A 57671-nucleotide genomic window follows, 5' to 3' on the forward strand; every position below is an offset into this window, starting at 1 on the left:
TCTGCCATATATGAATTTGTTAGATTATCTACCCGGTGTGCCCGACTTTCCGAAACCCGGAATTCTATTTAGAGACATCTCCCCTTTACTGGCGAATCCTGCTGCTTTTAAAGAGGCCATTACAAAACTTCATGATTTAGCCCAATCATTTGACTATACCCACATTCTAGGAGTTGAATCTCGTGGCTTTATCTTTGGCTCCGCCCTTGCTCTACATGCTAACAAAGGCTTAATCATTGCCAGAAAACCCAATAAGCTTCCCCTAGCATCCCATCGAGAATTCTACGGATTGGAGTATGGCAAAGACTCCTTGGAGATTCAGCAGTCAACAATCCCAAAAGAGGCTCGGGTGTTATTAATGGACGATGTATTGGCAACGGGTGGAACGCTGATTGCTGCTGATAAGCTACTCCGAAATGCTGGATTTACTGTATGCGGCGCCATTACGCTTCTTGAGATTGGTGCACTCAATGGCAGCACCATTCTCAAAGAAAATGGGATATCCAATAAAACAGTACTAGTGAGTTAGTAAGCTGTCATTATCTAGACTAACTTCTTGGCGCCTTTTAGTAACTTCATAGCGCCCCAACCTACTGCCAATACTTTGCTTGCTAATTTCGGCTTGTAATGCGCTAAAGCTGCAAAGGCACTAGTCCATAGCAGCGGATTGTCCCTTAAAAAATGGAAGGCATCAATACCTTTGTCAGCCCAGGAGAGCGGTTTTTCCCAGGGCTCAAAGTGCTCAGAAAAGACTCTGCGCTCACGTGCGGATTTCTCTTGAAGCTCTTGACGGCGAGCCTGTAAGGCCTTTAATGATTCACTCATAAGGCTTAACGCGATAACTCTTTCGCATCTTTTGCTAGCTCAGCGATAGAAGCTTCAAATAATTTTGGCATCGTTCGCAAAGATTGCTTAATCATAATCGTCAATACCAAACCAATCGAGATGAAGCCTGCAGTGAGCAAGCTCAAGGCCAACAAGCGATCAGATTCCCAACTGTAAATTACGATTAATAAAGCAAGCATCACAAGACCAAAAAATAAGAAGAACAATGCACTCACAATCATGACTAATAGGCTGATAAATTTGCTTCGAGCAATTTGAACATCAACTGATAAAAGTTCTAAGCGCGTTTGAGCAATTGATGCGCCAGTAGCTGCAAGATTTTTAATCGAGGATAGTAAATTTTCTTGGGACATATGAAATTAGCGACGACGAATAAAAAGACCAATCAATAAGCCTAAACCTGCAGCAACACCAACGGCCTCCCAAGGATTGCGGTGTACAAAATCATCTGCACCCTCAGCAACCACTTTAGCCTTTTCCGTCAAGGTGCCCTCTAGGTTAGAGAGACTCTCTTTGGCGCCAGTCATTGTTTCCAGTGCTTTAATGCGGATAGCGTTAATGGTTTCACTGGGATGATCCTCTGTGGCCTTAATCAAGGCTTCGGCATCGGCCATTAGCGATTTAAATTCACCAATTAGCTGGTCAGCACTTGATGATAGTGCGTCTTGCGTTAAGACGTGTTCTGATTTTTTTGTGGTCATGACTGATTTCCTAAGGACACTTCTATTCTAAGCACTTCTGCGGTCTGAACCCAACAATAAAACGGTCATTCCGGCATTACCAGCCTTGAAGTGCTTCAGATACTGTTTTAAGCCTGGTCGTTGCTTTAGTAATGCCTGACATGCCCCGCTACCATACGGAACCTGCTCTCCGAAAAAATACTCCTCTACGCGATCTGCATAATGATTGTTTTCCAGCGCATCATGAATAGCCCATTTGATGCGTCCACCCTCACCTGAGGATCCATAGCCATGTATCAAGATAATTGCCTTGATGCCAAGCTCACTAGCCATCCGCAGATATTCGGTGAGCTGTTCTAGCGCCTCCTCAACCGTGGGTAGACCCCGTTTGATATTGATCTCTATGGTATCAACAAATGCTTCTGGAAGCGCTTCACTTGCACAATGCTGGCAAGGCCCCATCAAGCCCCTAGGGTTTCCGCACTCTGCGCACTCAAAAGCCTGGGGCATTCAAAATACCTACTATAAATAAACAATAATAAAATGGTGATAGCAATGCATTCATCCATTATGAAGGCTTTAGTATGCGCCCTCGCCTTAAGTTCGCTCAATGCCCTAGCCCATAAGTCCAATGATAATAATCGTCTACCAATGGGCCATTTATCGAGGGCTGGTGCAATCCCAGAAGAGAGTGAACTTCAAAAGAAAGCTATTAAAGCGTTTTTATCTAAGCTCAAAAATTAATCGGCCTATTATTAAAGGGTAGCTACCCACACCCCGCATTCAAGCGGGGTTTTTATTTGCTGCCCTATCAATTAGTTAAGAGCAGTATTTCACTTCTAGAGCACCTGCATCAGTGGACTTATCATCCACCATCAGGTTGAGCTTCTTATGCGCTACATCTCTATTCTCTTGAGTCTTAAGGTGACGATCAATCAAATTTGCGACATCCTTACGAATCGAAGTGTTGCCATATTGCAATCCCTTTAAGGTAGATACTGCTTCAGCAGAAATCTTGCACTGCTGCGATACCAAGGCAGATGAGTCTGATGATGTATTCGCGTACGCAAATGCTGCGACGGAAATAGTTACAGCAGCTAATAGAGTCTTTTTCATCTTAGTTCCTTATTTTGTGACCACACGTTGGGCAACAGCCCATATCTTTTGCCTTCGTTTTTCTGAGAGCGGCATAAACGCTGGATTCTGAAATCTCCATCTTTCTAGCAGCCTGAGCTGCGCTCAGGCCCTTGCCTATCCACTCCAAGGCTTGATGTGTTTTCGGTATCTGTCTTTTCATTTCCCCTCCCAGAAACTTCACTATATCACAACTTCAGTAATTGTGAAGTTGTGAAGTATAGTATTTTTACTATGACAAACCCTAGGTTTGGGCAGCAATTCATCGATACGTGAAAATACGAGGGAAATACCCACTTGGGGCGGACGATAGTATGATTTGGTGATCTAAGGAGCCAAATATGTACCGTTTTGCATTATTACTAGCTGTCAGTCTTGGGCTTGTCGCCTGCGCAAACAATGATAAAAAGATCAGCTCATGGGAAGTAAACGATGTTTACCAATCAACGATCGCCACCCCCAATAGCTCTGGTGGCAAATCTTATATTGGTCCATCAATCAATACGACGGATGAATCCAATACTTACGAGATGTTTAATCTTCGTAGCGAACAATCTGCTAATGGTGCGAAAACCTATGAACTCCAGATACACCTAACCTATTACACGCAAATGCGTAACTACGATTCCGCAAGCCTACTCAATGGTCCAGTGACTTCTTTTAAAGTGATTTCGAGAGAAGCCGGTCTATGCGAATCAAGAGGCTGCATGTTTAAAGAGCTTTTATCCGTGAAGTTAAGCGATGAGTTTCTGAAGCAGAATATGAAAGAAGGTTTTCAGTTAACCGTCTCTTCCAAAGCTGGTGTTAGCACTGTTGTCTATATACCGCCTCAGTACATTAAGGGCTACCTCAAAGCGGTTGATGGGACAGCGTATTAAGCCCCATAGACCAATATTTATAGGGTTCAAGCTAATTCGATGAAAACAAAAAACCGCCCGAAGGCGGTTTTTTCATTAACGCATTAAAACTAGTTAAGCAGCTTTACGGCTTTTAGCAGCTGGTTTAGCTACAGCGTATTGGCCTTGAATGTTAGCCAATGCAGCGTCAACGCTTTTCTCAAAGTTTGCAAATGCATCAGTTGCAGTTGCGCGTACTTGGTCAAATTGTTGGAGTGAAGTTTCGAATGCAGTTTTGAATGCAGAAACAAATGCCTCAGTACCAGCAGGAGCTGTTTTAGTAGCTTCCTTAACAAACTTAACTAAGTCATCACGTGCGTCATCAATAGAAGCGTCAACAACTTGAGCAACTTCTTTGTTACCGTTACGTACAACTTTGCTAACTTTAGCTTGGTAAGCAGCAGCATACTTAGCAGCTTCTTGAGCAGCTTCAGGCTGTGCTAATTTAGACAATTGCTGTGGATCCTTGATGGTCAACAACTGTGAGCTAGCATCTTGTGCAGCAGCCAATGCATCTTTAGCAGCAGCTTGGTTGATTTCTGCCAATTCTTGAGCACTTTCAACAGCAACTTGTGCCAAATGTTTAGCATTCTCAACAGCTTTAGCTTGAGCTTGAGCGATTTGATCGTTTAATTGATTCTGGAACATGATTAATCCTTTATTTAGTAAATGGTTACATTATTTGTTGCAATGCACCATTGTAAGAAATATTTTGCTGTATTGCAACAATTATTTATTGCATAGCAACATAAACCATATAATTTATGTGGTTTTTTTGTCATTTAAGGGTATTGTAGGCAACAAAAAACCCAGCAACTCATTGAATTTACTGGGTTTATTTGAAAGTACTGGCGGAGACGAGAGGATTCGAACCTCCGATCAGAGTTTTAGCCCCGATGCTCCCTTAGCAGGGGAGTGCCTTCGACCAGCTCGGCCACGTCTCCGTACTTTTTACTGCCTTTTTACTGCAAATACGCCTCACAGTTTAACGGATAACCGTTTCTGAAGGGGTTTAATGCCTTTTGCCTTAATTACTTTTGATCGAGCTCAAATGCCTTATGCAAGGCACGTACAGCCAATTCCATGTATTTCTCATCAATCACTACTGAAATTTTGATTTCACTGGTAGAGATCATGAGGATATTGATGCCCTCTTCTGACAATGTGCGGAACATTTTGCTGGCGATACCAACATGCGAACGCATACCAACACCAACCACTGAAACTTTCGATACCTTAGGGTCACCTGAGATTTCTTTTGCTTCAATGTGCGCCTGCACTGTGTTCTTCAAAATATCTAAAGCCTTTTGATAGTCAGCGCGTGGTACTGTGAAAGTGAAGTCAGTCTTACCTTCGACAGATTGATTTTGAATAATGATATCTACATCAATGTTGGCATCAGCAATCGGGCCGAGAATTTGATAGGCAATACCTGGACGATCAGGAACTCCTAGAACGGTAATTTTTGCTTCATCACGCGCAAAGGCGATGCCGGAAATAACTGCGGCTTCCATAGTGGTGTCCTCTTCAAATGTAATCAAGGTGCCCGACTTCATCTCTTGGTCTAAGGGCATCAATGGATCTGTCAACGATGACAGAACACGGGTTTTAACTTTGTACTTACCTGCAAACTCAACCGAGCGAATCTGCAATACCTTAGAGCCTAGGCTGGCCATCTCTAGCATCTCTTCAAAGGTAATCTTGTCTAAGCGACGGGCATCTTCACATACACGTGGATCAGTTGTGTATACGCCATCAACGTCGGTGTAAATCAAACACTCATCCGCTTTTAATGCAGCAGCCATCGCTACAGCAGAAGTATCTGAACCGCCGCGACCAAGAGTCGTGATATTGCCGTTTGGATCCACACCCTGAAATCCAGTAACCACTACCGCGCGACCGGCATTCAGATCATTCAGAATCTTTTTGTCATCGATACTCTTAATGCGCGCTTTAGTGAATGCAGAATCGGTATGTACAGTTACCTGCCAACCGGCGTAGCTCACTGCATCTATGCCTTCACGCATCAATGCTAAGGCAAGCAAACCAGAGCTGACCTGCTCGCCAGTAGAAGCGATCTGATCTAACTCCCGTGGATTTGCTTCGGGATTGATTTCTTTTGCCAAACCAAGCAAGCGATTAGTTTCGCCTGACATGGCTGAAGGCACTACGACCACCTGGTGGCCAGCACGCATCCATTTAGCAACGCGTTTAGCGACGTTCGCAATACGCTCTACTGAGCCCATTGAGGTGCCGCCATATTTATGAACGATAAGAGCCATAAAAACCGTCTATTTAACTATCCGTAAGCGGGATTAACTTACCCGAGTGTCTAAAAAGGGCTTATTTTACAGGGTTTTGTACCCACTAAGACGTCTCTTGCCACTCTGGCCATAGTCGCGGCCCAGATTGCACAAGATGGGGATAGCTCACACCAACACCTGCAACGGCAATGAGCTGATTGTCGATATAGAGCAAAGGCGCATTACGTTGCCAAGGCGGTATATCAGCCTCCTGAAAGAGGTTCTTTAGAGTTTTGCGGGGACTATTGGACTTGGTCTGCAACTTTTCCGAGCCAGTCCTGATTTTGGTAGCGATACGCCCTTCCGCTTGAAGCTCTTTTACCCAAGCAGCTGGAAGTCCTAGATGTTTACTCCTGGCAGCGATGGCTTTAAATACCCACTGTCCTGTTGGTTCAGAGGCTAGCTGTAATTGATTTCGCCACAATCGAATCACTTTGCCGTCATGAGTCCACTCCAGTTGCGCGTCAGCCTTCACATTGCTAAGATCGCGCCACCAAGCGTTGATTCTCTCTTGTGATGGCATAGCTAGCTCATTGAGCTTTAACCAAAAACGCAAGATGTTATTTGCGGCCGGTAGATCTGACTTTGCTAAGCTCAATAGCGGTTTTGTATTGAGACTTTCATTTGAAAAGATCTCTTTCCCATCTTGAAGTGCCAGGCGATCCAACAATAGCTGAGCATCACTAAGTAGGCTAGCACTACGCGCTAAATTGGTAATCGCTTCTGGCTGAATCTTTTCTAATTTTGGAATGATGTCCTTACGAATTGCATTGCGTCTATATTTGCGATCTTGATTACTGGGATCTTCAATCCATTTGAGCTTATGCTCTTTCGCGTAAGCCTCTAGCTCAGCCCTGCTTTGATCTAGCAGTGGCCGCCACAATGTGATTGGCCTCATACCTGATTGGATTGCTTTGCTGATAGGCATACCTGAAAGTCCTGCCACGCCGGCACCCCGCAGGAGTTGGAGGAGAACAGTTTCTGCTTGATCGTTCTGATGATGGGCTAGTAGTAGATCCTCGATGCCATATTCTTCGCAGAGATCAGTTAACGCTTCATAGCGAGCTGCCCTTGCCCTGGCCTCAATATTTCCCTCTGCATTATTGAGATGCAGTAAGCGAAAATCAAACTGCACTTTATATTTCTTGGCAAGCTGCTCGCAAAAGATCAGCCAATCATCAGCCTGTTTTTGAAGGCCATGATGAATATGAAAAACAAAAATCTCTGTGTTTTTATTTTTAGCTTGCGATTTGCAAACCGTATCCAGCAGTACAACCGAATCGAGGCCACCACTTAGGGCGACCGCAATTCGTTTTGTAGACTTAGGACTTGGCTGTGATTTCCTTGAACTTGCCATAACTCATTAGACGCTCATGGCGACGCTCAAGTAATGCATCTGTCTTCATGCCATCGAAGGTTTTGATCGATTCAGCAAGGGCTTTGCGCATATTACCCATCATCACATCGTAATCACGATGAGCGCCACCAGTAGGCTCAGCTACGATCTTGTCAATTAGGCCTAAGGCCTTTAAGCGTTGTGCAGTTAAGCCCAACTGCTCGGCAGCCTCAGAGGCCTTATCTGCAGTCTTCCAAAGAATAGAAGCACAACCCTCTGGGGAAATGACGGAGTAGGTAGAGTTTTGCAACATCAAGACGACATCACCCATCGCAATTGCGAGGGCACCACCAGAACCACCTTCGCCGATGATGGTTGCGATGATAGGCACTTCCAACTCAGCTTGCACGTATAGGTTACGGCCAATCGCTTCGGATTGATTACGCTCTTCTGCATCAATACCAGGAAATGCTCCTGGCGTATCGACAAAGGTAAACACTGGAATACCAAACTTTTCAGCAAGGCGCATGAGACGCATAGCTTTGCGATAACCCTCAGGACGACTCATCCCGAAATTACGCAATGCACGTTCTTTAGTGTCGCGACCCTTTTGATGGCCAATCACCATACAAGGCTGGTTATCAAAACGCGCTAAACCACCAATAATAGATTGATCATCTGCAAATGTACGATCACCATGAAGCTCATGGAAGTCAGTGAACAGAGCACCAACATAATCCAATGTATAAGGACGCTGAGGATGACGCGCAACTTGTGACACCTGCCAAGGTGTTAAGTTCGCATAAACGTCTTTTGTGAGCTGAAGGCTTTTCTCGGAAAGCGTTTTGATCTCATCGGAGATATCAACCGATGACTCATCTTGCACAAAGCGCAGCTCTTCAATCTTTGACTCTAATTCGGCGATTTGCTGCTCAAAATCCAGGAAAGTCGTTTTCATAGTCTGATTTTAATATTCAACTGGGATAGGGTCGATACTTCTCCACATATACCAAGTGGCAACTGTACGCCATGGGGCCCAGTTGGCTGCCACCTCCCTTGCCTCATGGCGGCTGACAGGCTCACCACTGAAGTAATTGAGGGAAATAGCCTTAATTAGACCAATATCATCTAGGGGGAGGATATTAGGGCGAACCATATTAAAGATGAGGAACATTTCCGCCGTCCAGCGACCAATACCGCGAATTGAGCTCAATTCTTTGATCACACTCTCATCATCCATGTCTTTCCATTGATTGGCATGTAAGCGGCCAGCATCAAAGTGCTCGGCCAAATCCCGAATGTATTCAACCTTGCGACCCGATAATCCTGCAGCCCTTAATTCTTCGAATGTGAGCGCCAAGATATTTTTAGGATTCACTTTTTTCTTACTCGCGATGAGCACACGATCCCATACCGCTTGGGCAGCTGCTACAGAAATTTGCTGCCCCACGATCGCCCTAGCCAAAGTCGTGAATGCATCGCCACGAGTAACTAAAAAACCAGATCCATATTTAGGGATGAGTTTTTTTAGAATGCGGTCATGCTTCATTAGCTCGCGACAAGCTTGCTCCCAATAATCAGGAGCAACTTCTTTGAGAATCAACTCTTCTTTAACCGGCGCCACTAAGCTCTTCGCCATTCGGTAATGCCACCAGGTTTGTCTTCCAATACAATTCCCTGCTCAAGCAATGTTTTGCGAATCAGATCTGCTTTAGCAAAATCTTTAGCTTTTTTAGCCGCAGCACGTGCCGCAATTTGTTCTTCAATTTGCTCAGGACTCCAGCCACCTTGATCCTTAGATCCCGATTGCAAGAAAGCGGTTGGATCTCTTTGCAGGAAATTAAGCGCCCCACCTAAGGACTTGAGGGTGCTGGCAAGCAGCAGCTTTTCTTGATCTTGGGTACGATTGACTTCGCTGGCTAAATCAAATAACACAGCGATTGCCTCAGGAGTATTGAAGTCGTCATTCATTGCATCAGCAAAGCGCTTAGCCCAGGGATGATTAGCATCAAGCATAGCTTTTTCAGAATGAGGGGCTTGTGACAATGCGGTATATAGCCTTACTAATCCAGCGCGCGCCTCTTCTAGCTGCGCATCGCTGTAGTTGATCGGACTGCGGTAATGTGCCTTAAGCATAAAGAAACGCAATACCTCAGGATCATAACTTTTTAAAACATCACGAATCAAAAAGAAATTACCCAATGACTTAGACATCTTTTCTTGATTAACTCGAATATGCCCGTTATGCATCCAATAGTTCACAAAGGGCGCATCGTCCTCTTTGCGATTTTGTCCATACATAGCACCTTCGCTTTGAGCGATTTCATTTTCGTGGTGCGGGAATTGCAGATCTGCTCCGCCACCATGTATATCAAAGTGCTCGCCAAGTAAGTCACAAGACATGGCTGAGCACTCGATATGCCAACCTGGGCGACCTTCGCCCCATGGTGAACCCCAACGGGTATCGGCCGGCTCTTCCGGTTTGGCACTTTTCCACAAAACAAAATCTAGTGGATCGCGTTTACTACCGGCTACGGTAACCCGCTCACCGGCATTAAGCTCATCGAGTGATTTGCCAGAGAGCTGACCATAACGTGGCAATAAACGCACTGCAAAATTAACATCGCCATCCTCAGCTTGATAAGCCAATTCGTTTTCAATGAGCCTACCAATCATGCCCTGCATCTGCGTAATGTAATCAGTAGCACGAGGCTCTAGATCTGGATGCATCAGACCCAACTCATCAGAGTCAGCATGCATAGCATCAATAAAGCGATTGGTTAATGCAGAAATTGGCTCGCCATTCTCAATGGCGCGGTTGATAATTTTGTCGTCAATATCAGTAATATTGCGGACATAAAGAACTTCATAGCCACTGGCTCTGAGCCAGCGAACCACCATATCAAATACGATCATGACCCTAGCATGGCCAATATGGCAATAATCGTAGACAGTCATGCCGCAGACATACATCTTCACCTTGCCCAGTATGATGGGCTTAAAAACCTCTTTAGAACGGCTAAGGGTGTTATAGATTTGCAGCATAGGGCTATAAAGGTGAGGCAAGTAGCGCCAATTTGTTAGACTGAGCGCTGAGTATATCGAATGAGCCAGTTTTTCACCCCTTCCCTTATGTTTGCGACCCTTAAAGCACCGATCTCCTCCCTTTTTACGGCTTTAGCCATGGTCTCCAGCTTTTTACTAGTGACTGGGTGTAGTACCCCTGCCCAGCAACTCGCAAACGCTGAAATTGCTGCTGTAAACAAACAAGAGGCTACTTCCCCACAAGCGCAAACACAAGCCTACTTAGGAAGTTATGGACCAACTGACCCACCAAGGCTATCTACCGACTCTCCATACGATCCGCTTAACCCTGAGCTTTCAGAGACCGTCGGCGTTCCATTTTTATCTTTCTTAATTATTGAGCCAGACCCGGTGACCAAAAATGCAGTGCCATCTGATGTGGAGAAATTAGTCAAAGCACGTAAATATCCAGATGCCATTGATTTAATTAATGCAAAGCTTAAAAAAACGCCACGCAATGTACAGCTACGTTTTGTCAAAGCACGCTTGCAAATCGAATTGCGTGATTTTGATGGTGCTAAGAAAACCTTGATCGAGATCACACAACAGTTCCCAGAATTACCGGAGCCGTATAACAATCTTGCAGCGATCGCAGCCAACCAAAATAAATGGATCGAAGCTCGCGACTATTTGGAGCTTGCTCTGAAGTTACGCCCTAGCTACAGCACCGCAGCAGCCAATTTAGGTGAGGTCTATATCCGACTGGGCGCTAAAGCCTATGAAGACGCCGCAGCCAATACTCAGTTGAATCAGCGACTATATGCCAACCGCGCAAAGTACCTACTCAATTTATTGAAGCCGCAGGCTAAAGATCCCGCTAACTCCAATCCCACTTTAAACAATCCATCCACTAACTCTCCAGAAGGCAAATTAAACAATGGCGAAGGTACTACTAAAAACTAACAAGGGTGATATCACCCTCACACTCGATGCAGCTAAGGCACCAAAAAGCGTTGCAAACTTTTTACAATATGTGAAAAACGGGCACTACGATGGCACGATTTTTCATCGTGTGATTAATAACTTCATGATTCAGGGTGGTGGTATGACTGCTGGCATGAAACAAAAACCGACTGGCGCTGAGATTGAAAACGAAGCCAATAATGGTCTCAAGAATGAGCGCGGGACAATTGCCATGGCTCGTACTAGCGATCCCCATTCCGCCACTGCCCAGTTTTTTATTAACGTCAATGACAACGATTTCCTAAACCACACCGCTCCAAATGCTCAAGGCTGGGGCTATGCTGTATTTGGCAAAGTAAGCGATGGTATGGACGTTGTCGATACCATCCGTAAGGTGAAAACTGGCAATGCTGGCTTTCATCAAGATGTTCCTGCCGAGGATGTTGTGATTGAGAAGGCCTCTGTTCTCGAGGAATGATCCCGCAATGCGCGAGCGCGCTGCTCATCTCAGACTTACATCTGACGCCGTCAATGCCCTTGACTGCGCAGCGCTTTTTTGACTTCTGCGAAAAAGATGCCCCTCAGGTACAGGCTGTATTTATTTTGGGTGACTTATTTGAATATTGGGTTGGCGACGATGCTTCATTGCACTCCCCTTTTCAGCAAGAAGTAAAACGCGCCCTCGCCAATCTTTCTAGCAAGACGAAAACATATTACATACATGGCAATCGCGATTTTTTGCTTGGTCATATCTTCTTAAAAAAGACTGGTATGACTCTACTGACTGATCCTTCACTTGTTGAAATTGCTGGTCAACAATATCTTCTTGCCCATGGTGATGCCTTATGTACTGCAGATATGGGTTACCAAGCTTTTCGTAGCTGGGTCAGAAAACCTTGGTTGCAAAAACTATTTCTCGCCCTTCCTATAGCTTGGCGTCGAGCCATTGCCAACCATTTACGTAGCAATAGCCATGCGCAATATCAACGCAATGCTAGTGCCTCGTATAGCAAGAACCAAATCAAGACAAATGTCACCCTCGAGGCCTGCGCTGCGACCCTTCGCAGTCACGCTAGTGATAAGTTGATCCATGGGCATACCCATTTGCCTGCACACCACCAAGAATCCTTTGGCGAGCAATTATGGCAACGCTGGGTTTTGTCAGACTGGGATTTAGATCATCCAGAAGGCGCTCGCCCAAGAGCAAGCGCACTCCTGATCAATGAGCAGGGTGTACGCTCAATTGATCTGGTGAAGTCTTGAGACTCGCTTTAAGAAGCTGAGTATTTAGAAAGACACTGTACCATCTGCGCATAAATGCGCGGATTGGCAGCCATCACTTCACCGCTCTTGAGGAAACCCTCTTCACCTCGGTAATTACCGATTAAGCCACCGGCCTCAGTAATGAGCAAAGCGCCTGCAGCCATATCCCATGGCTTGAGATCACTCTCGAAGAATCCATCGTAACGACCCGCTGCAACATAAGCCAAATCCAATGAAGCGGCGCCAGGACGACGCAAGCCAGCGCACTGACGTGACATCTCTGCAAATATCTTGAGATACTTTTCTAGATCCTGATCTTCGCGATAAGGAAAACCGGTGCCAATTAATGAGTTTGCCAAACGATCTTGCGTACCCACACGCAAACGCCGACGATCTACATACGCGCCTGCGCCCCGCGTTGCAGTAAAGAGTTCATCACGAGTTGGGTCATAAACTACCGCTTGTTGTGTAACGCCATTGACTGCTAAGGCAATCGATACCGCATATTGCGGAAAGCCGTGAATGAAATTGGTTGTGCCATCCAATGGATCAATGATCCATACGTTCTCTGCATCGGTGTTGTGCTCGCCCGTTTCTTCAGCCAAAAATCCATGGCTTGGATAGGCTTCACTGAGGGTCTCAATGATGGCCGCTTCCGCGGCTTTGTCCACCTCAGTCACAAAATCATTGTGCTGTTTACGATCTACCTGGAGACGCTCTAAATTCAGAGAAGCGCGATTGATAACGGTTCCAGCACGACGGGCGGCCTTGATGGCCACATTTAACATGGGATGCATAGTATTGATGGACAAATTAAATAAGAACGAGCCTGTAATATTGCCCAAACTGCATGACAATACGAAGCTAATGCCCTGATTCTAAACGATTTGCATTTTGCACCCTTGACTCTCTCAAAGCGAAGAAAAGATGGATATCAATCACACCCGCCTCCTGCGCTGGGTCCTTGTAGAAACAAGTCACCCTGGCAACGTAGGTTCAGCAGCTAGAGCCCTCAAAACAATGGGGTTTGCTGATCTTCGCCTAATCAATCCCAAAATTAAAGCTATGGCTGAGCAATCTGAGGCAATTGCCTTGGCTAGCGGTGCCCTTGACCTATTGGAGTCTTCTACAGAGTCAGAGTCATTTGAAAGTGCAGTTCAGGGTTGCTCTTTGGTCCTTGGGCTCACTAGCCGTGAACGGGAGTTTGGTCCCCCACCCTTAGATTGGGCATCTGCTCGTGCCCTCATCACTGAGACTGTACACAATAAAGGACAAGTTGCTCTGGTATTTGGACCTGAAAGAACAGGGCTTGAGAACCATCACCTGTCCTTATGCACCCACCGGGTTTGGTTAGACGCCAATCCTGACTACCCCTCTCTTAATCTTTCTCAAGCACTCATGGTCTGCGCTTATACCCTCAGAGAGGCTTTTTCAGAGGGGCTTAGCAAGGACGTAAGTCATCCTGACATATCGGACTTTGCTGACCCTGCAGCAGTCGCAGCCATGCTGGAGCACTGGCGTGAAGGGCTTGAAGCGATTGGCTACCTTGATCCTTCCAATCCTAAGAAGCTCATGCCCCGCCTAGAGGCTTTATTTGCTCGTAGCCGTCTGCGTAAGGAAGAAATTGACCTACTCAGAGGCATTGCAAAACAGATGCTCCTGAGAAAATAAGCCAGCCCCGTTAAAATCCAACTATGTTTAATTCACTATTCGACCAAGTCGACTCCATCATCGTCCGCGATCCGGCAGCAAGAAATCGCCTTGAGGTAATTACCTGCTACCAGGGTTTACATGCTGTTTGGTTACATCGCATCTCCCATTTTTTATGGAACTTGGGTCTAAAATGGATTGCTCGCGTTCTCTCAATGGTGTCGCGCTTTATTACCGGCATTGAAATTCATCCGGGCGCCAAGATTGGTCGTCGCGTATTTTTAGATCACGGCCTCGGCATTGTGATTGGTGAGACCACAGAAATTGGCGATGACTGCACCATCTACCAAGGCGTAACCTTAGGTGGCACATCCCTCTATAAAGGAGTTAAGCGTCACCCTACTCTTGGTAAAGGAGTGGTAGTGAGCGCTGGCGCAAAAGTTCTCGGTGGATTTACTGTTGGCGATGGTGCACGCGTGGGATCTAACGCAGTAGTCTTAAAAGAAATTCCACCCGGGGCTACTGCTGTGGGTATTCCTGCGCGCATCTTGCATCCGGACTTACCACAGAGCGCAGATAGCAAAACCAAAGAATATTTTTCAGCTTATGGTGTTACACCCAATGTCGATGATCCAGTCTCTATGGCACTGAAGGGGTTGATTGATGCAACGATCATGCAAGAAGCAAAAATCGCCCAACTGGAGCAGGCGCTTGCCAAGCTAAGCAACACCCCATCTGATGCGGCAGGTAGCAGCGATACTAAACGCGACCTTGATGCCATCAAAGAATGGCTTAAAGAGTAATTAGAGCCATATCTGGCCTGCCTCGCTTGATGACCCCCGCTGAGTTAAACGCTTTACCTTCACCTCGATTTTGGCGACGTGTATCTTGCTGCCTTTACGAGCAATTGGTATTGCTTGGTGTGATTGCTTTTACGTTTCTTGTACCCAATTTAGGCTTGGGAATTTTGTTTGGCATTTCATTACCAAGCTGGCTCACCTTTTTATATCTCTATACCGTTCTGGGCATCTATTTTATTTGGTATTGGACTAAGTCCGGTCAAACACTAGCTATGCAAACCTGGCGTGTGCGCCTGATCTCACGTCACGGCCTGAACCTCAGTCGACGCCAGGCGTTGTGGCGCTATATTTTCGGTTCGCTCTGGATTATTCCTTGCGTCGTATTGCAATGGATGTTTCATTTAGAAAAATGGCAAATCATTGAAATGCTGTTTACGGTCGCCTTATTTATTTGGCCACTTAGCATCTATCTGGATCGAAGAGAATCTAGTCTTCGTCAAAGCCTCCCCGACCGTCTTGCAGGCACAAGGTTAGTAGAGTTACCAAAAAACTTGGTTACCCTCTCCTAGCGATCTCTAAACTTCTCGTAAGCACTCTACCGCGGTAGCAGCTTGAATACGATTCTGAAAGCGATAGCCTGCCGCTAGAGAGGCGATCACCCCAAACGCAACACCCATGACTATGGATTGCGTAAAGGCATTAAATTCAATTTCCATTACATAGCGCCCGAGTGCCCAGGCAGCAAGGCCAGAGGCAATACCTGCAAGAAGCCCAGCAGTAGATCCAATAATGAGTAGCTCGATTCTGGCGATGTGACTAAGCACAGCACGAGATGCCCCTATCGCCTTAAGCAGAGCAGCATTTCTGTAACGCTCATCTTGCGTAGCGGCAATCGCAGCAATCAAAACCAAAATAGCGGCAGCGATGGTGAACACAAACAACAGGCCAAGTGTTGCCGATAGCTTATTGAGGACCTCTTGGATTTGCTGCAAGGATGCTGAGACGTCTACCAGCGTTAAATTGGGGTAAGCCTGGCTTAACTGAAAATCTAAGATATCTTTTGTGGGGTTTTGGTAATAAGAAGTAATCCAAGACTGAGGCAGATTACTCAGTTGTGCGGGCGGCATGATGACAAAGAAATTCACACGCATCGAGCCCCAATCCAATTTACGTAAGGATGTAATAGGCGCGCTTACTTTCTCACCGGCCACCTCAAAAGTAATGTGATCTCCCAGCTTGAGCTTCAGGGTTTTGGCAATACCGGTCTCCATTGAAACTTGCGGGCTAGCACCTTTAATCCAGTCACCAGAAATAATACGATTACCCAGCGGCAATTGATCTGTATAAGAAAGATTGAATTCGCGATCGACTAAACGTTTGGCGTTTTCATCTGGAAAATCGTTAGGGGTAATTTCACGACCATTGATTTCGATTAATCTGCCTCTAACCATGGGGTAGAACTCGGGCCTTGCTACTCCACCCGTCTCGAGCACTTTACTGATGCCCTCTTTTTGATCGCCTTGAATATTGATCATAAAGCGATTGGGCGCATCCATTGGAATATTCCCCTGCCAAGTGCTCAATAAGTCCTGTCGCAGTAGCAGAATCATCAAGATGGCCATAATAGCGATACCCAATATCGTAATTTGCATCACCGCAAATCCAGATCGACGACCCATTGCAGTCATAGTAAATTGCATTGCAAAACTTTGTGTTCGGATTTTCGAGAGTGCCCACAATAGCAGTTTCGCGCTAAGTGAAAAAATTCCTAAAGCCGCCGCAAAACTCAGACCCACCCAAAGCGATAGTTTCCAATCGCGCGCCGCCAACCAAATCAGAATGCTGCAGGTAGCTAAAGCTAGCAATGAGACCCACACTGTCGATAGCATTTCCAACTCAAACTCTTTTCGAATGAGTCGCATCGGAGATACATTTGCCAAAGCCAATAATGGCAGTCCAGCAAATGCAAATAAGAAAACCCAGGTAAACAAAATGCTCCACAGCATTGGGGCTAGCGAAATTGAAGGTAGGCTCGCCACCAATAGGCCGCCTAGTAGCCTCGTTAAGACCTCTTGAACAAGATATCCAAATACGGAACCAATGACTGCCGCTAATATTCCAAAGAATAGCAAAGTTTTCACTTGTTTTTGAAGAATACTTACCCTTGTTGCACCAAAGCATTTGAGGGAAGCGCAGGCGTCTGCCTGCCCGAGCATGTAACGCCTAGCAGATAATGCGATTGCAACTGCCGCAATCATGGCAGTCAATAACGCAATCAAAGATAAAAACTGTTCTGCCCGTTGCAGGGTTTTGCGCATCATCGGCTGCGCGTTTTCTAGGGTCTCGATTCTGAGTCCACGTAGGCTTTCAGATTCGATGTATTGCTTAGCCCATTTTTCATAGGAAGCGATCTCAGAATCAGATCCTGCCAATAGCAAACGATAAGTAACGCGACTACCTAATCCAATTAAGCCGGTAGATTGAAGATCCCCCAAGGACATCATGACTCGTGGCGCGAAATTCATAAATCCTGCACCTCGGTCGAGCTCACGCAGGAGTACCCCTGAGATCACAAACTGACGATCGCCTATTCGCACCAAGTCTCCAAGACTGGTATGCAGATTATTTAATAGTGCAGGTTCTACAAATACGGTTCCGCTAGCGGGGCTTAATGTCGCCATCTCGCGACTCAATGACTCAACCTGTAATGACCCACGTAGCGGATATTCTGGGCTCACTGCTTTGATCGAGGCCAGCTTACTCTGTGTTCCCACAGTAGCCATACTTGGGAAAACTATGGTTTGCGCAATGCGCAGTTGCCGTCTTTGGGCTTCTAAAGTAAAGCGTTCTGATAAAGGCTGATCAGCAGCAATCAGTAAATCGGAGGCCAATAATTGACGGGCATCAAACTCAAAAGCCCGATGCATTCGGTCTGCCAAAAAACTGACGCTGGTCATTGCACTCACCGAGATGATGAGCGCGACCAATAACCATTTCAGCTCCCTAGAGCGAAGATCTTGCCGCAAGCCTTGCGACAGGCCAATAAAGAAATGAATCAAATTGCCTGAATCTGGCCGCCATCAATCCGCATGACAGTACCAGTAATAAAAGAAGCATTTTGACTAGCTAAAAACGCAGCTGCATCACCATACTCTTTTGGATCACCATAACGACCCATCGGAATTTGTCGCAAGCTGGCTTTAACAACATCCTCGTAACTTGTGCCTTCACGCTTTGCTCTAGCCTCATCAAGCTGACGAAGACGGTCTGTAGCCACCCTACCCGGCATGATCACGTTTACGGTAATACCCTCGCTAGCCACTTCTGCTGCCAAGGTCTTAGACCATGCCAACAAAGCAGCACGCAAGGTATTGGAGATCGCTAAATTCTTAATCGGCGCAATTGCGCCAGAGGTAGTGCTCGTAATAATCCGGCCCCATTTGCGCTGACGCATGCCTGGCAACACCCGATCAGTAATCGCAATTAAAGAAAGAACCATGTCATTAAAGCTTTTTTGCCAGAGTGCTGGATCTTGGCCAGCAGCGGGCGTTGGTGGAGGACCACCCGTGTTATTAATTAAGATATCGATCGGCCCCAGTTCTTTTTCAACTTTAGAAACCAAGCCATCAATCACAGAAGAATCCGCTAGGTCCCAGCTTAGTGCTAGCGCAACCCCACCAGCAGCCTCAATCAGTTCAACTGACTTTTGTAAACCTTCGGGGCTGCGGCCTGTCACCGCAACCTTCACGCCTTCACGTGCTAATGAAACGGCCATCGCTTGACCTAAGCCCCGACTCGATGCCATCACTAAGGCAACTTTTCCTTTGATTCCTAAGTCCATACTGTCCCCACTAATTTTGTTTTATTTTTTAAACACTTATATTGTTAATCTAAAACCAGTTTTTGCTTGGCAACCACTTCCTTATATACCGTGTACTCGGCTTTAATCTCTTTTGCAAAAGCCTCTGGTCCATTCACATTAATGATAGAGCCTGTATCTTCAATACGCTTCTTCACGGCAGGATCATTCGCAACCACCTTAAGAGCAGCATAATATTTATCCACTACGTCCTTAGGCATGCCTGCCGGACCCAAGAATCCGTAATAGGCCATCCGATTTACAGGCGCCAAGCCAACTTCAGAAAAAGTGGGTACATTCGGTAATTGCGCGAGGCGCTTTGGAGCAGCAACTACGATCGGCACCAACTTGCCATCTTTAATAAACGGCAAAGATGATGGCAGATTATCGAAAATCATGGATACCTGGCCGCCAACGGTATCAGCCAATGCTGGACCTGCCCCACGATATGGGATGTGAACAATAAAAACGCCCGTTAAGCTTTTGAAAAGCTCAGTCTGAAGATGGCCAATACCGCCCGTACCTGAACTTGAATAGGAGTACTTACCGGGATTAGCTTTTAAGACTTCCATAAAGGTCTTGAAGTCTTTAGCTGGAAAAGATGGATTAACCGCAATGATGTTGGGTGTCGCAGCAATATTACTAATGGCTGTGAAATCCGTAATCGGATCGTAACCAATCTTAGGATTAATCGCTGGATTAGCTGCAGTAGTCGAAACTGTTGCCATGCCGATGGTGTAACCATCCTTAGGAGCACGCATGACTTCAAGGGCGCCGACTGAACCGCCGCCACCCGCTTTGTTCTCAACGATAACTGGCTGACCCAATTGACGACCTAAGGCATCACCAACGGCACGAGCAATGATGTCTGTACTACCACCCGGGGCAAAAGGGACAATTAAGCGAATTGGCTTATTGGGAAAATTTTGAGCATGAAGACCTGAACATAGGCCTAGTCCAAAAAACAAAGCAGCTATTGCACCATTGAGTTTGGCGTTCCAAGAAATTAATTTCATCAGCTTACTGTCCTAATGGCTTCGGTAAATTGCCAGCATATTTAGATAGCTGCTCTTCATATTGCTTAAAGATTTCAGTAAGCGCTTGTTGCTGACCTAAGACAAGCGCCTCAGGTGTATTGTCCCTAAGGGCAATACGCTTGGTATAGCGATTTGCACCAACTAAGGGATTTGATTTACCTGCATTCGTAACGGTCAAGAAAAATTCCACACTAACAACCGCTTCTGGCTTCACGCGATAGTCACCGTAAAATTCATTCACAGTAGCTTGCAAGGTGTAATAAGGGAAGAAGCTGGTGTTCTGGCCCACTGTCGCAGAAAAAATACCGGCCTTATTCAGCCATTCGCGTTCAGCGTTGCCAATCATCTCTGACGGAATGGTGGAGTAGACGTTATAAAAATCCTTCTCATAACGTTGGTCAGAAATGCGATAAACCAAAGATTTTCCGTCAAACGGTGGTGCAACACTGACTACACCCACCTTCAACCAAACATCTGAGCGCATCTTAAGGGGACCCCCGACACGTTCTGGCGCAACCATCCAGCTGCTTGGTGTCACTGGACTTCGGGTTGGCAAAGAGCACGCCATCAAGACGGCAGCCAATACAAATGAAAGTAGATATTTAATCATTTAGCAGCTCCTGATTGCGCTTGAGAGCCATTCAACGGTGGCGTAATCTTTGGCGGAGGCTCACCCCAAATTAAACTTGATGGCGATTGGCTAGCAATTCTAGAAAACTCATTAAGTTGCTCGGCCGTCTGCTTCAGATTCTCGACGGTTAATTGAGTATCGCCCTGCATGCTTGTTAGGGTTTGACGTAAAGCAACCATAGAGCCCACCAATTCACGCATCAATACATTGAGCTCTTCTTTGTCGGTAATCTTGGCAATGCGCTCCATGATGACATTCATTTCTTTGACAGACTTAATTAGTCCTTCATTATCTTTGCCGTTTCCAGCCATGAGAAGGTTGAGGTTACCCAAAAGTGCATCAAATTTCTTTTGGGTCGCATCAATATTGACTTGATTTAAACCATCGATCAATTTTTGAATTCCCTCAATGATTTGATCAGCTTGATTAGGCAATGATGGAATTACAGGGTATTTTGGTTTCCACTCATATGGCAAGGGTAGATAGGATTCTGCAACGGGAGTGAAATTGAATTCAATGTAGTTCACACCGGTAATACCCTGTGACTTCACCTGAGCACGTAAATTACTCTTCACAAACTCCTTGATCAGGTCTTCGTTAACAGTTTCACCAATAATCTGCATACGGACAACAACATACTGGTGGCGATCATGAAAAGGAATATCTTCCTCATAAATATCGCCAGACAGACCGATCTGAGTAACTTGACCGATCTTCACACCTCTAAATCGAACGGCTGCTCCAGTATCGAGGCCCGTGACAGACTGCTTAATGTAGGTTTCGATCATGAATGATTTTTTAAATAGCTGACCTGAGCCAAAAATTAAAATCACGGCAATGAGCACGCCGATAGCAGCGAGCACAAAAACGCCTAGGCGGTAGTAGTTAGGATTAGAGTTATTGCTCATACTGCGCCCTTAGTCGTAATGCGATTAAAGAATTGATGCACGCGAGGATCGGTACAAGTATCACGTAATACTTTGGGGTCACCTTCGGCGATGATCCCTTTGGCAGTTTTATCTAACATAATGACCTTATCTGCGATGGCATAAATACTGGCCAATTCATGCGAAACGATCACAAAAGTAATGCCAAGGTTTTTAGATAGATCAACTATAGTTTGGTCTAAGTCAGCTGATGTAATTGGATCCAAGCCGGCAGACGGTTCATCTAAAAACAAAATCTTAGGGTCTAATGCCATGGCTCTAGCAATCGCTGCACGCTTTTGCATGCCGCCGCTAATCTCACTCGGCATATAAGTCTCATACGGCAAGAGTCCCACTAAATCTAGCTTGCAACGGGCCAAAAGATTCATTTGGTCTTGTGTTAGCTGGGTGTACTCCTGCATAAATAGGGTGACGTTATCCAGTAGATTCATTGATCCAAACAAAGCGCCTTGCTGATACATCACACCAAAGCTGGTCATGATTTTTTGACGATCAGATCCTTGGGCGGCAGTAATGTTTTGACCTTCAATCAAGACATCTCCCGATAAAGGCTGATACAAGCCAAAAAGATTTTTGAGAAGACTAGACTTGCCGCAACCAGAACCTCCCAGAATCACAAAGATCTCACCGTTATTCACTGTGAAGTTGAGATCCTTCATCAAAATATTATTTCCGTAGCCTACGGTCAGGTTCTGAACTTCAATAGCGTATGGGCTAGCTGGCGTGGTCACTGGTGTATTCATCAGAAACCCGTCTTATAAGAGATCACAGCAAAAATGCCGTCGACTATTACGATCATCACAATACTACTCACCACGGCGCGAGTTGCAGAGATACCGACAGCAGCTGCACCAGTGCCGGTCTGCATGCCTCGTAAACAACCCATCGCAGATACGACAACACCAAACATGGTTGCCTTCACTAAGCCTGAGAGAATATCTTCAACATCAACCGCACTTAACATGCCGTTATAGAAATTAATAAAGGGAATGCCATAAAGCAGCATCGTTATCATCGAGGCAATGATGCTGACGATATCGGCAAAAATCGTCAAGATGGGAGCAACCAAAATGCCTGCTAGTACTCTAGGTACCACTAAGAATCGAATCGGACTCAAGCCGCCTGAAACCAAGGCGTCCACCTCACTATTGACGGTCATGGTGCCAATCTCCGCAGCAAAGGCAGCAGAGGATCGACCGGCTAATAAGATCGCAGTAATTAAGGGACCCATCTCGCGGACAATACCCAGAGCAGCCAAAGGACCCACAAAGGTCGTGGCCCCGAATTGCTTCATGCCGATCGCAGCTTGGAACGAAAGGATCACGCCAATTAAAAACGATACCAAGCCAATAATGGGTAGCGCTGCAATGCCCGCCTCTACAGCTGCGTTGACAAAATCACCCCAGCGAACCTGTCTGATGTGACGAATTGACCAAAATAAATCTGCTGCTAAATGACCCGTAAATGAAATGAGTCCACGCGCATCATCGATGAGATTTTGAACAGCCATACCAGTACTAAGAACAAAACTTCTTTTTGGCTTAACCACTGGGGTCGGAAATAAATTACTAATTGGATCAAATTCATGCAGTAGTGGTTGATAGCGACTATCAAGCCCCTGTACTTCAAATTGCGCGCCTGCTTTTTGCTGAGCCTCTTCCATGCCAATTAAAAAAGCAATACCAGCTCCATCTAACGAAGTCACCTGCGATGCATCAAAAATAAGGGAAGCAGATGAAAGATTGCCTGAAGACAGCTTTGCTAGCCAAGCATTCTGCGTATTTCGGATCTCAGTCCAGACACCACCCAAGGTATAAACATTGATCTGGCCACTCAGAATCACCTTGGCATGCGTAGCATCGACTTGCGACCAAACAGCCACTGAGGCACTGGTTGCTGGAGAAACGGTGGAAATAGTGTCAGAAACGCTCATAAACACACTATAAGGTATCTCGAAGAAACGTTTGTGAAATGCTCAACAAATGAAAAGGGCCCAGTTTTTTAACTAGGCCCTATATAAGGTGGTGCGGCTGGCAGGAATTGAACCCACGACCCCTTGGTTCGTAGCCAAGTACTCTATCCAGCTGAGCTACAGCCGCAACAGCCATAATTATGCCATGGAAGAGAAGAACTACATCACCCCTGCAGGTCACGAACGGATTAAAACTGAGCTCTTGCAGCTCTTAAACCTTGATAGGCCCGAGGTTGTAAAGGTGGTCCACTGGGCCGCCAGTAATGGGGATCGGTCAGAAAACGGGGACTATATCTATGGAAAGAAGCGCCTAAGAGAGATAGATCGACGTATTCGTTTTCTTAATAAACGTCTGGAATTTGCGGTCGTGGTCGACAATTCTGCCCGGAAATCAGGCGACGCAGATGTGGAGCAGATCTTCTTTGGGGCGACCGTTACTTACTCCCCTCTAGACGGCAAAGACGCAGGAAAAGAAACTACGATCACTATCGTAGGCGTAGACGAGGTCGATTTAGAGAAAAATCACGTCAGCTGGGTATCGCCCATTGCCAAAGCATTGATCAAGGCAAGATTAGGTGATTGCGTAATAATTCAAACGCCTACTGGCCCTACTGAAATAGAAATTCTAGACGTTCAGTATCTTTAAAGAACGAGTAGCCAGGCTTTAGAGTGCGCGCGTACGCGTGACTCGCATGACATCAGGATTGGTACGCAAACTACGCATCACTTTAGATAAGTGCAGACGATCATAGACTTGGATCGTAAAACGAATAGTGACTGAGTCCTCTTTAAAGCGATCTTCCATCGATACATTCATGATGTTCGAGTCTGCGGAAGTAACGCTACTAGCAACACGCGCCAACACGCCTTTGCCCTGGCGTGTATCAATTGCCAGATCGACTTCGAATTCACGATTGAGTTCTTTGCCCCATTCGACCTCAACCCACTTATCGCTATCTTTTGACAACATCCTCATAGCTACAGGGCAGTCATTGGAGTGAACTTGCAAGCCTTCACCTTTGCCGAGGTAACCAATAATGTTATCTCCTGGAATCGGGTGACAACACGACTGGAAGCTAATGGAATTCCCCTCACGACCATCAACCAGAATAGCCTGGCGCTGATGGTGATGCATAGTTTGATGGGCTTCTTGGTTTGGCGCTACCCAATCAGCAACACCAAGACGCATTTGTTCACCACCGCCCTCATCATCAATCAGGATCTTTAAGCGAATCGCGAGTTCTTGGGGCGAACGGCGACCTAAGGCGATATTGACGCAGGCTTCTTCGCGATTTTTATCGCCGGTCCAATGCATCAGCTTTTCCCAGATCTCAGGAGTCAGCAATGCAGCATCGACACCCTGTTGGCGCAAACCATTAGCCAACAATCGCTCACCTAACTGAAGTGATTCTGAGTAATGCTTGGTCTTCAAGGAGTGGCGAATTGAAGCGCGCGCTTTACCGGTACGCACAAATGCTAGCCAACCAGGGTTCGGCTGCGAGTTTGCAGATGTTACTACCTCAATAATGTCGCCATTCTTTAGCTCGCTACGCAAGGGTAATTGCAGACCATTGATTTTGACAGCAACACAGGTATTGCCTAAATCACTATGAATGGAGTAAGCAAAGTCTAGTGCAGTCGCGCCCCTAGGTAATGCCCGAATCTGTCCTTTAGGGGTAAAAACATAAACCGCATCTGGGAACAAATCAATCTTGACGTGTTCTAAGAATTCTTGAGAGTCGCCACTACTATCTTGAATATCGATCAAAGATTGCAGCCATTGGTGTGCACGGTTTTGCACTTCACTCATATCAGGCGAGCCATCTTTATAAGCCCAGTGAGCTGCTACCCCTGCTTCAGCAACCGCATGCATATCTGTTGTCCGAATCTGAAACTCAACTGGCACGCCAGATGGGCCCAATAAAGTGGTGTGTAAGGACTGATAGCCGTTGAGCTTGGGAATTGCAATGTAATCCTTGAACTTGCCAGGCATCGGCTTATACAAAGAGTGCAAGATACCAAGCGCGCGGTAGCATTCATCAATAGTGCTAACCGTTACCCGGAACGCGTAAACATCTAGCACCTGAGAAAAGCTGACATGCTTCATACGCATCTTGTTATAGATACTATAAAGCGTCTTTTCACGTCCGCGTAGATCGACATTGAGGTTGGATTTTGCAAAAGCCATACGTGAGGCCTGCAAAATCTTTTCAACCATCTCTTTACGGTTGCCGCGCGCCCGCTTAACCGCTCCCTCAATAACCCGGAAGCGCATCGGCATGGAGTACCGAAAACTCAGGTCTTGCAGGTCGCGGTAGATGATATTGAGGCCAAGGCGATGCGCAATAGGAGCATAGATCTCGATCGTCTCTGCGGCTACCCTTCGACGTTTTTCCATTGGAACGGCATCCAAGGTGCGCATATTGTGCGTGCGGTCTGCGAGCTTGACAAGAATGACACGAACATCGCGCGCCATCGCCATAAACATTTTGCGAAAGCTCTCCGCTTGCGCTTCAGCGTGACTCTGAAACTCTAACTTATCAAGTTTAGTTAAACCTTCCACCAACTCTGCAACTTTGGTGCCAAACTTTTCAACTAAATCTGCTTTGGTACAACCCGTATCTTCAATCACATCGTGCAAGAGCGCTGCCATGATCGATGGCGCATCGAGGCGCCAGGTAGCGCAAAGTTCTGCAACTGCAACGGGGTGAGTAATGTAAGGCTCCCCACTATGACGGTACTGCCCTAAATGAGATGCATCTGAAAACTGAAAAGCTTTTTTAACTAGTCTGATTTCTTCTGGTTTGAGATAGCCTAATTTAGCAAGTAGTCCTTCGATTGACACCACTTGATGCTTGAGTGGAAGGCTGGGCGCAGATGTAGGTCCAAATAAATGACGACTAGACTGCGCTAGCAAAGTCGCAATAATAGATTTCTTGCCATTTTGATTGGCAACAGGAGTATCAGATGGGGTATTTAACAAATCCGCTTGGAGATTTGCTTGCGCTGCTAAAGAGGCCTCTTTGGGCGAGACCCCTCCTACTAATTCCGATGTTTTGGTTGTTCCTAAAGGGAGCTCCACACCGGAACTCCTAAATTACAAAGGTACTTTGGTCAACATATCACGGTCAGTCACACCAGCTGCTACTTCACGCAAAGCAACAACAGTAGCTTTATCTCTGGACTCAACACGTGGGGAGTGACCTTGAACTAATTGACGTGCGCGATAAGTTGCAGCCAACACTAGTTCAAAACGATTAGGGATGGTTTTAAGGCAATCTTCTACAGTAATTCGGGCCATGCTGAACTCACTTAATTTAGCTTCGATACCTATAGGATAACTGATTAAACCCCGAGGCGCCTTAAAAGAGCTGGATTTCGGGCCATGCTGGGTCCAGAACGCAAGCGGCTGGAGGCCAATATATGCTTTAGATCGGTTAGAGCCTGTTCAAAGGCGTCATTAACCACAATGTAATCCGCCTCGTGGGCATGCATCAACTCCACATGCGCTGCTGCTAAACGCCTTTGAATCGTAGCCTCATCATCCTGCCCTCTTTTACGCAAGCGCTCTTCTAACGCTTCGATTGAGGGTGGAAAGATAAAAATCCACTGTACTGACGGAATGAGTTTCCGAATTTGTTGCGCACCCTGCCAATCAATCTCTAGCATGACATCGCTACCAGTTTGCATCTGAGATTCAATCCAAGGTTTAGAGGTTCCATAGAAGTGCCCATGCACTTCCGCCCACTCTAAAAATTGTCCCTGATCTCTTTCGGCAATAAATGCTTCTTTAGAAACAAAGCGGTAATCCTTACCATCCACTTCACCTGGTCTTGGCGCACGGGTGGTAGTTGATAAAGATAATTTAAGTCCCGCATCATCTTTTAGAAGAGCATTGACCAAAGACGACTTGCCTGCTCCTGATGGCGCCACAATCATCAGCATGCTGCCTTGATAAGAAGAGGTTGCGCTTGGGCTAGTCATGGGTCAATTGTACGGATTCTGAATGGTGAATAAACAGTCTCTGATTACTCTAAGTTTTGCACTTGTTCACGCATTTGCTCAATCAATAGTTTGAGCTCTAAAGCCGCCTGGGTACATTCCTCTGAAACAGACTTGGAACTCAAGGTATTTGCCTCACGATTGAGTTCTTGCATCAGAAAATCCAAACGCTTCCCGACTGGACCTTTACCGGCCAGGGCATTATCAACGGCTTGCAGGTGAGTCTTTAAGCGGGCAAACTCTTCGGCAACATCAATACGCACTGCATAGAGCACCACCTCTTGGCGGATACGCTCCATCAACTCTGTTCCAGATTTGGCTTGCTCTTGTGCAGCCAATGCCTCAGAAAGTCGTTCGGTCAGCTTTGCTTGATACTGTGCTACATACTCTGGGACCTGAGGCTCGATCACTTTCACAATGTCCCGCATTTTGCTCGTAATGCTGGTGAGTACTCCAACCAATGCTTTTCCTTCAGCATGGCGACTGTCCATCAGTGCTTCCAAGGCTGCGCGTCCTGCTGCTATCGTTGCTGTAATCCAGCCTTCTTCTTCGCCTCTAGGTTCGGAGACAATTCCTGGCCAACGCAGGACTTCAGCAATACTGAGCTCTTGCGCCTTCGTAAAGGTCTCTTGGGCTTTTTCTTGGAGGGTGTAGAGCGCATCTAGACGATCTTGGTTCATTGCCCCTAGGGCGTGGGGATTACTCTTAGCAGCCCCTGCGGCGGCGCTATTAACCCGCCAAGCCGCCCGAAACTCCACCTTGCCTCTCGATAGGCTTTGGGTCGCCATTTCTCGCAGTGCAGGCTCAGCCCCACGGCATTCGTCCGGCAGACGAAAGCCCAAATCCAGAAAGCGGCTGTTGACAGCCCGACATTCCACCTGCAGATCAGCCACTACGCCAGCCCCTAGGGAGACTTGGTGAGAAGCGCTGCCATAACCAGTCATGCTCGATATCATATGGACATTGTAGATTCTTTATACACACTTCAGGACAAACCCATGAGCAGCCCAAATTCAGCCAATATTTCCCGTCCCAGCGGTCGTAAGCCAAAAGACTTACGCCCTGTCACGATCTCTCGAAGCTTTACCAAGCACGCAGAAGGTTCTGTGCTGATAGCCTTTGGCGATACCAAGGTGCTCTGCACTGCCAGCATCCTCGATAAAGTGCCACCTCATCAGCGCGGCTCTGGTGAAGGTTGGGTTACCGCGGAATACGGCATGTTGCCCCGCTCCACTCATACTCGCAGCGATCGTGAGGCAGCACGCGGCAAACAATCTGGTCGCACACAAGAAATCCAGCGCCTCATTGGACGCGCCATGCGCAGCGTCTTTAATTTAGAAATTTTGGGTGAGCGCACCATTCATTTAGATTGCGATGTCCTGCAAGCGGATGGTGGCACACGCACTGCTTCAATTACTGGTGCTTATGTGGCGGCCCGTGATGCAGTGAATCAACTTCTCAAAAGTGGCGCACTAACTCAAGACCCAATCATCGATAGTGTTGCTGCTATTTCGGTTGGTATCTATCAGGGTGTTCCAGTGCTCGATTTAGATTACCCAGAGGACTCTTCTTGCGATACTGATATGAATGTGGTCATGACTGGCAAGGGTGGCATGATCGAAGTGCAAGGCACCGCTGAAGGTGCAGCCTTCTCAAGAAGCGAATTAACTGCACTCCTAGATCTGGCCGAACAAGGCATTCAAGAGCTTACTCACTTGCAGATTGAAGCATTGAAATAAGCAGTCCATATTTAATAATGCAAAAGCTCGTTCTCGCCTCGAATAATGCTGGTAAGGTTCGGGAGTTTCAGGCCCTCTTGGCTCCTTTAAACTTTCAGGTGATTCCTCAAGGTGAGTTAGGCATCCCTTCTGCAGATGAACCTCACCACACCTTTGTTGAGAATGCCCTTGCTAAAGCACGCCACGCCAGTGCAGCTTGCGGACTACCAGCTTTAGCAGATGACTCTGGCATTTGTGCACACGCATTAAATGGGCAGCCTGGTGTTTTATCTGCGCGTTATGCTGGTGAGCCTGCCAATGATGTTGCTAATAATCAAAAGCTGATTACAGCACTCAAAGGCAAAAATAATCGCGGCGCCCATTATGTTTGTGCATTAGTCTTTGTAAATAGTGCTAATGACCCAGAGCCCGTCATCGTGCAAACCCGCTGGTATGGCGCTTTGATTGATGATGCGAAGGGTTCTCACGGTTTTGGCTATGACCCCCACTTCTTTTTGCCAGAATTAGGCCTTACCGCGGCAGAGTTAGCACCCGAAAAGAAGAATGCCATCAGCCATCGCGGACAAGCCTTACGTGAGCTCATTACACAATTGCAGTCTCGTGCCTAAGCTACAAGTAAATGCTGTTGTATTAACAGCTCTACCCCCTCTAGCGCTCTACATTCACTTTCCTTGGTGTGAAAAGAAATGTCCTTACTGTGATTTCAATTCACATCAGATTAAAGATGCTTCCGGCGCTGATGGCAAATCTGGCTTTGATGAAAAACGTTATATCAAAGCCTTAATTGCGGATTTAGAAACCGAGCTACCCAACATTTGGGGCAGACAAGTACACAGCATTTTTATTGGGGGAGGAACTCCAAGCCTGCTATCACCCGAAGGCATGGATGAGTTACTTTCAGCGGTACGCGCTCGAGTTCATCTTGAGCCAGATGCTGAGATCACGATGGAAGCCAATCCAGGCTCTATAGAGGCCGATAAGTTTGCCGCCTTTGCCCAGTGCGGCATTAACCGAGTGTCTATTGGTGTGCAGAGCTTTCAGGATGAGCAACTTAAGGCTTTGGGACGTATTCACAATGGTCAGGAAGCGAAGCGGGCCATTCAGATTGCATTAGATCACTTTAAATCAGTGAATTTAGATCTGATGTATGGCCTACCCAACCAAAGTCTTGAAGCGGCAAAGCAGGATGTAGAAACTGCCCTGTCATTTAAGACGCCCCACCTGTCTTTTTACAATCTCACACTGGAGCCCAATACTTACTTCGCTAGCTTTCCGCCTAAGCTTCCCAGTGAAGATGAAGTCGATGCTATCTTTGAACAGAATCTTGATCTCTTGACTAAAGCTGGCTATCAACGCTATGAAGTATCTGCGTATGCCAAGAAAGATCAAGAGTGCAAACACAATCTGAACTACTGGCGCTTCGGCGACTACATTGGTATTGGTGCAGGAGCGCATGGCAAAGTCTCGTTCCCAGGAAAGATTACACGTCAAGTTCGTGAGCGTCATCCCGAAACCTACATGTCGGCCATAGAAAATAAAGGCAATGCCTTAATTGAATCTAGAGAGATCGAGGCCAAGGATCTTCCATTTGAATTCATGCTCAATGTCCTGCGACTAACGAATGGCGTAGATACCAATACCTTTAGCGAGCGTACTGGCTTACCTCTAAGCGTGATGAGCAAGGGATTGGGCGAGGCCAGTAAGAAAGGTTTATTGGATAAGCATCCCAGCAAACTCAAACCTACTGAATTAGGCCTACGCTACCTAAATAATCTGCAAGAGATGTTTTTGGATTGAGCTTATTTGCCCGTCCAAACTGGTGGCTCGCCTTTTAAGAATGAAGCCACACCATTTTTAAAATCCTCACTACCGTAGGTTTCACGAATGAGGTCTTGGCAATCGGGAAGTTGATTGGCAATAATCCTAGCCATCGCCAGCTTGCTCGCTTTTTGGGTAATCGGGGCCAGTTTAGATAAGCGTTCAGCCAGAACATCGGCTTCTTTACTAAGCAGATCTGCATCATGGGTTGCCAGTAAGTAACCCTGAGCATGCAACTCTTTTGCCGAAACCATTTCTGCTAAGAGAAGCATGCGCCGAACAATATTCATACCCATGTGAGCAGCCAACCAGGCGATATTGCCGGGGTAAAGGCAATTACCAAGAGTTCTGGCAATTGGCACGCCAAACTTTGCATCCGGCGTAGCAATCCTAAAATCACAGCAGGTGGCAATGGCAAGGCCACCACCAACTGCCATGCCATCAATCACTGCAATAGTTGGTATTGGAAGAGATGCTAAGGGGTTTAAATAGTCATGTATTGCCTCTTCATAGCGCACACCATCTTCACCATCCTTAAAGCTAGTAAATTGCGCAATATCGCTACCTGACACAAAAGATTTACCACCAGCCCCTCGAAAGATCGCTACGCGGATCGCTGGGTTCTTGGCAATATCTTGGCAGATCGACTTAAGGCTTTCATACATGCCAACCGTCATCGCATTGCGAGCCGCAACATGATCAAAGGTTACATAGGCAATATTGTCGCGCAAGTCAAAGGTGACTTGCGCGACTTTATCTTGCGTCTCTTGTTCTGTCATGAGTACCCATTATTCAGCTTTAATATTGAGGCTCTTGACCAAACGCTGGTACTTTGCCAACTCAGCAGTTAAGAAGAGGCTAAATGCTGCTGGGGTTGTGGGGCCCTCAGGTTGCAAGCCTTGTGAGTCTAGTGTTTTCTTAATTTGTGGATCTGCCATGGCTGCTTTAACTGCTTGGTCGATCTTATTGACTACTGCGGGATCCATACCTTTTGGACCCATAATCGAGTACCAATTGGTGACATCAAAGCCAACAATACCCACTTCGTTAAAGGTGGGAACATTCGGCAGAATCGATAAACGCTTTGGCGTGGAAATGGCCAAAGCTTTCAAGCTGCCATCTTTGATTTGCTGCAAGTTTGGGGGCAAAGTATCAAAGTTCATGGTAATTTGACCGCCCAACAAATCGATAATGGCTTGACCACTGCCTTTGTATGGAACATGGTTGATTTCAATACCAGCAATCTTGCCAAACAATGCACCGGCTAAATGTTGGGTGCTACCAATTCCAGAAGAACCATAAGTCATTTGTCCTGGATTAGCTTTTGCTAAAGAAATCAATTGTGCAACTGAGTTCACCGGCAATGAGGCTTTAACTAATAAGACGTTTGGCACATAACCCAGATAAGTAATGGGTGTGAAATCCGTTGCAGGGTTGTATGGCACATTAGTCAATACAAAAGGTGCAATCGCATTCGAATTAGAGTGCCCAACGAGCAAGGTATAGCCGTCAGGATTGGATTTGGCAATCTGATCTGCAGCAATAGTTCCAGCGGCACCCGACTTGTTTTCCACAATCACGCTTTGCCCAAGAATCTCACTCATTTTTGGAGCGATAGCGCGGGCGACAATATCAGTACCGCCACCAGGCGCAAAGCCAACAATTAATCGAATGGGTTTTGCAGGATAAGTGGGTTGAGCTATTGCAAGCCATGAGGAGGCACCCAGGATAAATGCCAGCAAACTTCGAAGCACCCAGGATTTCAGCAACATAATGTCTCCAATATTGTTTTAATTGTGTTTGATACTATTAGAGCTTCATTCTAAACATATAAAAACCATCGAGACAATGACGAAAACACCTATGAGTGAAGGTTCTAGACCCCTCCCCCTTTCTGGAGTGAGGGTGCTGGATGTGAGCCAAGTGATGGCCGGACCTTACTGTTGCATGCTCTTAGCTGACTTAGGTGCCGATGTCATCAAGATTGAGCCACCTGCTACTGGTGATCAAACTAGAGGTGCGATGGGATTTAAGATGAAGGGTTCAGACAGCATGGGCTTTCTGAATATGAACCGCAATAAACGCAGTTTGACCCTGAATCTCAAAACCGAAGCTGGCAAGAAAGTCTTTTTTGAACTGGTTAAAACAGCAGACATCTTGGTGGAAAACTATCGTCCCGGTGTCATGAAAAAACTGGGCATTGATTACCCTTCACTACAAAAATTGAATCCAGGATTGGTGTACGCCAGCATCTCTGGCTTTGGCCAAACAGGCCCCTGGGCGGATCGTCCTGGGTTTGATTTGATGGCCCAAGCTATGTCTGGCGTCATGAGTGTGACCGGTTACCCCGATGGCCCACCAGTCAAAGCAGGTGTTCCAGTGGCTGATATTGGTTGCGCCCTCTTTGCTGTCTACGGAATTTTATCTGCCTATATTGGCAAAACCAAAACGGGTGAAGGGCAGTTTATTGATGCTTCCTTATTTGATTCTGCTCTTGCGTTTTCAATTTGGGATACCGCGCAATACTGGGGTACGGGTGTTGAGCCCTATAAGCTAGGTACTGCCAATCATATGAGCGCTCCTTATCAAGCTATGAAAGCCTCTGATGGCTATTTTGTGATGGGTGCTACCAATCAAAAACTTTGGAAATTGCTTTGCGAAAAGATTGGTCGTCCAGAACTCTTTGAAGATGCACGCTTTAAAACCAATCCACTGCGTCTAGCTAATCGCCTTGAACTAGCAAGCGAGCTAGAGAAAACCTTTATTACTAAAACGAGTGAAGAATGGGTTACCGCTTTATTAGCCGCAGGCATTCCCGCAGGACCCATCAATACCTACCCAGAAGCATTTGATAGTGAACATGGTCGACATCGTAAGATGCGTATAGAGATTGACCATCCTATTGAAGGCAAAGTTCCCAATATTGGTTTTGCTGTGAAGATGATGGGTACACCACAGCAAGTTCATAGACACCCTCCACTTTTAGGTGAGCACACGGATGAGCTCTTAGCTGAACTAGGATTTGTTGACGACAAACTCAAGGCACTAAAGACAGGCGGTGCTTTTTCTCCTTAGCTCATCACCACTGTTGTTCTCGCCATCAAGGCAGTGATTGCTTCTTGACGTTTATGTTGGAGCAATGCATCAAAGATGGATGCTTTAAGGACGTCATATGTCGGGAGTACAAATGGTCGAATATCCTCAACGCGAATAATATGCCAACCCAGTGAAGTCTGAATAGGTTTTGTTGTGTGCTGCCCTTTTTTTAAATTTAGAACAATTTCATTAAGCGGTATGATAATTTGTAGGTATTACACTCTGGCATGCTGCTTTGCATAATGCGACCACATCAACGGTGATCTATAGTCTTCCGAAAATATAAGTATTCCATGTCATCGGTAATTTTTGATGCTGTCTTACGTGGAATGCCTGCATGACGGGATCCCTTCAATTAAATCCAGATAACTCAAACGGATCATTTAACTCGGTAAAAATTGACAGCTTTAGGCGCATATCTTGAACCGCCACTTTCGCCCACTTAGCGGATGTAAATTTATAGACCATCATTACTTCATTACTCCGCCATTGAGAAACGATTGACTGTTGTTGCGCAACGCCCTTCAATCAATGAAACAATTTTGACAAGGATTGGATGACTCCAGCCCTTAGCCTCAAATTGTGCCTGCAATCCTTTTGCCAAATTAGGCAACTCACCTGCAATCTCCAGCACCCTTCTTTTTAATTGGGGTGCGCCCAATTGTGCCGCTTCAGCCATTTGCCCCCAATGGCGTGCATGCAATTCATCAAAGCGGTATTTGCTACCAATCTTCATTGCCATGCTATCGCTGAGGTCTGGATAGACCGCTGTTGATAACACGTCATAAAGTGGCGCCAATTGAATTCCGATTTGACTGTAGAGCAATGAAAAGTTCTTTGCGTGAGCATCGTTGTTGCCCACCAAGCAATTAAAAATGATGTAGTCCAATAGTCGCAAAAGATTGGGGGCGCTTGGAGTAGTTACCTTGCGTACCAATGCAAATCCATCAGCAATAGTTAGCCCACCCTCATTCTGATATTTAAACTCAGGCGCTACGCCCAATGCCTGACAGAAGTCCTCTTGATGCAATCGTCTTAACTGTCTACCATCAAGAAAACGATCATAGCGCTCTACCAGTAAATATGTTTTATCTTTGGTTCGGCCAATCTTGGCTGTGGCGGCATCTAGCTTTAACTCCCTGGCTAGAGCAAGGCAAAATGCTTCGTTATAGACACTGCCATCAACGCCTGATATCTCAGGTTTAAGAATGTATGAGCTTGGGATATTATTCTTTGGCAGGCCAATTTCAAAATGACTTTGGCCATCTTTGCCCGACACTTCCCTAGCAACTACTGGCAACTTCTCCTGAGCTCCAGCGAGCGATAACCTCAGGCCGGATTCTCCAGCGAGCAATGGTTGCTTATGCAACTTCTCTAGCACTGCAAGCAACTGTTCCTCTTCTAGCCACTCTATTGATTCACTTGCATGCGCTTCTACCGGCGGTGTTTGACCAGGCTCTAGCAAAATCAATGCACCCGCGCACTCGCCCCCAATGCCATCTAGCAATGCGAAATCATTTTTACTCGATACCTTTAAGATGTTCGCTACTGCAGCACGTTTATCACCCTCAGGCAATAAGCCGGCGAAAAAGGGTTTTGCAATCTTGTCACCAAATGGCTCAGCGCGTAACGGCAAGGATTGAGAGAGTGGCTTAGCGTTTTTTGATTCTAGCCATTCAGGTAGATACTGAAAAGATAGGTAGCCTTCATCCTGAGTTAGAGCCCCTACGCGCTCGCCAAAAAACCAGACGTTCAACTCTCGAACCATTAGCGCACCCCATCTTGTTTATTGCCAATGAAAGGGTCCATACCCTCCACGCTTAGTACTCCGCCCAAGGCTTGCAACACTCTCAGAATATTTTCCAATCTAAGAGTGGATTTGCCTGCCTCTAGCTCAACAATGAACCTTACCCCTACATTGGCGGCTAGCGCCAACTGCGGCTGAGTCAATTTCAGGCGCTTGCGTGTCTCACGCACTAAGCGACCTAGATCTAGAGAGTTTTGAATTTGTGTGCTCATAAATATTTCCTGATCGGGAAATTTTACTCTAATTTGCCTATTTTTTCAACATAATTTCCTGATCGGGAAATTTATTGCTTTATTGCTCATATTATAGGCATATATTCCCGATCGGGAAATATTATTTTATTTAATCAATGCTGACTTATAGGAACTCTGCCCTTTCCAGTCTTGCAGGGCATATTCAGATTTATTGCCAAGGATCGCAATCAATGGGCCAAGCTTGTGAAGGATGCAAAACTCCAGGTTGATCTCAACTAAAACAAACATGCTAAATAAAAAAAGGACCGATTATGAGCAATTCATTGAGGTCCTTTTTTATTACCCCCCCTTTTTTTTACTCTCCAGCAGTAATAGCTATCTCTTGCGCAGCAAATGGGTCCTTAGCGGGTTGGGCCACAGGTTTTTGCGCTGCCTTTGGCTTAGTACCTGGCATTAATTCGAAATCCGGCACAAAGACTGTTAAGGTGCTTCTCAACTGATCAAATACCTTACGATCACCATCAAACTGTACCTTTCCCTGCGCTTGCAACTGATCAAAGGTAGTTTGCCCACCCATCACCCGCTCTAAATCACTGCGATTTAGTGTCACAGTCAGATTTGGATTTTTAGCTTGCTGACCCTTTATATTGGTCAATGCAGAATTGCTCATCTCAATGACAAACTGCTCCCCGTTATCCGGTGTGGAAAGATTGATGACAAAATTCATATCTGCCGCCTTTTTACTATCCATACTGATACCAAGGGCGTTTAGCCAAAGTTCGGTTGTCATACCTCTGATCATGTCCGGACCGTTAGTCTTCGGAGAGGCTCCAGTAGGCATCCCATGACGCAACTCGTAAGCAGCGCCTAAGAAACTATTCCGCATACTGGGACTCTCTTTTTGATATCCAATTTGCTCAAAGATATCTGCCAGCAAGTCTTTTGCGGGCACATTATTAGGTTGCGCGTAAACCAATTTATTCACAATCTCCATGGCTTCACGATATTGACCTTTTTTGTATAGCTCTCTGCCCTTAGCCAAGATCTTTGCAGAGCCGCCCATCATCTCCACGTAAAGGGGTGCGGCATCTTTGGGTGACAGCGGTGCCAATGTTGCTGGATTGGCATCCCAATAACCAAGATAGCGATTAATGACAGCGCGACTATTGTGCTCTTCAGAACCGTGATAACTATGAGCAGCCCACTGCTTTTTCAAACTCTCAGGCTGCTTATAGACATTCTGAATCTCGTTAATCGTGACACCATTATTGGCTAAATGTAAAACTTCATTATGTAAATGTGCATAACTATCACGCTGAGTCCGCATGACTTCTTGAATACGCGCATTACCCCAACGAGGCCATGTGTGTGAGGCGAACATCACATCGCTTTCATTACCGTAGCGATACAAAGCATTATTGATATTTTTAGACCAAGCCAATGAATCTCGTACTAAAGCGCCACGTAAGGTGTAGATGTTGTGAATCGTACCGGTAATATTTTCCGCAGCCCAAAATGCCTTAAATTGCGGGAAGTAGGTATTCATTTCGGCTGGCGCTTCCGTTCCAGGGGTATTCTGGAACTCCATTTCCACTCCATCTACAGTCATTTTTTCGTAAGGTTGGTTGATATAAACATTTGGTTCAATCAAGCCTAAATTACCGGCAGCAGTATTCTTGCCAATGGATTGGTCAACGTGTCCAAATGGGCTTCGAGGTAAAAGCACTCCGTATTGAAAATACAGTCTGCGAGTCATTGCATTGCCGGCGTAGACATTCTCCGCAATCGCGTGATCCATAAAGCCAGCAGGAGCAATGATTTTGACTTTGCCGCTCTTAACATCAGCTTCATCCACTACGCCGCGGACTCCACCAAAATGATCGGCATGGGAGTGGGAGTAAACCACGGCTATTACCGGACGTTTGCCTAGTTTTTCATTGACCAACTCAAGAGCGGCTCTAGCAGTTTCTTTTGCAGCTAGGGGGTCAAAAACTATCCAACCCGTATTGGTTTTAATGAAGCTAATATTAGCTAAGTCAAAGCCACGCACTTGATAAATCTTTCCAGGCACCACTTCATAGAGTCCGTAGGCCATATTGAGAATTGCTTGGCGCTGTAATGATGGGTGAACGCTATCAAACTCCTTGCCTTGCAATAGAAAGTCATAACTTCCCATATCCCATGCAACATTGCCAGCATCAGCCATGATTGTTTTGTAAGCGGGAGTAGCAATCAATCCGCGTTTAGATTCTTCAAAGTCGCGCCGATCTTCGAAAGGTAAGGTTTTGCGTAAACTCTTTTGCAACTCGACAGTATATTTTGAGGGAGCATTACCTTTTGCATCAAAATGCTTGCCCTCTAAGGCACCAGGGTCCGAAACCACTCCGCCGCCGCCCGCTGCTAATACATAGCCTGAGCTCATAACGCCAATCGCACAAACAACTGACTTAATAATGCATGCTTTCATATAGCACTCCAATGTAATGATATGTATTTGGGTAAATAAGCGGATCTTACAATTGATCCCAATAATTGAATCTTTTCAGAATACGATAATTATCATTATTTTTAATCTAAAATCAAAGATTACCCTATAGTGACTTTCCTTAAATTAACGAGATTCAATGATGTGCAATATCAAAATAATTGCTTGTGGCGCTCTTTTTCTCTTGCTAACGGGATGCTCCTCTTTAGAGCGCAAATCTGCCATTCCGCCCGACGCCCTAAATAAAGCGCAAATTGCCGGTTTACCCAGCGTCAGATATCTGATTTCAACCCAAGCGGGTATTGATGATTTGGTAAAAGATGTGGTTACCTTAGAGACTACTCGTGGTGTCAAGGCTTTTACAGGGGACGCCAATTACTTGGCCTTGTCAGGTGGTGGTGATGATGGCGCCTTTGGTGCAGGACTTTTAGTGGGTTGGTCAGAGCAAGGTTCAAGGCCCGCATTTAACTTAGTCACCGGCATCAGTACGGGTGCGCTAATTGCGCCATTTGCATACCTTGGCAAAGACTGTGACCCTCTCTTGCGAAAAGTGTATACCGGCATTGGCCCGAGCGATGTCTATATTGAACGCGGTATTTTGTCGGGTATTTTCAGTGATGGTCTTGCTGACTCCACACCCTTATATCAATTGATTTCGAAATATGTGGATGCGCAGTTTTTGCAAAAAATTGCGCTTGAGTACAACACGCATGGCAGATGGTTGCTGATTGGTACAACCAACATCGATGCAGGCTTGCCCGTGATTTGGAATATGGGGCGGATCGCCAGCATTGGCACGCCCGAGGCTTTAGATCTCTTTCGTAAGATTATGCTGGCCTCAGCTTCGATTCCGGGCGCCTTTTCACCGGTGATGTTTGATTTTTTACTCGGCTCAGAAGCTTTTCAGGAAATGCATGTCGATGGTGGAGCGAGTACGCAAGTCTTTTTATACCCTTCCCTAGCAGCAGCCAAGGCTAAGGCAATGGGTATCTCACGGCGCCAGCATCGAGAAGCCTACATTATTCGCAATGCTCGCCTAGATCCGCGCTGGAATGAAACAGAGCGCCGGACCATTAGCGTGGCGGGTCGAGCTATTTCACAATTAATCCAGACTCAAGGAATAGGTGATTTATATCGTATCTACAACACTACTCAAAGCGACAATGTTGGGTTTAATTTAGCCTACATTGGATCTGACTTTAATGAGCCCCACACCCAGGAATTTGACAGCGCCTATATGAATGCCCTATTCCGCTACGGCTACGATCAGGCTGTTAAAGGCTACCCTTGGAAGAAATATCCTCCAGGCTTTCAAGCGGCTTTTGATCATGATGCTACTCCAAAGGAAGCGCAGCAAATTCAGAAACATCATCCGCAAAAATATAAGCCCGATTAAGGAGAGGTGCCGTATTCAGAGATGCTCAGCCATTTTTCAAATATGGCTTCAAGTGTGGCAATTGGACTTAATTTGTGCAGCAGATTACTGGGCTTCACAAAAGTAACCACCATTCGAGATTACTTCCCCCTCAAGATTTTGAGCGGCAGGATGATAGCCAGTGGCCTTAAAAGTAAGCCAAGATAAATCATATTCCGAGCAAGCTAGATCGGCATCCGCTTTCATCTCTGGCGAAATAGGTCCAAATCGAGAAGAGTGATCCCAAGTCAGTCTGTCACTACCGTAGGGATCAGGCACTAAGCGGGGTGCTTGCTCAGAAATAACTGCCCCAACCTGACCACGCATATCCAACCATTCATTAAAGGCCTCCTCAAGACTATGATCCAGATGGTCGCCACCACTGCAGTGCTCCATTTCATGCTCCAAAATTGATTGGGGTGCCCCTTTGGGTATATAGATATCGCAGGTTTGCCGATTGAGGTTGTAAATAGAACACCCAAAAGAAATAGAGCCTAGATTCTTGTTTGCAAGTGGCAAATATTTCCAGCACTGCGCGTTCACCTCTAGAATGGAAGTTTCATGAACGCTAACCTGGAGTTGTGGCCAGCCTTGTACGTGACTTCCAATTGAAGTGCATGACTGTAACAATAGCAATGGAATGTAAGCAAGCAGTTTTTTCATCACATGAACACATCTCTTTCATATTGGATAAAAAATGGTCTTTGTAGCACCTTACTATTCACCTTACTGCGATGACTCCCGCAAGTCAATCGGCATAATGCTTGAAAAATGGGCTCACCCTTGAAAAAATGGACTCTACTCACCTTCTTATTGATGGTGTTTCTTGCCTACCTGATAGGGGTGGCTACAGCTGATCGGCAGAATATGATCCGACTGCACTTGCAAAAACTGCGCAGTCAAGTGATGGGCTATGATTCCGTATTGACAGGAACTTTTTTGATGGATGCGGTTTCAAAAGTCAGACCTCAAAATGAGTTATTCAATACCTTTTCTCCACCTGTAGACGTAGTCATGATTGGCGATTCATTGACGGCAAATGTCATGTGGAATGATGTGTTTCCGAATGTCAAAATCGCCAATCGCGGTATTGGCGGAGACCGCACAGTAGACATTCTGAATCGCCTAGATCCGATACTCAAACTTAAGCCTAAGAAAGCATTTTTACAAGCTGGCCTAAACGATTTTGCTACTGGTGCTTCCGTAGATCAGGCTTTTAATACTTACACAAAGATTGTGCAGCGTTTGCAGAAAAATGGTGTCACTGTATATATACAATCTACTGTTGAATGTTCACGTCTGCGCTGCGGAAAAGAAGTGGAAGATGTCCGAAAACTGAATACCCTACTTCGCCAATATGCCAAAGATAAAAACATCACTTTCATTGATCTCAATCAGCAATTAAGTTCGACTTTACAGGGTTTGCTATCGCAATACACCACCGATGGCAGCCACTTAAATGCGCAAGGCTATGTGCAGTGGAGCAAGGCAATCACACCTTACATATCGCAATAAGATGACTGAGGTAATTAAGTTGTTTTAGTGCGTCTACTTTTTTCTGAGTGTCTGACAACTTTGCTTCTTGCCATCAATGCAGTAATTGCCTCTTGACGCTTACGATGCAATAACGACTCAAACAGAGCCCCTTTAATAGTTTCAAATGCTGGCACAACAAAGGGACGAATATCCTGCACCTTTACAATATGCCAACCCAGTTTTGTGTGAATTGGCTGTGCAGAAAATTGATTTTTTTCAATTTAACGACATGATCATTCAATGGCACAAGGATTTGTGCTGGTATAGCCCAGCCAATATAGCCGCCAAGCCCTCTAGATTGCTGGTCAATCGATTTTTCCTCAGCAAGCGCACTAAACGATACCCCTTGCTGAAGTTGCTCAATCAAACGAATACCCTCCAGCTCGCTCTGGACAATAATCTGTGACAGTAGGTACTCATACGCGTTCTTAGGGTCTTGAGCAAGTATTTGTCGCTTGTTGTATTCCGCCAAGATCTCGTGTTCCTGAATTTCGAATGAGCGGTGCTGTTTCGAAAACCAGATTTCTAGGACAGATTCTTTTTGATCGGCGGTAAATCGATACTGAGAGAAATTGCTGCCATACTCAGTATGGTTAAGATCTTGCGCAATAACTTCGCGCAAAATCATGTCATTCAATATCGTATCGCGATGCCCCATCGTATCGGGCACGCCTTGCGCAACGGCCTGGGCTAATTTTTTTCGATAGTCCCTCAAAGTGATCTTCTTGTCATTAACAGTTACTATAGGCGAAAAGTATTTTCGATAGACAATTAGAAGACCGAGTCCCATCAGTGCAGCTAAGCTAACAATGAAAGCAATAATAATTGTTGTATATCCGCGCTCTTGAGCTTCGGTAGTATGAGTCTGAGGCGCACCCTTTATGACCTCGGGTGATGGCGCAGTTAGGGGCTTTTTCGTAAAAGGGGCTTGAGCCCCTGCACCAGCCCCTGGTGAAAATGAACTACGGTTTTGTGTTGGCAGCGCTGCAGAGCCTGCACTTGTGTTACTAGAAGACTTTGCGGCATGTTTGTTCGCTGCAAACGTCAGGCTATAGACGCCGATCAGAAAGCAGCCAAGCGCTATCTTGATCCAACTCTGAGAAGAACTACCCATGGATTTGCGCAAATAATTAGTTATAAACCTTAGCAACTTTTACATTTTTCATTAAGTTTGCCAAAGCATCTTGCCTGCGTTGCTGAACCAAAGATTGCGCGATGCCGACCTTGGCCTGATCAAAACTAGGCATGACAAATGGTCGAATATCATCCACTTTGATGACATGCCAATAGACTCCAATTTGAATTGGATTTTGTGTTATCTGCCCCCTTAATAAATTGGGGACGACCAAATTAATGGGTGGGGTCAGTTGGGAAGGTAGCACCCAACCTAACATACCGCCCATGGACGCTGTCTTTTGATCGATTGATTTTTGTTTGGCTAAGCTTTCAAAGTTCGTTCCATTTTTTAACTGGCGAATGAATTCATTTGCCTGATCTTCGCTAGTAACAACAATTTGCGATATTTGATACTCTTGCGAGTTTTTTGCTTCCCGACTTAAAGTGACTTGTCTCTCGTATTCCGCTCTGACCTGGGCATCGGTCAATGGGTGAGCTTTAAAGTATTCGGCAAACCAAATCTCTTGCAGAGCATTACTTTGCGCCAGCTCTAATTTAAACGCATTGTTATCGCGCTCCAATAGCTTAGTTTTTTTAACGTCTTGCGCAATTGCTTCACGCGTCACTAAATCATTAAATACCTTATTACGCAGCTCAGGGGTTTCTGGAGCGCCATCGGCAATCGCTTGTCTTAGCCACTTTTGATACTCAGCAGTAGTTAGTTTTACGCCATTCACGCTGGCGAGCGCGGCTTGCGGCTCTGAAAGGTTTTGTGCACCCGCAGAGTTGATAAAGATGAAGAAAGCTAATAGCAGCAAGGCTTTGCAGATTGAATTCATATGAGGACTCATATTGCCTTTCTAAAAGATTTCTGTACCCCGCACTAATGAGTCTTAGCTCGTCATTAGCTGGGACTAAAAACCAACTGTGTACGTAACCATTGCAGTCGTGGTGCTAACGGATTTAAATGGCTCTTGTCGATAGATGCCGGTCACACCAATGCGCTGGTTTTTTTCTACATCATAATAAGCACCCACAGTTGCAGTAGGTCTGGTTTTTACTGGGTTCGGATTAAAGTTTATTGTTGTTAAGGTGCCTAAATCGGGATTTGTACCCAAGTAAGATCCATTACTGGTTTTGGTATCAGACTCTATACCAGCACTTGCAAAGAAAGTAGTCGCGGGAATGCCTTTATAGCTTGCACCCACGCCTGCCAAAGCGGTGGTCGCATTCGTATTAACCGCACCAAAGGTCATTGGAGCATAGACGGATGCCGTACTTTGCTCTGTATATCCACCCATATTATTTTGGGTATAACGCATTCCAAGGTATGGTGAAACAACGGTGTTGTCAGTGACACCAAAACCATATTTTCCAATAATTTGTGCGCCTTGACTAATTAAGGCAGAACCACCAGAACCCGGCTCAGAGCTACCTACTACTTGTCGTGTCACAGTCGCATTCTTCTTGCCGTAGGCTGCTGCTACTTTGGCTTCCCAGCCTGTGCCATTAGCAACATCTTCTGCCCACACCCCAAAGACACCAATGAGTGGTGAGTTATTGCCCAATTTGACTCCACTAGGTGCATTAGCAACGGATAAGTTCTGATCAGCATAAGCGCCGATGCGGGTATTATCATCAAGTCGATAGGCAGCAATCAAAAGACCACTCGTATTATTTAACCCATTGGAGGCTTGCACAGCAGTATTGCGACCACCTGCTGATACACAAATATTATGTATATCAAACACTGGGCAATCATAAGTAAAGCTATTTGCAAGCACCGTATTTTGCAAGGTAAAAATTGGTTGCAATGCGTTAGCGGTATTCACTAAAGATTGCTGTGAGTCCGCAGTTGCAGGACCTAATACCAAATACACATCATTCGGATCATATGCCAAGGAGTAACGTAATGGTGTCACGCTAGAAAGATTAGATGAAAATGTCCCAAACGTTCCAGAAACGCCATTACCTGTCATTAAGGTATACCGCCCTACTCTGTAAGTGCCGCCGCTCGCTGCTAAATTTAAAGTACCAGCTACCGTAACAGCACCAGCAACATTAACCTGTTGATTATTATTAGGCGAGATCGTCATCAATAAAGTGCCGGATGATGTCTGGGTATAAGTACCGCCTAGGGCAACATTGCCGGTCTTGGCAGTCACATCAAATTTACCCGTGTTATTGACCGTACTACTAGTGGTAATCGATCCATTGCCAGATAAGGCCAGAGTTGCAGCTGGATTAATCGTTGTTGCACCAGTATAAGTATTAGTGCCCGTGAGTGTTTGTGTACCACCAGTCAGGGTCACTCCTCCAGTGCCGCTGATCACGCCATCAAAAGTGCCGCTACCAGCACCATTGGATGCACCATTGGTAATAGTTAAGGTTTGCGCTCCTAAGAGAGCTTGACCATTACCAGACAAGGTAGTGATCGATGTGCCACTGGTCGTTGCTGAAATATCAAAGCTGCCGTTATCCACTACGCCCCTGGAGGTGGCAATCGAACCGGTACCAGATAGTGCTAAGGTAGCCCCGGTATCAATCGTGGTAGTGCCGGTGTAAGTGTTGGTGCCCGTGAGGGTTTGTGTACCAGCAGCAACCGTGACAGAGCCACCAGTAGCACTTGAACTACCGTCGGCAGAACCATCAGCGATCACGCCACTATAAGTACCACTCGCATTAGACAGTGTTAGGTTTTGCGCTCCTAAGAAAACGGTGTTCTCTATGCCGACATCTGCTAAGGATTGAATCGTTGCGCCAGCAGTGGTTCCTGAAATATCGAAGTTGGCATAACCCGTTAGGTTCACACCACTCGATGTTGCAATTGAACCCGTACCCGTTAACGCTAAGGTTGCTTTGTTCGCGCTAGCAGTACCGCTAATCGTTGTTGCACCAGTATAAGTATTAGTGCCCGTGAGTGTTTGTGTACCACCAGTCAGGGTCACTCCTCCAGTGCCACTGATCACGCCATCAAAAGTGCCGCTACCAGCACCATTGGATGCACCATTGGTAATAGTTAAGGTTTGCGCTCCTAAGAGAGCTTGACCATTACCAGACAAGGTAGTGATCGATGCGCCACTGGTCGTTGCTGAAATATCAAAGCTGCCGTTATCCACTACGCCCCTGGAGGTGGCAATCGAACCGGTACCAGATAGTGCTAAGGTAGCCCCGGTATCAATCGTGGTAGTGCCGGTGTAAGTGTTGGTGCCCGTGAGGGTTTGTGTACCAGCAGCAACCGTGACAGAGCCACCAGTAGCACTTGAACTACCGTCGGCAGAACCATCAGCGATCACGCCACTATAAGTACCACTCGCATTAGACAGTGTTAGGTTTTGCGCTCCTAAGAAAACGGTGTTCTCTATGCCGACATCTGCTAAGGATTGAATCGTTGCGCCAGCAGTGGTTCCTGAAATATCGAAGTTGGCATAACCCGTTAGGTTCACACCACTCGATGTTGCAATTGAACCCGTACCCGTTAACGCTAAGGTTGCTTTGTTCGCGCTAGCAGTACCGCTAATCGTTGTTGCACCAGTATAAGTATTAGTGCCCGTGAGTGTTTGTGTACCACCAGTCAGAGTCACTCCTCCAGTGCCGCTGATCACGCCATCAAAAGTGCCGCTACCAGCACCATTGGATGCACCATTGGTAATAGTTAAGGTTTGCGCTCCTAAGAGAGCTTGACCATTACCAGACAAGGTAGTGATCGATGCGCCACTGGTCGTTGCTGAAATATCAAAGCTGCCGTTATCCACTACGCCCCTGGAGGTGGCAATCGAACCGGTACCAGATAGTGCTAAGGTAGCCCCGGTATCAATCGTGGTAGTGCCGGTGTAAGTGTTGGTGCCCGTGAGGGTTACTGTTCCATTACTAGCAGCGCTATTGGTAATCGATAAGCTGCCAGGAACCCCAGAAGCGTCATCTGAAAATACCCCTGTAAAAGTGGAGGCTAGTCCATTGGCATTGATCAAACCACCATTAGTGGTTATGGTGAAGTTACCGCCGTAGGTATTTGCCACATCCACTAATAATGTTCCACCATCAAAACGATTATTAAAGTTTGGACTTACCCCGCTCACGATACTAGAGGCAATATTAGTGCCATCTGAATTACCAGCAACAACAATATCTGGCTTGCCGGAACCACCGGTACAACTTCCGGCAATGGGGCTGTAACATAAATCTAGCCATCCAGCATTCGTAGCATCCTGCAATACTTGATAGGTGTAACTTGTACCGCCGAGACTTTGGGTATAAGTTTGTGTAGTAAAGCCGGCAAGAGAATTACTCCTCAAAATACCCTGATACAAATTATCTGCCACTAGGGTTGAGCTTGGTAGCAAAGTAAAGTCATAAGCACCGGAGAAGCTCGCACCACCAGTAATATTCAAAATACTATACGAAGTAGTGCTTGCAATTTCTAATGTATAGGTACCTGATTGAGCGTAATTTCCAGTGATGGTTGGACTCTTAGCTGCCACCACGGTGAGGTTGCCAGCATTCGTAAAGGTATTACCAGTCACCAGAGTGACATCATCATTTAAGGTCAGACTTCCGCCCGCATTAACATTAAATGTTTTAACATTAAAAGTATTTGCAGTAGAAAAAGTACCCACCGCATTAACGGTAGTATTAGAACCAGTAACAGCGCCAGTAATTGTTCCCGCGGCACCATTCAGATTAATTGTTCCAGGGGTCGCATTGAAAGTTACCGGCCCATTTATTTGACCACTATTGTCAAGCGTTAAAGCAGTAACAGTATTGGCATAGACCGTACCATTAATCACGCCCGATGATTCATTCGTAATGCCGCCACCAACACTTCCGGTAATGTTAATAGCATAGCTATCAGGATTATTAGTGTGATTAATAATCCCGAAATTATCAATGCCGCCAGTGGCAGTACCGCTAATGTTAATAGCGCCATTTAAGATGCCAGTAGCGCTATTAGTAATCGCACCAGTAATGTCTCCGGCATTATTAATAGCTACGCCATTGGAGCTGGTAATGGTTCCAGAATTGGTAATACCACCTTCAATGTAAGAAGCCACAACTCCAGATGATGCTCCGCCAATAGAAATGCTATAAGAACCGGAACTAATCGTGCCATTATTCGTGACGTTGCCAGTCACCCCAGATGAATCAGCAAGAAACATCCCAAAGCCGCCAGCCGTTAATGTGCTACCCGATCCAATGCTCACGCTATCTAAGACAAAACCATTGACATAGATACCCCGCTGGGAGCTGGTGAGATCTCCATTGAGATTGATTGCCCCCGCATAATTTCGTGGACTTGGTGCTCCGGTAGGGTTATAGACGTAACTAATTCCGGCGCTGGTTCCTGTACTGCCGGTGTATTGCAAGAGACCGCCACTATCTACAGTGATGCCACCTAAATTGAGACCAGTTGAACTACTACTCACGCCAATTGGAATGCTAGAAGAAACGATTGAACCCGAGCCTGTAATCTCCACCGAGTTAGTAGATAAAGTACACGCGCTAGACGAAGATGAAATCGTTGATGCGCAGTTTGCAGCAGAGGCGATACCCCTTCCCAATAACAGCGGACCACTCATGAGTAATGTACTGACTAAAGCTGCTGTGAGTGTTCGCAGCCTAAATGGAATGAGCGCAAAACTTTCAGAAAAAACAATGGTGTTAACTAAGCGGGAACTTACTGAACCGCCAGCAGAGCTCGCGAATTCAGAGGCAACCTGAATGAGCCCAGTCGACTTATTAAATACAAGGCGGTAAATTTTATTCATGAGTTCGGTTTAGCAGATTAGATAAACACATTTTTTGTTTTTTTCTGATTGCGTAATTAATCCAGCGTACTCAATATAATGAAGAAAAATTCTCTTCAGTAATTCTTAAGCAAAACAAAAAAGTAATTATTAATAAAAGTTGTAGAGATTATATCGAATATCGCTTGAATTTCCCGATTTCCCGTATTCATTGACCTGGTGAAGCTCTAAGGCGGACAAGGCTTGCTCCTAGAGTGCCAATCGGGTTGGGAGCTAATGAGCCAGATCATGCTAAAAATCCAATAAAACTACCCTTGTTTTGAAATCAATTTTGGGTGCTGATTAACACCCTGAGCCACACAATCCCAGCAACAATAATGCTAGATGATCTAAGGCACAGCTATCAGGAATCAAAGCAACAAGGTTAGACTTTTTTCTTTAGAGCATTCGTCAAACGAACCAATCCAGGGCTGTATGTTTTAGGAGGAACACAAGCGCGAATAATAAATAAAGCTTCACTATTTTTTGCCTGCGTTAAAGCTTCATGCAACTCGTTCTCTGTGTGACACAAGATGCCAGTTCCAACACCAAAAGCCTTAGTAAGCTCTTCTGCATGCAGAGCTGGTATGTCATTGAAAGGCCCATCGATCATCGGACGTTGAGTGCCATAACCTTGGTTATCCATCACGATAATGATGGGATATACACCATGATGAACTGCGCTCAGCGCTTCTAAACCTGTCATTAAAAAAGCACCGTCACCTACTAGCACCATGGGTCTGGTATTTGGGTCGGCTTTACCAGCTCCTAAAGCGGCCGGTACCGCATATCCCATGGTGGCGTAATACGCACTTGCCAAAGTGAGCGTCTGGGCCGGCAAGTCTACAGACGCAAAAAGACAATCACCTGGGTCTACTATTAAACGGGTTTTGTGATCGATAAAACCAGCAATACATGCCATGATACTTTCCACCAGCAATGCTTTACCCGCCTGCGGAGTAAACGTATTCTGTCGCCTAACAACTTGACCACCCTCTTGATAAGCTCTTTGCTTGCCAGCCTGAATGAGCGCAGGTAAAAATGCCCACAGTGGAACATCGTGATAAGTATGAAAACCGATGTTGACATGAGTGTCAGTACATTCAATTACCTGACCCCTTTCTAGGTGATCGGTAAATCCACCCATCACTAAATCACCGTACAACACACCAAACGAAATCAAGGGCTTTGCGCTCTCTACTTGCTGCACAACCGAATCGCTACTGACCGCTCCCATATAAACACCCAATGCTAGCGGATGCGTTTCAAGAATCACCCCTTTTGAAAGTGAAGTGGTAGCCATGGGCACACCGAAATATTCCGTAAAGGCTAAGAGTTCAGGTCCAAGTTTGCGACGCACCGCCATGACCCCTGCAACGGAAACCGCATCTCCAGAAGCTTCTAATAAGTCTAAGGTTTCTTCAACGGCTAGCTCTAAACGTGTTGGATGCACTTTTGGTAAATCAATAACAAGACTACCCACGCGATCATGCACTGGTACATCCACCATATCTCTGGGGATTTCAATATAACCCGGGCGTTGATGGGCAATCATCTGACTCAGGACATGATCAATCTCTTGCGTGATCGTTAATGGATTGCTTAAAACAGCCTGAGCAATTGTGATGTCTTTAAATACTTCTAGCTGAGTATCAAAGTTTTTAACTTTATGGTGCAGCAAGGGGTCACCTTGTCGCTCGGCAAGACCTGGTGATCCACTTAGGATTAATAGAGGTACATTTTCTGCCCAAGCTCCCGCTGTTGCATTAACCACCTTAAACCCACCTACTGAATAAGTTACCGCGCAGACCCCTAACCCTCTAATGCGGGCATAGGCTTCGGCTGCAAATGCGCCACCCTGCTCATCAGCAGTGACTAATACCGGAAAACCAAATTTTGCTAGTCGATCAAATAGCTTAAGGGCAAAGTCACCGACTATGCCAAATCCTTCGTCTACACCTAATTCATGAAAGCGACGGATCAAAAATTCGGGAATCGTTGTCATTGCTAAATTATTCACGCATTACTCCCTGTAACCTGTTGAATGAATTGCTTATTTAGAAGGATCCGCCCTCAGGAATTCAAAAGGTGTTGCTACTTCAAATTGACTGGCTGTATTTCCCGAGTAAACCTTGCCGCCAGCAACCGTTAATTTTTTGATTGGCGCACCTTTTGAAAAGTTCAGATCTTTCAGTTCCACCCAAAAGGTATTCGGGGAAGTAGCAGAATCAAAATAATAAATTTTGTTCTTCTGATCCGCAACTGTGCGCCAAAGAGTCGAAGCAATATTGGGCTGGCTTGGTGTAGTAATACCTAAAGGCACACTCACGCTACGCACTACTCCTAAAGTACTAGCGACCGCTTGATAATCATATTTTCTTTCCGGTATTGCGCTAATGTAATGCGGGTCAGTCGAAGTAGGCACAGCATGAATTAAAAAAGAGGCTCGCGCAAATCGATCAGCCGCCCGATTAGTACCTGGTAAAAAAGTCAGGCCGCCAATTTCTTGCCAATAAGTATTGAGTGCGAGTTGTTGGTCAAAGGTCGGTGAATTGGTCATCACCTGAAATTGCCTGCTATGGTGAATAACCTGTTTGCCGTCAACATATTCAAAGATAGCTGAATCACCAGATGCATCAGAAATTGATAGATGCAAAGAAGCAGGAACACCGTTAGGTAAGGATGGAGAAATTAAGCGGAAAGGCTCTGTCTTCAGATGGGTAACGGCCTCGTCAACTGTTGCAAATTGATCTAGAACATATTGCGCCCAAATAGCAATCGATAAAGGTGGCTTACCATTCGGTTTACCGTAGTCTGACTCAGCTAAATAGAGCACATTGGCAACGAGTCCTTTTTCATTCATGCCATCGGCAGTGCCCACGTCATAAGCTGAGGCGACGATACTGCCATACTTAGAAACCCATTTAGGAGAATGATGTCCTGCAGCACCATCTCTACTTACCCCTCTGGGAAAAAGCCAAAGATTGGTATGCATATCTTCAGCCCAATCCATTGAGCGCCCAGTAACGACGGCGTTATTTTCACCAAGATAAACCACCCTCGTACACGCTTGTGCAGTTGTGATGAATGAAGAAACGAGAAATGCGGCGAGTGACACGCCAACAATGAGGTGTTTTTTTAGAAGAGCGTGGGGACGCATTTGGAGATCCCTTTTAAAGAGGCGTTCAACAAGACAAGAGCATAGAGTTATTACAACATAACCCAAGTCCGTAGATCTGATTTTCTTAGGGGGACAGAAAGCAAAACCCTAATCAATCAGGACTACCCGCTTTTTTTAAGAAACCCCATTTATAACAAAGAGGGAAAGTGAGCGCATTACCATGCTAAGACACCTTCATCATGGAAGACTCTGAATGCACAATCGCCATCCAAAGCGCTATAGGGAAAGAGCTAGTAGTGGACTAAGAAAACAAAAATAGCATCACGACAACGCTACAGAAACTTACACCATCAATGCAGTTTCAGAATTGCTCTTCTTGCGACCAAACATCAAGAATAAACAACCCAATAAGAAGCCCACCTTAGGAGCGAGTGAGCCATCGATTTCAGGGGCACCGACCGGTGAGGATGTCACTGTAAGAAAGTAATTGTTCTCGTTAACATTAAATGCTGGAAAGCTTGAGAAGATGCTTCTAGTACCGCCATTGGTATAGTTCAACACTATATCTCCACCTGGCAGAATTGCATAAGGAGCATATCCATTACCTAAATATGTATTTGTATATATCCCCAGTCTTTTCCTCGAGCCTGGGCATAGCCTACTGCGGAGTCTATATAACTAGAAGCAGTGGTCTCGCTTTGACTGTTCCACCATGGTGAATTTTGTAAACTTGGTATTGCCCCTGTTTCATTGTAAGTCATGGCATTGTATGTCTCGTAATAGAGGGAGTAGTTATAGTTTGTTGACCCACTAGTTACGGTAAAACTGTCATAAGGAGTTTGAGCCTGTGCCGCAACACTCATCCATGCACCTAGTGCAAAAGCTACTGTGGTTATTAGTTTTTTGATATTCATTCTCGCATCCAAAGTCGAGTGGTTAATTGGTATGTTGATCATATATAAGCTTCATATTCATTGGCACTCCCCCAGCCACACTATTTGCACCAAAAAACAACAATTTTCAACCATGACTGACTGCTGCTGGCCATTCTCTGCCTGTCAGACACCCCTAAATAGTCTGAGTTGAACGTCCGAAATAGGGTTACAAATGGACATTAATTCAAAAAAATACCCCCCCCTGTTTTACATAGAAACGATGATGGGAGGAGGTCATTTGAATCAGCCCACTACCTTCGCATATTCAACCTCAATAGCATTAAATATTTCTTCAGGTACTGTTGTTGTAAATTTCTTACGACGGTTAGCTTTTACGCGATGGCGTGAGGCAGTAGCCTGAGTGATTAGCTCTCACTACATGAATTGATTATTGGGGCGATTTGTGTGGGGTTTGAATATTTCTGGGGTTTTTATTTACTTAGCTCCTTAGCTCGCTATGGGTCTTTATGCCCAATGTGTCATTGCGCCACCTTGGGCATAAAAGAGCGTTTCTTTGGTCGTGGCCGTCAAGGGTGTGCAAGCCACCCCGTTGGGGTGCCCTTGACGGAATGAATGCCCATAGTCCACATAAGTCCTCTATTGGACTACATACTTTTATCATCAAGTGTGGGACAATAACAAAGTAGATTTTACCTAGATAACAAAGTAAATTTATATGGAAAAACAAAGTAATTATCTGTATTAAATCCATTTAAATCAATAATTTAAGACAATCAATGGCAACTAAGTCAATCAAAAAAAGCACAGATTCTCTGAAGCTTTCTGAGGCTTTAAAGACTTTAAAAAAGCTCCAAGATAAGCATCATGGCGTGATTGAATCAAAAGATCTCGCTGACACTCAGCGCGCCCTGCTTTTAGAAACTGGGTTTATACGCTCGGTAATGAAGGGTTGGTACATTTGCTCAAACCCTAGCGATCATGATGGCGACTCTACCGCTTGGTATGCTAATTATTGGGCCTTTATGTCTGGGTATCTTGCTAAGCGTTTTGGTAAGCGCTACTGCTTAAATGCCGAGGCATCACTCCTGCTGCATACCGGTAGCACTACCGTTCCCAAGCAAATTACCATCGTAAGTAAAGATGGTGGAACTAGCATTGTCAAACTCCCATTTGACACCTCACTGGTTATTTATCAGGATGAGAAGCGCGTCTCCAAAACCCGCACAGAAATTCGAGGCTTACAAGTCTTACCAATAGCTGAAGCACTTTGTATGGTGGGGCCCCAATTCTTTATTAATCATCCCATGGAGGCGGAAATTGGATTGGCGATGGTACGCGACCCAGCAGAATTACTGGCAACTCTACTGATGGGCAATTGCCTCCCAACAGCCGCCGCTCGCTTGGCAGGCGCACTTACTTTTACTAATAGGAAAGATGACGGAGAGCGAATTATTAAGGCTCTGAACAAGGCTGGGCACGCCATCCAAGCCAAGAATCCATTTGAGCTAACCGAACCGACTATCAGCCAGTCCCGAGAAAAGTCTCCCTATGTTCTACGCATTCGCTCCATGTGGGCGACGTGGCGTGAAGACGTTATCCAGAATTTTCCAAAGGCCCCCCGCATTCCGAAAAGCCCAGCAGTCTATATGAAGCAAATTCAGGAACGTTATGTAGCAGATGCCTACAACTCACTCTCCATTGAAGGCTATCAAGTTACTGATGAATTGATTGAGCGTATTGCCAAAGAGGGCTGGAATCCTGAGATCAGTGAAGAGGATAAAAAAAGTAAAGATACTTTAGCGGCTCGCGGCTACTTTTTGGCCTTTAACGAGGTAAAAGAAAGTATTAAATTAATTCTAGCTAGATCTAATTCAGGTGATGTTGTCAGAAAAAGCCATCATGACTGGTACGCCGCCATGTTCAATCCAACAGTGCTCGCGGGTATTTTGCAACGCCATCAGTTAGCAGGTTATCGGACGGGTCCGGTGTTTATTCGCAACTCCTTACACACTCCCCTGCCAAGAGAAGCCCTACTTGATAGCATGGAAGCTTTGTTTGATTTAATTGAAAATGAGCCAGAAGCCTGCGTAAGAGCGGTTCTAGGTCACCATATATTTGTATTCATACATCCTTACTTTGATGGTAATGGTCGTATTGGACGGTTCTTGATGAATGCTTTATTGGCATCAGGCGGCTACCCATGGACGGTCGTTCGAGTAAGCGAGAGAAAGCGCTATATGAATGCACTTGAAAAAGCGAGTGTGGATGGCGACATCAAACCTTTGACTAAATTTATAGCAGGAGAAATGGCTCAATAAATCTCTTGAGCCATTTCTATCCGCTTTAGATTCCCATATTGCCTAAGTGCTGAGCAATTCGATCCATAGGGTTTTCAGAGCTAGCGAGTGGCGCCCCCAATGTTGAAGTTCGTGCCCGAATAGGCTGAAGCGACTTCAGTGGCGTGATCTTTACATTGGCGAAGCTAGGCTCTGGCATCCCTATTGAGTCGTAGATGGATTCAATCGTAGATTACCATTGCTCTGGTTTATTGGTTTGCACAAACACCTGCATATAAAAAGGATCAGTCAGATATTTGTAAAAGCATTGAGCCTTAGCTGAATGATCAACCTCATCTTCGCGAGAGTTTAAGTATTTGATGATCTTGCCCTTGAGTTCTTAATTCTTACAGCTAGCTTTACACAAAAAGAGTTGACGCTTGCAACTAGAAATCTTCCACCAAGCGGGCTGGTAAGCGCTTCAAGAGCGCTAGTGCAAAATCTTGAAGGTGCTGGAGATCAAAAATCTGAATTCTGGAAGCATAGGATTAAGCCCTATATCCATAATGTTTGGCCAAAACAATTGAACAAGAAAACGTTCAACATGGATGCAATTTCAGAAAACTTTTGCAGATTATGCATAGCAGCGGATGATGAATTTCCGGAGGCTCTTGAACTCCTACGTCCCTGGCTAAAGCCATCAAAATATCCTGATAATTTAATTCAAGAGTTATTGAGGGTCAATATTTGCCTCAAATTTCCGGAGGCTGCATTAATCTATTTAAATTGCATTGTAGGAGAAAATCCTTTTTGGATAAGAAGTCACCTACAGGAATGCTTAAATGTCATACAAACTACGAACCCCAAATTAACTTTCGATGAAAATTTTCAAAATCTTTCAATCCTAGTTCGCAAACTCGACAACTAATACAATGTCACTGCTTCTATAATTTTTGCGCCATGAGTCTTTATGCCCAATGCGTCTCTCTGCCACCTTGGGCATAAAAGAGCGTTGCTTTAATCGTGGCCGCCAAGGGTTCGCAAGCCTCCCCCTTGGGGTGCCCTTGACAGAATTACTCTGGGGATTTTTGAATCAGCCCACTACCTTCGCATATTCAACCTCAATAGCATTAAATATTTCTTCAGGTACTGTTGTTGTAAATTTCTTACGACGGTTAGCCGATAGTTTTCCGTTTTGCTCCATGCAAGCCAGAATTAAGGTATTGAGGTCCTTGCCCCGTACATCGTACTGACCATCAATAGCGCGGTAAATAAGATCGTACTTGGCTAAGAATTCAGTCTCTTCTCTTAAGTCCTTTTCTAGCGCCTGCTTGGCCATCTCCAATCCAAACTCAACACAGGCAGTGGCATTCCAATAACGATATAAGGAATCATCTGATTTGAATGCCATTTGATATTCATCGCCATCAATCCAGATGACTTCCCAGCGCTTGCGAGCAGGCTCAGAAAAACTCTTTAGAGCAGCCAGGTATAAATCTTCATTGCGCTTCATCGCAATAGATACTGGCAATAGCAAGCCATTCTTTAAAGCACCCGACTGGCACAAAGCATGATGAAATAAGAAGCGTGATAAGCGCCCATTGCCATCCATAAATGGATGGATAAAAACAAATCCAAAGGAAACAATCGCAGCAGCAATTAAAGGATCGATCTGCTTTGGTGCGGTATTGGCAAAATCTACCAAGCCCTTCATCAAGTCATTAACGATTTCAGGTGGCGGTGGAATGTACGTTACGCCAGCAGCACCACGCAATGGACTGCTTAACCAGTTTTGTTGGTGGCGATAGTTAACTGCTCTATCCAAAGGATTGGTAATGGCGGTATTTTGCAAGCCAACTAAGTACTCTTCATCTAGCTGGGTAGTCAGGTGGGCTTTTTTGAGTAGCTCTACAAATGCCTCCGATTTCGTGGCACTCGGTGTCTCATGCTCGATCTCAAAAGAGCTTTTGGTCTCACTTAAATAAGCCCAAGACATTGCCCTATCGGATGCGGCCCCACCTAGTTCTGATAGAAATTCATTTGCTTTCTGGAGGATATTAGATTCAAGCAGGCTATTAATACGTGTGGTTCGCTCAACAGTTACGCAGTAATCCAAAGAACCCAAGCCATTGAAGTTAACTCGCCATTTGGCATTGCGTATGCTTGGTCCTGTAATGTATTTTTTGGGGTCAAATAAATTAACCATAGGCCCCGTAATTACTGGCGCGCCCTTTAACTCTTGCTTATTAAAGGCTTCCCACAAAAAACAAGCCGCACGAATGTAAACGCCTGTTGGCGATTCGCAAATTGCAGCCAGCATCTCTTGGGCTGGGATTTTTCTTAAGGCCTGCGATAACAATTGGAGATTAACTCCTTCATGCTTTAGCGCAAATAAAAGGTGGTTTAGTGGGCGATCATCTTTGGGAGCCACCTTTGCGGGTATCAACAACTCGCCCTGGGTGGGCGTTACACTGGTTACCGAGGCAAGACGTGCAGGTACAAGTGGGTCAAAAGCGCTGAGATCAAGCTGACTTTTTACCTGTGAATAGCCTATATCGCCCATATTTCCCCCAAGCCCCACTTTTTCATTCGAATAGCTATTTTCCCACACTTTTTCTTACATATACACACTTTTTCTTACGATTACACATATTTACACACTTTTTCTTACATATTTCAATAGATTCCTACATTTTTAAACATATCCTCACTTTTTCTTACGAAAAAGTCGTTTAGGCAATTTTTGCTAAACAGCCCAAAAGATATGAATTCAACTGCAATATGCAGTTTTGTTGACATATTGACTCAATATAGTGTGATATATGCATTTTTATTGACATGCCGCCGACCAAGGTGCCCTTGACGCAAATAGACCGCTTATATTCTACTAGTTTAAATTATTAAATGACTCATAAATGAGTCCCTAATTAACTTAAGGTCTTATTTATGAGTCATTTTTATTGACCAATGAGGTATAAACAGGTATATTAGTGTCTCGTACTTAATGAAGAGCATGAGGCAACTATGCGCGTAGATCAACAACTGAC

At 45.6% G+C, this 57671-nt stretch carries 60 protein-coding genes and 2 tRNA genes (2 of these 62 running past the window's edge); 19 read left to right on the forward strand and 43 right to left on the reverse strand.

Annotated elements, in window-relative coordinates:
* Positions 1-8, reverse strand: partial view of a 5'-methylthioadenosine/S-adenosylhomocysteine nucleosidase family protein gene (locus tag A8O14_RS05640; RefSeq protein WP_068948618.1) — the beginning only. Its footprint begins 559 nt before the window's first position; only the first 8 of its 567 coding nucleotides appear in the window; it begins with the start codon at positions 6-8; its stop codon lies off the left edge, out of view.
* 2 nt (positions 9-10) lie between these two features.
* Here A8O14_RS05640 and A8O14_RS05645 point away from each other — a divergent pair, with 2 nt between their 5' ends.
* The gene (locus A8O14_RS05645) at positions 11-529 is read left to right on the forward strand and encodes an adenine phosphoribosyltransferase (RefSeq protein WP_068948619.1); all 519 of its coding nucleotides are present in this window, start codon (positions 11-13) and stop codon (positions 527-529) included.
* A gap of 14 nt (positions 530-543) precedes the next feature.
* On the opposite strand, the gene A8O14_RS05650 is transcribed toward A8O14_RS05645, so the two are convergent.
* The 4 genes from A8O14_RS05650 to A8O14_RS05665 are packed head-to-tail and all read right to left on the reverse strand — an operon-like array spanning position 544 to position 2036.
* Positions 544-825, reverse strand: a complete 282-nt coding sequence (locus A8O14_RS05650) for a YqjK family protein (RefSeq protein ID WP_068948620.1) — start codon at positions 823-825, stop codon at positions 544-546.
* A 5-nt stretch (positions 826-830) separates the two neighbouring features.
* On the reverse strand, positions 831-1199 hold the full coding sequence (locus tag A8O14_RS05655) for a phage holin family protein (RefSeq protein WP_068948621.1): 369 nt from the start codon (positions 1197-1199) through the stop codon (positions 831-833).
* A 6-nt stretch (positions 1200-1205) separates the two neighbouring features.
* Positions 1206-1547 (reverse strand): DUF883 family protein, encoded by a 342-nt coding sequence (locus A8O14_RS05660; RefSeq protein WP_068948622.1) that lies wholly within the window; start codon positions 1545-1547, stop codon positions 1206-1208.
* 27 nt (positions 1548-1574) lie between these two features.
* Complete coding sequence (locus tag A8O14_RS05665) at positions 1575-2036, reverse strand: Smr/MutS family protein (protein WP_068948623.1); 462 nt, start codon at positions 2034-2036, stop codon at positions 1575-1577.
* Positions 2037-2081: 45 nt separating this feature from the next.
* On the opposite strand from A8O14_RS05665, the gene A8O14_RS11700 reads away from it, so the two are divergent.
* A complete protein-coding gene (locus tag A8O14_RS11700) occupies positions 2082-2270 on the forward strand; it encodes a hypothetical protein (RefSeq protein WP_145915332.1) in 189 nt (62 codons plus the stop codon).
* Positions 2271-2345: 75 nt separating this feature from the next.
* Here the strand turns inward: A8O14_RS11700 and A8O14_RS05670 are convergent, their stop codons facing one another.
* The gene (locus A8O14_RS05670; protein WP_068948624.1) at positions 2346-2642 is read right to left on the reverse strand and encodes a hypothetical protein; all 297 of its coding nucleotides are present in this window, start codon (positions 2640-2642) and stop codon (positions 2346-2348) included.
* A 359-nt stretch (positions 2643-3001) separates the two neighbouring features.
* Between A8O14_RS05670 and A8O14_RS05680 the strand changes: the two genes are divergently transcribed.
* Positions 3002-3538: a hypothetical protein gene (locus A8O14_RS05680; RefSeq protein ID WP_068948626.1), complete on the forward strand. Its 537-nt coding sequence runs from the start codon at positions 3002-3004 to the stop codon at positions 3536-3538.
* Between the two features lie 93 nt (positions 3539-3631).
* On the opposite strand, the gene A8O14_RS05685 is transcribed toward A8O14_RS05680, so the two are convergent.
* The 7 genes from A8O14_RS05685 to cysS form a co-directional block, all read right to left on the reverse strand.
* Complete coding sequence (locus A8O14_RS05685) at positions 3632-4204, reverse strand: phasin family protein (RefSeq protein ID WP_068948627.1); 573 nt, start codon at positions 4202-4204, stop codon at positions 3632-3634.
* 201 nt (positions 4205-4405) lie between these two features.
* Positions 4406-4500: transfer RNA gene (locus A8O14_RS05690), tRNA-Ser, on the reverse strand.
* Positions 4501-4587: 87 nt separating this feature from the next.
* A complete protein-coding gene (locus A8O14_RS05695; protein WP_068948628.1) occupies positions 4588-5838 on the reverse strand; it encodes an aspartate kinase in 1251 nt (416 codons plus the stop codon).
* A gap of 85 nt (positions 5839-5923) precedes the next feature.
* A complete protein-coding gene (tilS, locus tag A8O14_RS05700; protein WP_068948629.1) occupies positions 5924-7216 on the reverse strand; it encodes a tRNA lysidine(34) synthetase TilS in 1293 nt (430 codons plus the stop codon).
* Positions 7182-8153: an acetyl-CoA carboxylase carboxyltransferase subunit alpha gene (locus A8O14_RS05705; protein ID WP_068948630.1), complete on the reverse strand. Its 972-nt coding sequence runs from the start codon at positions 8151-8153 to the stop codon at positions 7182-7184. Before A8O14_RS05705 ends, tilS begins: the two co-directional genes overlap by 35 nt.
* A gap of 9 nt (positions 8154-8162) precedes the next feature.
* Positions 8163-8834 (reverse strand): DNA-3-methyladenine glycosylase family protein, encoded by a 672-nt coding sequence (locus A8O14_RS05710; protein ID WP_068948631.1) that lies wholly within the window; start codon positions 8832-8834, stop codon positions 8163-8165.
* Positions 8819-10240: a cysteine--tRNA ligase gene (gene cysS / locus A8O14_RS05715; protein WP_068948632.1), complete on the reverse strand. Its 1422-nt coding sequence runs from the start codon at positions 10238-10240 to the stop codon at positions 8819-8821. The genes A8O14_RS05710 and cysS overlap by 16 nt, the downstream gene beginning before the upstream one ends.
* A gap of 87 nt (positions 10241-10327) precedes the next feature.
* Here cysS and A8O14_RS05720 point away from each other — a divergent pair, with 87 nt between their 5' ends.
* From A8O14_RS05720 to A8O14_RS05730, 3 genes are read left to right on the forward strand one after another with little or no spacing between them, the layout of a single operon-like run.
* Entirely contained in the window at positions 10328-11182 is an 855-nt protein-coding gene (locus A8O14_RS05720; protein ID WP_068948633.1) for a tetratricopeptide repeat protein, read from the forward strand.
* Positions 11157-11660: a peptidylprolyl isomerase gene (locus tag A8O14_RS05725; protein WP_068948634.1), complete on the forward strand. Its 504-nt coding sequence runs from the start codon at positions 11157-11159 to the stop codon at positions 11658-11660. The genes A8O14_RS05720 and A8O14_RS05725 overlap by 26 nt, the downstream gene beginning before the upstream one ends.
* Entirely contained in the window at positions 11657-12445 is a 789-nt protein-coding gene (locus A8O14_RS05730; protein WP_068948635.1) for a UDP-2,3-diacylglucosamine diphosphatase, read from the forward strand. Before A8O14_RS05725 ends, A8O14_RS05730 begins: the two co-directional genes overlap by 4 nt.
* A gap of 8 nt (positions 12446-12453) precedes the next feature.
* Here A8O14_RS05730 and A8O14_RS05735 read toward each other — a convergent pair whose 3' ends face one another.
* On the reverse strand, positions 12454-13242 hold the full coding sequence (locus A8O14_RS05735) for an inositol monophosphatase family protein (RefSeq protein ID WP_068949740.1): 789 nt from the start codon (positions 13240-13242) through the stop codon (positions 12454-12456).
* A gap of 130 nt (positions 13243-13372) precedes the next feature.
* Here A8O14_RS05735 and A8O14_RS05740 point away from each other — a divergent pair, with 130 nt between their 5' ends.
* From A8O14_RS05740 to A8O14_RS05750, 3 genes are read left to right on the forward strand one after another with little or no spacing between them, the layout of a single operon-like run.
* On the forward strand, positions 13373-14116 hold the full coding sequence (locus A8O14_RS05740) for an RNA methyltransferase (protein WP_068948636.1): 744 nt from the start codon (positions 13373-13375) through the stop codon (positions 14114-14116).
* A gap of 23 nt (positions 14117-14139) precedes the next feature.
* Positions 14140-14898 carry a serine O-acetyltransferase gene (cysE, locus tag A8O14_RS05745; RefSeq protein WP_068948637.1) on the forward strand — a complete coding sequence of 253 codons (759 nt, stop codon included), beginning with the start codon at positions 14140-14142 and terminating at the stop codon, positions 14896-14898.
* Positions 14899-14927: 29 nt separating this feature from the next.
* Positions 14928-15464 carry an RDD family protein gene (locus tag A8O14_RS05750; RefSeq protein ID WP_068948638.1) on the forward strand — a complete coding sequence of 179 codons (537 nt, stop codon included), beginning with the start codon at positions 14928-14930 and terminating at the stop codon, positions 15462-15464.
* 6 nt (positions 15465-15470) lie between these two features.
* Here the strand turns inward: A8O14_RS05750 and A8O14_RS05755 are convergent, their stop codons facing one another.
* The 8 genes from A8O14_RS05755 to A8O14_RS05790 all read right to left on the reverse strand — a co-directional run bounded on the left by A8O14_RS05755 (position 15471) and on the right by A8O14_RS05790 (position 23468).
* A complete protein-coding gene (locus tag A8O14_RS05755; protein WP_068948639.1) occupies positions 15471-17954 on the reverse strand; it encodes an ABC transporter permease in 2484 nt (827 codons plus the stop codon).
* Positions 17951-18736: an SDR family oxidoreductase gene (locus A8O14_RS05760; protein WP_068948640.1), complete on the reverse strand. Its 786-nt coding sequence runs from the start codon at positions 18734-18736 to the stop codon at positions 17951-17953. Before A8O14_RS05760 ends, A8O14_RS05755 begins: the two co-directional genes overlap by 4 nt.
* Before the next feature lie 44 nt (positions 18737-18780).
* A complete protein-coding gene (locus tag A8O14_RS05765) occupies positions 18781-19770 on the reverse strand; it encodes a tripartite tricarboxylate transporter substrate binding protein BugE (protein ID WP_082913108.1) in 990 nt (329 codons plus the stop codon).
* 4 nt (positions 19771-19774) lie between these two features.
* Entirely contained in the window at positions 19775-20401 is a 627-nt protein-coding gene (locus A8O14_RS05770; RefSeq protein ID WP_068948641.1) for a PqiC family protein, read from the reverse strand.
* A complete protein-coding gene (locus A8O14_RS05775; RefSeq protein WP_068948642.1) occupies positions 20398-21330 on the reverse strand; it encodes an MlaD family protein in 933 nt (310 codons plus the stop codon). The genes A8O14_RS05770 and A8O14_RS05775 overlap by 4 nt, the downstream gene beginning before the upstream one ends.
* Entirely contained in the window at positions 21327-22112 is a 786-nt protein-coding gene (locus A8O14_RS05780; RefSeq protein ID WP_068948643.1) for an ABC transporter ATP-binding protein, read from the reverse strand. The genes A8O14_RS05775 and A8O14_RS05780 overlap by 4 nt, the downstream gene beginning before the upstream one ends.
* Positions 22112-23302 carry an ABC transporter permease gene (locus A8O14_RS05785; protein ID WP_068948644.1) on the reverse strand — a complete coding sequence of 397 codons (1191 nt, stop codon included), beginning with the start codon at positions 23300-23302 and terminating at the stop codon, positions 22112-22114. Before A8O14_RS05785 ends, A8O14_RS05780 begins: the two co-directional genes overlap by 1 nt.
* Positions 23303-23391: 89 nt before the next feature.
* A tRNA-Arg gene (locus A8O14_RS05790) sits at positions 23392-23468 on the reverse strand.
* 18 nt (positions 23469-23486) lie between these two features.
* On the opposite strand from A8O14_RS05790, the gene greB reads away from it, so the two are divergent.
* Positions 23487-23987 carry a transcription elongation factor GreB gene (greB, locus tag A8O14_RS05795; RefSeq protein ID WP_068948645.1) on the forward strand — a complete coding sequence of 167 codons (501 nt, stop codon included), beginning with the start codon at positions 23487-23489 and terminating at the stop codon, positions 23985-23987.
* Positions 23988-24005: 18 nt separating this feature from the next.
* Here greB and A8O14_RS05800 read toward each other — a convergent pair whose 3' ends face one another.
* The 4 genes from A8O14_RS05800 to A8O14_RS05815 are packed head-to-tail and all read right to left on the reverse strand — an operon-like array spanning position 24006 to position 28299.
* On the reverse strand, positions 24006-26423 hold the full coding sequence (locus tag A8O14_RS05800; RefSeq protein WP_068948646.1) for a RelA/SpoT family protein: 2418 nt from the start codon (positions 26421-26423) through the stop codon (positions 24006-24008).
* A 15-nt stretch (positions 26424-26438) separates the two neighbouring features.
* The gene (gene rpoZ, locus A8O14_RS05805; RefSeq protein ID WP_011902918.1) at positions 26439-26642 is read right to left on the reverse strand and encodes a DNA-directed RNA polymerase subunit omega; all 204 of its coding nucleotides are present in this window, start codon (positions 26640-26642) and stop codon (positions 26439-26441) included.
* 44 nt (positions 26643-26686) lie between these two features.
* Positions 26687-27325 carry a guanylate kinase gene (gene gmk / locus A8O14_RS05810; RefSeq protein ID WP_068948647.1) on the reverse strand — a complete coding sequence of 213 codons (639 nt, stop codon included), beginning with the start codon at positions 27323-27325 and terminating at the stop codon, positions 26687-26689.
* Between the two features lie 44 nt (positions 27326-27369).
* A complete protein-coding gene (locus tag A8O14_RS05815; protein WP_068948648.1) occupies positions 27370-28299 on the reverse strand; it encodes a YicC/YloC family endoribonuclease in 930 nt (309 codons plus the stop codon).
* Between the two features lie 42 nt (positions 28300-28341).
* Between A8O14_RS05815 and rph the strand changes: the two genes are divergently transcribed.
* From rph to hemW, 3 genes are read left to right on the forward strand one after another with little or no spacing between them, the layout of a single operon-like run.
* Positions 28342-29082, forward strand: a complete 741-nt coding sequence (rph, locus tag A8O14_RS05820) for a ribonuclease PH (protein WP_068948649.1) — start codon at positions 28342-28344, stop codon at positions 29080-29082.
* 17 nt (positions 29083-29099) lie between these two features.
* Entirely contained in the window at positions 29100-29690 is a 591-nt protein-coding gene (rdgB, locus tag A8O14_RS05825) for an RdgB/HAM1 family non-canonical purine NTP pyrophosphatase (RefSeq protein ID WP_068948650.1), read from the forward strand.
* Positions 29656-30879, forward strand: coding sequence for a radical SAM family heme chaperone HemW (hemW, locus tag A8O14_RS05830; RefSeq protein WP_407675308.1), 1224 nt, complete (start codon positions 29656-29658; stop codon positions 30877-30879). The genes rdgB and hemW overlap by 35 nt, the downstream gene beginning before the upstream one ends.
* Before the next feature lie 2 nt (positions 30880-30881).
* Here hemW and A8O14_RS05835 read toward each other — a convergent pair whose 3' ends face one another.
* Together A8O14_RS05835 and A8O14_RS05840 are read right to left on the reverse strand one after the other, a co-directional pair.
* Complete coding sequence (locus A8O14_RS05835; protein ID WP_068948652.1) at positions 30882-31679, reverse strand: enoyl-CoA hydratase/isomerase family protein; 798 nt, start codon at positions 31677-31679, stop codon at positions 30882-30884.
* Positions 31680-31688: 9 nt separating this feature from the next.
* Complete coding sequence (locus A8O14_RS05840) at positions 31689-32672, reverse strand: Bug family tripartite tricarboxylate transporter substrate binding protein (RefSeq protein WP_068948653.1); 984 nt, start codon at positions 32670-32672, stop codon at positions 31689-31691.
* 91 nt (positions 32673-32763) lie between these two features.
* Between A8O14_RS05840 and A8O14_RS05845 the strand changes: the two genes are divergently transcribed.
* Positions 32764-33975 (forward strand): CaiB/BaiF CoA transferase family protein, encoded by a 1212-nt coding sequence (locus A8O14_RS05845; protein ID WP_228385118.1) that lies wholly within the window; start codon positions 32764-32766, stop codon positions 33973-33975.
* On the opposite strand, the gene A8O14_RS11705 is transcribed toward A8O14_RS05845, so the two are convergent.
* The 4 genes from A8O14_RS11705 to A8O14_RS05860 form a co-directional block, all read right to left on the reverse strand.
* The gene (locus tag A8O14_RS11705) at positions 33972-34202 is read right to left on the reverse strand and encodes a peptidylprolyl isomerase (protein WP_145915356.1); all 231 of its coding nucleotides are present in this window, start codon (positions 34200-34202) and stop codon (positions 33972-33974) included. The two genes, A8O14_RS05845 and A8O14_RS11705, sit on opposite strands and share 4 nt — an antisense overlap.
* Positions 34203-34474: 272 nt before the next feature.
* Positions 34475-35764 carry a type II toxin-antitoxin system HipA family toxin gene (locus A8O14_RS05850; RefSeq protein ID WP_068948655.1) on the reverse strand — a complete coding sequence of 430 codons (1290 nt, stop codon included), beginning with the start codon at positions 35762-35764 and terminating at the stop codon, positions 34475-34477.
* A complete protein-coding gene (locus A8O14_RS05855) occupies positions 35764-36015 on the reverse strand; it encodes a type II toxin-antitoxin system Y4mF family antitoxin (RefSeq protein ID WP_068948656.1) in 252 nt (83 codons plus the stop codon). The genes A8O14_RS05850 and A8O14_RS05855 overlap by 1 nt, the downstream gene beginning before the upstream one ends.
* A gap of 337 nt (positions 36016-36352) precedes the next feature.
* Positions 36353-38464 (reverse strand): alkyl/aryl-sulfatase, encoded by a 2112-nt coding sequence (locus A8O14_RS05860; RefSeq protein ID WP_068948657.1) that lies wholly within the window; start codon positions 38462-38464, stop codon positions 36353-36355.
* 157 nt (positions 38465-38621) lie between these two features.
* Between A8O14_RS05860 and A8O14_RS05865 the strand changes: the two genes are divergently transcribed.
* Positions 38622-39878 (forward strand): patatin-like phospholipase family protein, encoded by a 1257-nt coding sequence (locus A8O14_RS05865; protein ID WP_068948658.1) that lies wholly within the window; start codon positions 38622-38624, stop codon positions 39876-39878.
* Between the two features lie 84 nt (positions 39879-39962).
* Here the strand turns inward: A8O14_RS05865 and A8O14_RS05870 are convergent, their stop codons facing one another.
* Positions 39963-40559, reverse strand: coding sequence for a hypothetical protein (locus A8O14_RS05870; RefSeq protein ID WP_068948659.1), 597 nt, complete (start codon positions 40557-40559; stop codon positions 39963-39965).
* A 204-nt stretch (positions 40560-40763) separates the two neighbouring features.
* Between A8O14_RS05870 and A8O14_RS05875 the strand changes: the two genes are divergently transcribed.
* Entirely contained in the window at positions 40764-41411 is a 648-nt protein-coding gene (locus A8O14_RS05875) for a GDSL-type esterase/lipase family protein (RefSeq protein WP_161484809.1), read from the forward strand.
* 14 nt (positions 41412-41425) lie between these two features.
* Here the strand turns inward: A8O14_RS05875 and A8O14_RS11755 are convergent, their stop codons facing one another.
* The 8 genes from A8O14_RS11755 to A8O14_RS05915 all read right to left on the reverse strand — a co-directional run bounded on the left by A8O14_RS11755 (position 41426) and on the right by A8O14_RS05915 (position 52366).
* Positions 41426-41590, reverse strand: coding sequence for a hypothetical protein (locus A8O14_RS11755; RefSeq protein WP_161484810.1), 165 nt, complete (start codon positions 41588-41590; stop codon positions 41426-41428).
* Positions 41591-41592: 2 nt separating this feature from the next.
* Positions 41593-42546, reverse strand: coding sequence for a peptidylprolyl isomerase (locus A8O14_RS05880; RefSeq protein ID WP_068948661.1), 954 nt, complete (start codon positions 42544-42546; stop codon positions 41593-41595).
* Between the two features lie 16 nt (positions 42547-42562).
* Positions 42563-43387, reverse strand: coding sequence for a peptidylprolyl isomerase (locus A8O14_RS05885; RefSeq protein ID WP_068948662.1), 825 nt, complete (start codon positions 43385-43387; stop codon positions 42563-42565).
* Positions 43388-43462: 75 nt separating this feature from the next.
* Positions 43463-48313: an ESPR-type extended signal peptide-containing protein gene (locus tag A8O14_RS05890; protein WP_071608675.1), complete on the reverse strand. Its 4851-nt coding sequence runs from the start codon at positions 48311-48313 to the stop codon at positions 43463-43465.
* A 403-nt stretch (positions 48314-48716) separates the two neighbouring features.
* Positions 48717-50351, reverse strand: a complete 1635-nt coding sequence (locus A8O14_RS05900; protein WP_145915333.1) for an alpha-keto acid decarboxylase family protein — start codon at positions 50349-50351, stop codon at positions 48717-48719.
* Positions 50352-50384: 33 nt separating this feature from the next.
* Positions 50385-51491, reverse strand: coding sequence for a linear amide C-N hydrolase (locus tag A8O14_RS05905; protein ID WP_068948666.1), 1107 nt, complete (start codon positions 51489-51491; stop codon positions 50385-50387).
* A gap of 303 nt (positions 51492-51794) precedes the next feature.
* A complete protein-coding gene (locus A8O14_RS05910) occupies positions 51795-52010 on the reverse strand; it encodes a hypothetical protein (RefSeq protein ID WP_145915334.1) in 216 nt (71 codons plus the stop codon).
* Positions 52011-52057: 47 nt separating this feature from the next.
* Positions 52058-52366: a hypothetical protein gene (locus tag A8O14_RS05915; protein WP_145915335.1), complete on the reverse strand. Its 309-nt coding sequence runs from the start codon at positions 52364-52366 to the stop codon at positions 52058-52060.
* Between the two features lie 758 nt (positions 52367-53124).
* On the opposite strand from A8O14_RS05915, the gene A8O14_RS05920 reads away from it, so the two are divergent.
* Positions 53125-54666, forward strand: coding sequence for a Fic family protein (locus A8O14_RS05920; protein ID WP_068948669.1), 1542 nt, complete (start codon positions 53125-53127; stop codon positions 54664-54666).
* Positions 54667-54691: 25 nt separating this feature from the next.
* Here A8O14_RS05920 and A8O14_RS11760 read toward each other — a convergent pair whose 3' ends face one another.
* The gene (locus A8O14_RS11760; protein ID WP_161484811.1) at positions 54692-54844 is read right to left on the reverse strand and encodes a hypothetical protein; all 153 of its coding nucleotides are present in this window, start codon (positions 54842-54844) and stop codon (positions 54692-54694) included.
* A 213-nt stretch (positions 54845-55057) separates the two neighbouring features.
* Here A8O14_RS11760 and A8O14_RS05925 point away from each other — a divergent pair, with 213 nt between their 5' ends.
* A complete protein-coding gene (locus A8O14_RS05925; RefSeq protein ID WP_068948670.1) occupies positions 55058-55552 on the forward strand; it encodes a hypothetical protein in 495 nt (164 codons plus the stop codon).
* A 165-nt stretch (positions 55553-55717) separates the two neighbouring features.
* Here A8O14_RS05925 and A8O14_RS05930 read toward each other — a convergent pair whose 3' ends face one another.
* On the reverse strand, positions 55718-57187 hold the full coding sequence (locus A8O14_RS05930) for a Fic family protein (protein ID WP_068948671.1): 1470 nt from the start codon (positions 57185-57187) through the stop codon (positions 55718-55720).
* Positions 57188-57648: 461 nt separating this feature from the next.
* Here A8O14_RS05930 and A8O14_RS05935 point away from each other — a divergent pair, with 461 nt between their 5' ends.
* Positions 57649-57671: the start of a helix-turn-helix transcriptional regulator gene (locus tag A8O14_RS05935; RefSeq protein ID WP_068948672.1), read on the forward strand. It continues 319 nt past the right edge of the window; the window shows 23 of its 342 coding nt (coding positions 1-23); the start codon lies at positions 57649-57651; its stop codon lies beyond the right edge, outside the window.

Source organism: Polynucleobacter wuianus, from assembly GCF_001659725.1.
Classification (GTDB): domain Bacteria; phylum Pseudomonadota; class Gammaproteobacteria; order Burkholderiales; family Burkholderiaceae; genus Polynucleobacter; species Polynucleobacter wuianus.

Coding starts and splice junctions, on each gene's coding strand:
- A8O14_RS05645 (WP_068948619.1), top strand. CDS start 11: ATGAATTTGTTAGATTATCTACCCGGTGTGCCCGACTTTCCGAAACCC.
- A8O14_RS05650 (WP_068948620.1), bottom strand. CDS start 825: ATGAGTGAATCATTAAAGGCCTTACAGGCTCGCCGTCAAGAGCTTCAA.
- A8O14_RS05655 (WP_068948621.1), bottom strand. CDS start 1,199: ATGTCCCAAGAAAATTTACTATCCTCGATTAAAAATCTTGCAGCTACT.
- A8O14_RS05660 (WP_068948622.1), bottom strand. CDS start 1,547: ATGACCACAAAAAAATCAGAACACGTCTTAACGCAAGACGCACTATCA.
- A8O14_RS05665 (WP_068948623.1), bottom strand. CDS start 2,036: ATGCCCCAGGCTTTTGAGTGCGCAGAGTGCGGAAACCCTAGGGGCTTG.
- A8O14_RS11700 (WP_145915332.1), top strand. CDS start 2,082: ATGCATTCATCCATTATGAAGGCTTTAGTATGCGCCCTCGCCTTAAGT.
- A8O14_RS05670 (WP_068948624.1), bottom strand. CDS start 2,642: ATGAAAAAGACTCTATTAGCTGCTGTAACTATTTCCGTCGCAGCATTT.
- A8O14_RS05680 (WP_068948626.1), top strand. CDS start 3,002: ATGTACCGTTTTGCATTATTACTAGCTGTCAGTCTTGGGCTTGTCGCC.
- A8O14_RS05685 (WP_068948627.1), bottom strand. CDS start 4,204: ATGTTCCAGAATCAATTAAACGATCAAATCGCTCAAGCTCAAGCTAAA.
- A8O14_RS05695 (WP_068948628.1), bottom strand. CDS start 5,838: ATGGCTCTTATCGTTCATAAATATGGCGGCACCTCAATGGGCTCAGTA.
- tilS (WP_068948629.1), bottom strand. CDS start 7,216: ATGGCAAGTTCAAGGAAATCACAGCCAAGTCCTAAGTCTACAAAACGA.
- A8O14_RS05705 (WP_068948630.1), bottom strand. CDS start 8,153: ATGAAAACGACTTTCCTGGATTTTGAGCAGCAAATCGCCGAATTAGAG.
- A8O14_RS05710 (WP_068948631.1), bottom strand. CDS start 8,834: ATGGCGAAGAGCTTAGTGGCGCCGGTTAAAGAAGAGTTGATTCTCAAA.
- cysS (WP_068948632.1), bottom strand. CDS start 10,240: ATGCTGCAAATCTATAACACCCTTAGCCGTTCTAAAGAGGTTTTTAAG.
- A8O14_RS05720 (WP_068948633.1), top strand. CDS start 10,328: ATGTTTGCGACCCTTAAAGCACCGATCTCCTCCCTTTTTACGGCTTTA.
- A8O14_RS05725 (WP_068948634.1), top strand. CDS start 11,157: ATGGCGAAGGTACTACTAAAAACTAACAAGGGTGATATCACCCTCACA.
- A8O14_RS05730 (WP_068948635.1), top strand. CDS start 11,657: ATGATCCCGCAATGCGCGAGCGCGCTGCTCATCTCAGACTTACATCTG.
- A8O14_RS05735 (WP_068949740.1), bottom strand. CDS start 13,242: ATGCATCCCATGTTAAATGTGGCCATCAAGGCCGCCCGTCGTGCTGGA.
- A8O14_RS05740 (WP_068948636.1), top strand. CDS start 13,373: ATGGATATCAATCACACCCGCCTCCTGCGCTGGGTCCTTGTAGAAACA.
- cysE (WP_068948637.1), top strand. CDS start 14,140: ATGTTTAATTCACTATTCGACCAAGTCGACTCCATCATCGTCCGCGAT.
- A8O14_RS05750 (WP_068948638.1), top strand. CDS start 14,928: ATGACCCCCGCTGAGTTAAACGCTTTACCTTCACCTCGATTTTGGCGA.
- A8O14_RS05760 (WP_068948640.1), bottom strand. CDS start 18,736: ATGGACTTAGGAATCAAAGGAAAAGTTGCCTTAGTGATGGCATCGAGT.
- A8O14_RS05765 (WP_082913108.1), bottom strand. CDS start 19,770: ATGAAATTAATTTCTTGGAACGCCAAACTCAATGGTGCAATAGCTGCT.
- A8O14_RS05770 (WP_068948641.1), bottom strand. CDS start 20,401: ATGATTAAATATCTACTTTCATTTGTATTGGCTGCCGTCTTGATGGCG.
- A8O14_RS05775 (WP_068948642.1), bottom strand. CDS start 21,330: ATGAGCAATAACTCTAATCCTAACTACTACCGCCTAGGCGTTTTTGTG.
- A8O14_RS05780 (WP_068948643.1), bottom strand. CDS start 22,112: ATGAATACACCAGTGACCACGCCAGCTAGCCCATACGCTATTGAAGTT.
- A8O14_RS05785 (WP_068948644.1), bottom strand. CDS start 23,302: ATGAGCGTTTCTGACACTATTTCCACCGTTTCTCCAGCAACCAGTGCC.
- greB (WP_068948645.1), top strand. CDS start 23,487: ATGGAAGAGAAGAACTACATCACCCCTGCAGGTCACGAACGGATTAAA.
- rpoZ (WP_011902918.1), bottom strand. CDS start 26,642: ATGGCCCGAATTACTGTAGAAGATTGCCTTAAAACCATCCCTAATCGT.
- gmk (WP_068948647.1), bottom strand. CDS start 27,325: ATGACTAGCCCAAGCGCAACCTCTTCTTATCAAGGCAGCATGCTGATG.
- A8O14_RS05815 (WP_068948648.1), bottom strand. CDS start 28,299: ATGATATCGAGCATGACTGGTTATGGCAGCGCTTCTCACCAAGTCTCC.
- rph (WP_068948649.1), top strand. CDS start 28,342: ATGAGCAGCCCAAATTCAGCCAATATTTCCCGTCCCAGCGGTCGTAAG.
- rdgB (WP_068948650.1), top strand. CDS start 29,100: ATGCAAAAGCTCGTTCTCGCCTCGAATAATGCTGGTAAGGTTCGGGAG.
- A8O14_RS05835 (WP_068948652.1), bottom strand. CDS start 31,679: ATGACAGAACAAGAGACGCAAGATAAAGTCGCGCAAGTCACCTTTGAC.
- A8O14_RS05840 (WP_068948653.1), bottom strand. CDS start 32,672: ATGTTGCTGAAATCCTGGGTGCTTCGAAGTTTGCTGGCATTTATCCTG.
- A8O14_RS05845 (WP_228385118.1), top strand. CDS start 32,764: ATGAGTGAAGGTTCTAGACCCCTCCCCCTTTCTGGAGTGAGGGTGCTG.
- A8O14_RS05850 (WP_068948655.1), bottom strand. CDS start 35,764: ATGGTTCGAGAGTTGAACGTCTGGTTTTTTGGCGAGCGCGTAGGGGCT.
- A8O14_RS05855 (WP_068948656.1), bottom strand. CDS start 36,015: ATGAGCACACAAATTCAAAACTCTCTAGATCTAGGTCGCTTAGTGCGT.
- A8O14_RS05860 (WP_068948657.1), bottom strand. CDS start 38,464: ATGAAAGCATGCATTATTAAGTCAGTTGTTTGTGCGATTGGCGTTATG.
- A8O14_RS05865 (WP_068948658.1), top strand. CDS start 38,622: ATGATGTGCAATATCAAAATAATTGCTTGTGGCGCTCTTTTTCTCTTG.
- A8O14_RS05870 (WP_068948659.1), bottom strand. CDS start 40,559: ATGAAAAAACTGCTTGCTTACATTCCATTGCTATTGTTACAGTCATGC.
- A8O14_RS05875 (WP_161484809.1), top strand. CDS start 40,764: ATGATCCGACTGCACTTGCAAAAACTGCGCAGTCAAGTGATGGGCTAT.
- A8O14_RS05880 (WP_068948661.1), bottom strand. CDS start 42,546: ATGGGTAGTTCTTCTCAGAGTTGGATCAAGATAGCGCTTGGCTGCTTT.
- A8O14_RS05885 (WP_068948662.1), bottom strand. CDS start 43,387: ATGAATTCAATCTGCAAAGCCTTGCTGCTATTAGCTTTCTTCATCTTT.
- A8O14_RS05890 (WP_071608675.1), bottom strand. CDS start 48,313: ATGAATAAAATTTACCGCCTTGTATTTAATAAGTCGACTGGGCTCATT.
- A8O14_RS05905 (WP_068948666.1), bottom strand. CDS start 51,491: ATGCGTCCCCACGCTCTTCTAAAAAAACACCTCATTGTTGGCGTGTCA.
- A8O14_RS05915 (WP_145915335.1), bottom strand. CDS start 52,366: ATGAATATCAAAAAACTAATAACCACAGTAGCTTTTGCACTAGGTGCA.
- A8O14_RS05920 (WP_068948669.1), top strand. CDS start 53,125: ATGGCAACTAAGTCAATCAAAAAAAGCACAGATTCTCTGAAGCTTTCT.
- A8O14_RS11760 (WP_161484811.1), bottom strand. CDS start 54,844: ATGCCAGAGCCTAGCTTCGCCAATGTAAAGATCACGCCACTGAAGTCG.
- A8O14_RS05930 (WP_068948671.1), bottom strand. CDS start 57,187: ATGGGCGATATAGGCTATTCACAGGTAAAAAGTCAGCTTGATCTCAGC.